76 protein-coding genes (2 of these 76 cut by a window edge) are annotated in these 48,856 nt (G+C 62.4%); 46 read left to right on the plus strand and 30 right to left on the minus strand.

Annotated elements, in window-relative coordinates; translation table 11 throughout:
• From ABDB81_RS09510 to ABDB81_RS09605, 20 genes are all read right to left on the minus strand, one after another.
• A protein-coding gene (locus ABDB81_RS09510) for a PhoH family protein (protein ID WP_346810724.1) crosses the window boundary here: on the minus strand, nucleotides 1-600 show its 5' portion. The gene continues 96 nt to the left of window position 1, outside the view; the window shows 600 of its 696 coding nt (coding positions 1-600); its start codon is at nucleotides 598-600; the stop codon falls past the left edge of the window.
• 55 nt (nucleotides 601-655) lie between these two features.
• Nucleotides 656-898, minus strand: coding sequence for a hypothetical protein (locus ABDB81_RS09515; protein ID WP_346810726.1), 243 nt, complete (start codon nucleotides 896-898; stop codon nucleotides 656-658).
• Nucleotide 899: 1 nt separating this feature from the next.
• A complete protein-coding gene (locus ABDB81_RS09520) occupies nucleotides 900-2,171 on the minus strand; it encodes a radical SAM protein (protein WP_346810728.1) in 1,272 nt (423 codons plus the stop codon).
• The gene (locus tag ABDB81_RS09525; protein ID WP_346810730.1) at nucleotides 2,168-3,007 is read right to left on the minus strand and encodes a hypothetical protein; all 840 of its coding nucleotides are present in this window, start codon (nucleotides 3,005-3,007) and stop codon (nucleotides 2,168-2,170) included. The genes ABDB81_RS09520 and ABDB81_RS09525 overlap by 4 nt, the downstream gene beginning before the upstream one ends.
• Nucleotides 3,004-3,822 carry a hypothetical protein gene (locus ABDB81_RS09530; RefSeq protein WP_346810732.1) on the minus strand — a complete coding sequence of 273 codons (819 nt, stop codon included), beginning with the start codon at nucleotides 3,820-3,822 and terminating at the stop codon, nucleotides 3,004-3,006. The genes ABDB81_RS09525 and ABDB81_RS09530 overlap by 4 nt, the downstream gene beginning before the upstream one ends.
• Nucleotides 3,822-4,739, minus strand: coding sequence for a hypothetical protein (locus ABDB81_RS09535; RefSeq protein ID WP_346810734.1), 918 nt, complete (start codon nucleotides 4,737-4,739; stop codon nucleotides 3,822-3,824). The genes ABDB81_RS09530 and ABDB81_RS09535 overlap by 1 nt, the downstream gene beginning before the upstream one ends.
• Before the next feature lie 9 nt (nucleotides 4,740-4,748).
• Complete coding sequence (locus tag ABDB81_RS09540; protein WP_346810736.1) at nucleotides 4,749-5,345, minus strand: hypothetical protein; 597 nt, start codon at nucleotides 5,343-5,345, stop codon at nucleotides 4,749-4,751.
• Between the two features lie 2 nt (nucleotides 5,346-5,347).
• Nucleotides 5,348-6,037 carry a hypothetical protein gene (locus tag ABDB81_RS09545; RefSeq protein ID WP_346810738.1) on the minus strand — a complete coding sequence of 230 codons (690 nt, stop codon included), beginning with the start codon at nucleotides 6,035-6,037 and terminating at the stop codon, nucleotides 5,348-5,350.
• A gap of 1 nt (nucleotide 6,038) precedes the next feature.
• A complete protein-coding gene (locus ABDB81_RS09550; RefSeq protein ID WP_346810740.1) occupies nucleotides 6,039-7,223 on the minus strand; it encodes a hypothetical protein in 1,185 nt (394 codons plus the stop codon).
• A gap of 8 nt (nucleotides 7,224-7,231) precedes the next feature.
• A complete protein-coding gene (locus ABDB81_RS09555; RefSeq protein ID WP_346810742.1) occupies nucleotides 7,232-7,681 on the minus strand; it encodes a hypothetical protein in 450 nt (149 codons plus the stop codon).
• Nucleotides 7,682-7,794: 113 nt separating this feature from the next.
• The gene (locus tag ABDB81_RS09560; RefSeq protein WP_346810744.1) at nucleotides 7,795-11,409 is read right to left on the minus strand and encodes a phage tail protein; all 3,615 of its coding nucleotides are present in this window, start codon (nucleotides 11,407-11,409) and stop codon (nucleotides 7,795-7,797) included.
• Nucleotides 11,406-12,047, minus strand: a complete 642-nt coding sequence (locus ABDB81_RS09565) for a hypothetical protein (protein ID WP_346810745.1) — start codon at nucleotides 12,045-12,047, stop codon at nucleotides 11,406-11,408. Before ABDB81_RS09565 ends, ABDB81_RS09560 begins: the two co-directional genes overlap by 4 nt.
• Nucleotides 11,986-12,363, minus strand: coding sequence for a hypothetical protein (locus tag ABDB81_RS09570; protein WP_346810747.1), 378 nt, complete (start codon nucleotides 12,361-12,363; stop codon nucleotides 11,986-11,988). The genes ABDB81_RS09565 and ABDB81_RS09570 overlap by 62 nt, the downstream gene beginning before the upstream one ends.
• Nucleotides 12,329-12,835, minus strand: coding sequence for an NlpC/P60 family protein (locus ABDB81_RS09575; RefSeq protein ID WP_346810749.1), 507 nt, complete (start codon nucleotides 12,833-12,835; stop codon nucleotides 12,329-12,331). The genes ABDB81_RS09570 and ABDB81_RS09575 overlap by 35 nt, the downstream gene beginning before the upstream one ends.
• The gene (locus ABDB81_RS09580; protein WP_346810751.1) at nucleotides 12,822-13,310 is read right to left on the minus strand and encodes a hypothetical protein; all 489 of its coding nucleotides are present in this window, start codon (nucleotides 13,308-13,310) and stop codon (nucleotides 12,822-12,824) included. The genes ABDB81_RS09575 and ABDB81_RS09580 overlap by 14 nt, the downstream gene beginning before the upstream one ends.
• A complete protein-coding gene (locus ABDB81_RS09585; RefSeq protein ID WP_346810753.1) occupies nucleotides 13,307-13,702 on the minus strand; it encodes a hypothetical protein in 396 nt (131 codons plus the stop codon). The genes ABDB81_RS09580 and ABDB81_RS09585 overlap by 4 nt, the downstream gene beginning before the upstream one ends.
• The gene (locus ABDB81_RS09590) at nucleotides 13,702-18,972 is read right to left on the minus strand and encodes a phage tail tape measure protein (RefSeq protein WP_346810755.1); all 5,271 of its coding nucleotides are present in this window, start codon (nucleotides 18,970-18,972) and stop codon (nucleotides 13,702-13,704) included. The genes ABDB81_RS09585 and ABDB81_RS09590 overlap by 1 nt, the downstream gene beginning before the upstream one ends.
• A complete protein-coding gene (locus ABDB81_RS09595; RefSeq protein ID WP_346810758.1) occupies nucleotides 18,973-19,155 on the minus strand; it encodes a hypothetical protein in 183 nt (60 codons plus the stop codon).
• 89 nt (nucleotides 19,156-19,244) lie between these two features.
• Complete coding sequence (locus ABDB81_RS09600; protein WP_346810760.1) at nucleotides 19,245-19,631, minus strand: hypothetical protein; 387 nt, start codon at nucleotides 19,629-19,631, stop codon at nucleotides 19,245-19,247.
• An 83-nt stretch (nucleotides 19,632-19,714) separates the two neighbouring features.
• Nucleotides 19,715-20,494, minus strand: coding sequence for a hypothetical protein (locus ABDB81_RS09605; protein WP_346810762.1), 780 nt, complete (start codon nucleotides 20,492-20,494; stop codon nucleotides 19,715-19,717).
• A gap of 93 nt (nucleotides 20,495-20,587) precedes the next feature.
• On the opposite strand from ABDB81_RS09605, the gene ABDB81_RS09610 reads away from it, so the two are divergent.
• Nucleotides 20,588-20,779 carry an Arc family DNA-binding protein gene (locus ABDB81_RS09610; protein ID WP_346810764.1) on the plus strand — a complete coding sequence of 64 codons (192 nt, stop codon included), beginning with the start codon at nucleotides 20,588-20,590 and terminating at the stop codon, nucleotides 20,777-20,779.
• Here ABDB81_RS09610 and ABDB81_RS09615 read toward each other — a convergent pair.
• From ABDB81_RS09615 to ABDB81_RS09660, 10 genes are all read right to left on the minus strand, one after another.
• A complete protein-coding gene (locus ABDB81_RS09615) occupies nucleotides 20,763-21,212 on the minus strand; it encodes a hypothetical protein (RefSeq protein WP_346810766.1) in 450 nt (149 codons plus the stop codon). The two genes, ABDB81_RS09610 and ABDB81_RS09615, sit on opposite strands and share 17 nt — an antisense overlap.
• Nucleotides 21,209-21,982, minus strand: a complete 774-nt coding sequence (locus tag ABDB81_RS09620) for a hypothetical protein (RefSeq protein WP_346810768.1) — start codon at nucleotides 21,980-21,982, stop codon at nucleotides 21,209-21,211. Before ABDB81_RS09620 ends, ABDB81_RS09615 begins: the two co-directional genes overlap by 4 nt.
• Nucleotides 21,982-22,455: a hypothetical protein gene (locus ABDB81_RS09625; RefSeq protein ID WP_346810769.1), complete on the minus strand. Its 474-nt coding sequence runs from the start codon at nucleotides 22,453-22,455 to the stop codon at nucleotides 21,982-21,984. Before ABDB81_RS09625 ends, ABDB81_RS09620 begins: the two co-directional genes overlap by 1 nt.
• A gap of 29 nt (nucleotides 22,456-22,484) precedes the next feature.
• Nucleotides 22,485-23,207 (minus strand): hypothetical protein, encoded by a 723-nt coding sequence (locus ABDB81_RS09630; protein WP_346810771.1) that lies wholly within the window; start codon nucleotides 23,205-23,207, stop codon nucleotides 22,485-22,487.
• A complete protein-coding gene (locus ABDB81_RS09635) occupies nucleotides 23,207-23,620 on the minus strand; it encodes a hypothetical protein (protein WP_346810772.1) in 414 nt (137 codons plus the stop codon). Before ABDB81_RS09635 ends, ABDB81_RS09630 begins: the two co-directional genes overlap by 1 nt.
• A 77-nt stretch (nucleotides 23,621-23,697) precedes the next feature.
• Nucleotides 23,698-24,894: a hypothetical protein gene (locus ABDB81_RS09640; protein ID WP_346810774.1), complete on the minus strand. Its 1,197-nt coding sequence runs from the start codon at nucleotides 24,892-24,894 to the stop codon at nucleotides 23,698-23,700.
• 12 nt (nucleotides 24,895-24,906) lie between these two features.
• The gene (locus ABDB81_RS09645) at nucleotides 24,907-25,302 is read right to left on the minus strand and encodes a hypothetical protein (protein ID WP_346810776.1); all 396 of its coding nucleotides are present in this window, start codon (nucleotides 25,300-25,302) and stop codon (nucleotides 24,907-24,909) included.
• 34 nt (nucleotides 25,303-25,336) lie between these two features.
• On the minus strand, nucleotides 25,337-26,413 hold the full coding sequence (locus tag ABDB81_RS09650; RefSeq protein WP_346810778.1) for a hypothetical protein: 1,077 nt from the start codon (nucleotides 26,411-26,413) through the stop codon (nucleotides 25,337-25,339).
• A 130-nt stretch (nucleotides 26,414-26,543) separates the two neighbouring features.
• On the minus strand, nucleotides 26,544-28,034 hold the full coding sequence (locus ABDB81_RS09655; RefSeq protein ID WP_346810779.1) for a hypothetical protein: 1,491 nt from the start codon (nucleotides 28,032-28,034) through the stop codon (nucleotides 26,544-26,546).
• A complete protein-coding gene (locus ABDB81_RS09660; protein WP_346810781.1) occupies nucleotides 28,021-29,766 on the minus strand; it encodes a phage terminase large subunit family protein in 1,746 nt (581 codons plus the stop codon). The genes ABDB81_RS09655 and ABDB81_RS09660 overlap by 14 nt, the downstream gene beginning before the upstream one ends.
• Before the next feature lie 159 nt (nucleotides 29,767-29,925).
• Here ABDB81_RS09660 and ABDB81_RS09665 point away from each other — a divergent pair, with 159 nt between their 5' ends.
• The 45 genes from ABDB81_RS09665 to ABDB81_RS09885 all read left to right on the plus strand — a co-directional run.
• Nucleotides 29,926-30,414, plus strand: coding sequence for a hypothetical protein (locus ABDB81_RS09665; protein ID WP_346810783.1), 489 nt, complete (start codon nucleotides 29,926-29,928; stop codon nucleotides 30,412-30,414).
• Complete coding sequence (locus ABDB81_RS09670; protein ID WP_346810784.1) at nucleotides 30,411-32,864, plus strand: bifunctional DNA primase/polymerase; 2,454 nt, start codon at nucleotides 30,411-30,413, stop codon at nucleotides 32,862-32,864. The genes ABDB81_RS09665 and ABDB81_RS09670 overlap by 4 nt, the downstream gene beginning before the upstream one ends.
• 156 nt (nucleotides 32,865-33,020) lie before the next feature.
• Nucleotides 33,021-33,431, plus strand: coding sequence for a hypothetical protein (locus ABDB81_RS09675; RefSeq protein ID WP_346810786.1), 411 nt, complete (start codon nucleotides 33,021-33,023; stop codon nucleotides 33,429-33,431).
• A complete protein-coding gene (locus tag ABDB81_RS09680; RefSeq protein WP_346810788.1) occupies nucleotides 33,431-33,601 on the plus strand; it encodes a hypothetical protein in 171 nt (56 codons plus the stop codon). Before ABDB81_RS09675 ends, ABDB81_RS09680 begins: the two co-directional genes overlap by 1 nt.
• An 8-nt stretch (nucleotides 33,602-33,609) precedes the next feature.
• Complete coding sequence (locus ABDB81_RS09685) at nucleotides 33,610-33,909, plus strand: hypothetical protein (RefSeq protein ID WP_346810789.1); 300 nt, start codon at nucleotides 33,610-33,612, stop codon at nucleotides 33,907-33,909.
• 550 nt (nucleotides 33,910-34,459) lie between these two features.
• Nucleotides 34,460-35,242 carry a hypothetical protein gene (locus ABDB81_RS09690; RefSeq protein ID WP_346810791.1) on the plus strand — a complete coding sequence of 261 codons (783 nt, stop codon included), beginning with the start codon at nucleotides 34,460-34,462 and terminating at the stop codon, nucleotides 35,240-35,242.
• A gap of 322 nt (nucleotides 35,243-35,564) precedes the next feature.
• On the plus strand, nucleotides 35,565-35,837 hold the full coding sequence (locus tag ABDB81_RS09695) for a hypothetical protein (protein ID WP_346810793.1): 273 nt from the start codon (nucleotides 35,565-35,567) through the stop codon (nucleotides 35,835-35,837).
• Between the two features lie 968 nt (nucleotides 35,838-36,805).
• Nucleotides 36,806-37,030, plus strand: coding sequence for a hypothetical protein (locus ABDB81_RS09700; RefSeq protein WP_346810795.1), 225 nt, complete (start codon nucleotides 36,806-36,808; stop codon nucleotides 37,028-37,030).
• A gap of 14 nt (nucleotides 37,031-37,044) precedes the next feature.
• Complete coding sequence (locus ABDB81_RS09705) at nucleotides 37,045-37,263, plus strand: hypothetical protein (RefSeq protein WP_346810797.1); 219 nt, start codon at nucleotides 37,045-37,047, stop codon at nucleotides 37,261-37,263.
• Nucleotides 37,257-37,670: a hypothetical protein gene (locus ABDB81_RS09710; protein ID WP_346810799.1), complete on the plus strand. Its 414-nt coding sequence runs from the start codon at nucleotides 37,257-37,259 to the stop codon at nucleotides 37,668-37,670. Before ABDB81_RS09705 ends, ABDB81_RS09710 begins: the two co-directional genes overlap by 7 nt.
• Nucleotides 37,667-37,816, plus strand: a complete 150-nt coding sequence (locus ABDB81_RS09715; protein WP_346810801.1) for a hypothetical protein — start codon at nucleotides 37,667-37,669, stop codon at nucleotides 37,814-37,816. Before ABDB81_RS09710 ends, ABDB81_RS09715 begins: the two co-directional genes overlap by 4 nt.
• Nucleotides 37,803-38,231, plus strand: a complete 429-nt coding sequence (locus tag ABDB81_RS09720) for a hypothetical protein (RefSeq protein ID WP_346810802.1) — start codon at nucleotides 37,803-37,805, stop codon at nucleotides 38,229-38,231. The genes ABDB81_RS09715 and ABDB81_RS09720 overlap by 14 nt, the downstream gene beginning before the upstream one ends.
• Nucleotides 38,218-38,445, plus strand: a complete 228-nt coding sequence (locus ABDB81_RS09725) for a hypothetical protein (protein WP_346810804.1) — start codon at nucleotides 38,218-38,220, stop codon at nucleotides 38,443-38,445. The genes ABDB81_RS09720 and ABDB81_RS09725 overlap by 14 nt, the downstream gene beginning before the upstream one ends.
• Nucleotides 38,442-38,759: a winged helix-turn-helix domain-containing protein gene (locus ABDB81_RS09730; RefSeq protein ID WP_346810806.1), complete on the plus strand. Its 318-nt coding sequence runs from the start codon at nucleotides 38,442-38,444 to the stop codon at nucleotides 38,757-38,759. The genes ABDB81_RS09725 and ABDB81_RS09730 overlap by 4 nt, the downstream gene beginning before the upstream one ends.
• Complete coding sequence (locus ABDB81_RS09735; protein ID WP_346810807.1) at nucleotides 38,756-38,995, plus strand: hypothetical protein; 240 nt, start codon at nucleotides 38,756-38,758, stop codon at nucleotides 38,993-38,995. Before ABDB81_RS09730 ends, ABDB81_RS09735 begins: the two co-directional genes overlap by 4 nt.
• Nucleotides 38,996-38,998: 3 nt before the next feature.
• Nucleotides 38,999-39,376 carry a hypothetical protein gene (locus ABDB81_RS09740; protein ID WP_346810809.1) on the plus strand — a complete coding sequence of 126 codons (378 nt, stop codon included), beginning with the start codon at nucleotides 38,999-39,001 and terminating at the stop codon, nucleotides 39,374-39,376.
• Nucleotides 39,373-39,759 carry a hypothetical protein gene (locus ABDB81_RS09745; RefSeq protein WP_346810811.1) on the plus strand — a complete coding sequence of 129 codons (387 nt, stop codon included), beginning with the start codon at nucleotides 39,373-39,375 and terminating at the stop codon, nucleotides 39,757-39,759. Before ABDB81_RS09740 ends, ABDB81_RS09745 begins: the two co-directional genes overlap by 4 nt.
• Entirely contained in the window at nucleotides 39,756-40,142 is a 387-nt protein-coding gene (locus ABDB81_RS09750) for a hypothetical protein (RefSeq protein WP_346810813.1), read from the plus strand. The genes ABDB81_RS09745 and ABDB81_RS09750 overlap by 4 nt, the downstream gene beginning before the upstream one ends.
• 156 nt (nucleotides 40,143-40,298) lie before the next feature.
• Entirely contained in the window at nucleotides 40,299-40,709 is a 411-nt protein-coding gene (locus tag ABDB81_RS09755) for a hypothetical protein (protein WP_346810815.1), read from the plus strand.
• Nucleotides 40,706-41,119 carry a hypothetical protein gene (locus tag ABDB81_RS09760; RefSeq protein ID WP_346810816.1) on the plus strand — a complete coding sequence of 138 codons (414 nt, stop codon included), beginning with the start codon at nucleotides 40,706-40,708 and terminating at the stop codon, nucleotides 41,117-41,119. Before ABDB81_RS09755 ends, ABDB81_RS09760 begins: the two co-directional genes overlap by 4 nt.
• Entirely contained in the window at nucleotides 41,116-41,355 is a 240-nt protein-coding gene (locus tag ABDB81_RS09765; RefSeq protein ID WP_346810818.1) for a hypothetical protein, read from the plus strand. Before ABDB81_RS09760 ends, ABDB81_RS09765 begins: the two co-directional genes overlap by 4 nt.
• Before the next feature lie 3 nt (nucleotides 41,356-41,358).
• Entirely contained in the window at nucleotides 41,359-41,682 is a 324-nt protein-coding gene (locus ABDB81_RS09770; protein WP_346810820.1) for a hypothetical protein, read from the plus strand.
• A 5-nt stretch (nucleotides 41,683-41,687) separates the two neighbouring features.
• Complete coding sequence (locus ABDB81_RS09775) at nucleotides 41,688-42,014, plus strand: hypothetical protein (RefSeq protein ID WP_346810821.1); 327 nt, start codon at nucleotides 41,688-41,690, stop codon at nucleotides 42,012-42,014.
• Between the two features lie 79 nt (nucleotides 42,015-42,093).
• Nucleotides 42,094-42,606: a hypothetical protein gene (locus ABDB81_RS09780; protein WP_346810823.1), complete on the plus strand. Its 513-nt coding sequence runs from the start codon at nucleotides 42,094-42,096 to the stop codon at nucleotides 42,604-42,606.
• Nucleotides 42,599-43,153: a hypothetical protein gene (locus tag ABDB81_RS09785; RefSeq protein ID WP_346810825.1), complete on the plus strand. Its 555-nt coding sequence runs from the start codon at nucleotides 42,599-42,601 to the stop codon at nucleotides 43,151-43,153. The genes ABDB81_RS09780 and ABDB81_RS09785 overlap by 8 nt, the downstream gene beginning before the upstream one ends.
• Nucleotides 43,146-43,358 (plus strand): hypothetical protein, encoded by a 213-nt coding sequence (locus ABDB81_RS09790; RefSeq protein WP_346810827.1) that lies wholly within the window; start codon nucleotides 43,146-43,148, stop codon nucleotides 43,356-43,358. Before ABDB81_RS09785 ends, ABDB81_RS09790 begins: the two co-directional genes overlap by 8 nt.
• 1 nt (nucleotide 43,359) lies before the next feature.
• Nucleotides 43,360-43,806 carry a hypothetical protein gene (locus ABDB81_RS09795; RefSeq protein ID WP_346810829.1) on the plus strand — a complete coding sequence of 149 codons (447 nt, stop codon included), beginning with the start codon at nucleotides 43,360-43,362 and terminating at the stop codon, nucleotides 43,804-43,806.
• 174 nt (nucleotides 43,807-43,980) lie between these two features.
• Nucleotides 43,981-44,172, plus strand: coding sequence for a hypothetical protein (locus tag ABDB81_RS09800; protein WP_346810830.1), 192 nt, complete (start codon nucleotides 43,981-43,983; stop codon nucleotides 44,170-44,172).
• Nucleotides 44,169-44,537: a hypothetical protein gene (locus ABDB81_RS09805; RefSeq protein WP_346810832.1), complete on the plus strand. Its 369-nt coding sequence runs from the start codon at nucleotides 44,169-44,171 to the stop codon at nucleotides 44,535-44,537. The genes ABDB81_RS09800 and ABDB81_RS09805 overlap by 4 nt, the downstream gene beginning before the upstream one ends.
• A gap of 1 nt (nucleotide 44,538) precedes the next feature.
• Nucleotides 44,539-44,829, plus strand: coding sequence for a hypothetical protein (locus ABDB81_RS09810; RefSeq protein ID WP_346810834.1), 291 nt, complete (start codon nucleotides 44,539-44,541; stop codon nucleotides 44,827-44,829).
• An 8-nt stretch (nucleotides 44,830-44,837) separates the two neighbouring features.
• Nucleotides 44,838-45,020, plus strand: a complete 183-nt coding sequence (locus ABDB81_RS09815; RefSeq protein ID WP_346810836.1) for a hypothetical protein — start codon at nucleotides 44,838-44,840, stop codon at nucleotides 45,018-45,020.
• On the plus strand, nucleotides 45,017-45,265 hold the full coding sequence (locus ABDB81_RS09820; protein WP_346810837.1) for a hypothetical protein: 249 nt from the start codon (nucleotides 45,017-45,019) through the stop codon (nucleotides 45,263-45,265). The genes ABDB81_RS09815 and ABDB81_RS09820 overlap by 4 nt, the downstream gene beginning before the upstream one ends.
• Entirely contained in the window at nucleotides 45,262-45,417 is a 156-nt protein-coding gene (locus ABDB81_RS09825; RefSeq protein WP_346810839.1) for a hypothetical protein, read from the plus strand. Before ABDB81_RS09820 ends, ABDB81_RS09825 begins: the two co-directional genes overlap by 4 nt.
• Nucleotides 45,377-45,769, plus strand: coding sequence for a hypothetical protein (locus ABDB81_RS09830; RefSeq protein WP_346810841.1), 393 nt, complete (start codon nucleotides 45,377-45,379; stop codon nucleotides 45,767-45,769). The genes ABDB81_RS09825 and ABDB81_RS09830 overlap by 41 nt, the downstream gene beginning before the upstream one ends.
• Entirely contained in the window at nucleotides 45,766-45,996 is a 231-nt protein-coding gene (locus tag ABDB81_RS09835; protein WP_346810842.1) for a hypothetical protein, read from the plus strand. The genes ABDB81_RS09830 and ABDB81_RS09835 overlap by 4 nt, the downstream gene beginning before the upstream one ends.
• On the plus strand, nucleotides 45,993-46,199 hold the full coding sequence (locus ABDB81_RS09840) for a hypothetical protein (protein WP_346810844.1): 207 nt from the start codon (nucleotides 45,993-45,995) through the stop codon (nucleotides 46,197-46,199). The genes ABDB81_RS09835 and ABDB81_RS09840 overlap by 4 nt, the downstream gene beginning before the upstream one ends.
• Nucleotides 46,196-46,774 carry a hypothetical protein gene (locus ABDB81_RS09845; protein ID WP_346810845.1) on the plus strand — a complete coding sequence of 193 codons (579 nt, stop codon included), beginning with the start codon at nucleotides 46,196-46,198 and terminating at the stop codon, nucleotides 46,772-46,774. The genes ABDB81_RS09840 and ABDB81_RS09845 overlap by 4 nt, the downstream gene beginning before the upstream one ends.
• Nucleotide 46,775: 1 nt before the next feature.
• Entirely contained in the window at nucleotides 46,776-46,946 is a 171-nt protein-coding gene (locus tag ABDB81_RS09850) for a hypothetical protein (protein ID WP_346810847.1), read from the plus strand.
• 1 nt (nucleotide 46,947) lies between these two features.
• Nucleotides 46,948-47,175, plus strand: coding sequence for a hypothetical protein (locus ABDB81_RS09855; RefSeq protein WP_346810849.1), 228 nt, complete (start codon nucleotides 46,948-46,950; stop codon nucleotides 47,173-47,175).
• A gap of 1 nt (nucleotide 47,176) precedes the next feature.
• A complete protein-coding gene (locus tag ABDB81_RS09860; RefSeq protein WP_346810851.1) occupies nucleotides 47,177-47,350 on the plus strand; it encodes a hypothetical protein in 174 nt (57 codons plus the stop codon).
• Nucleotide 47,351: 1 nt separating this feature from the next.
• Nucleotides 47,352-47,567, plus strand: a complete 216-nt coding sequence (locus ABDB81_RS09865) for a hypothetical protein (RefSeq protein ID WP_346810853.1) — start codon at nucleotides 47,352-47,354, stop codon at nucleotides 47,565-47,567.
• Nucleotides 47,568-47,577: 10 nt separating this feature from the next.
• Entirely contained in the window at nucleotides 47,578-48,189 is a 612-nt protein-coding gene (locus tag ABDB81_RS09870) for a hypothetical protein (protein WP_346810854.1), read from the plus strand.
• A gap of 1 nt (nucleotide 48,190) precedes the next feature.
• The gene (locus tag ABDB81_RS09875; protein WP_346810856.1) at nucleotides 48,191-48,517 is read left to right on the plus strand and encodes a hypothetical protein; all 327 of its coding nucleotides are present in this window, start codon (nucleotides 48,191-48,193) and stop codon (nucleotides 48,515-48,517) included.
• Complete coding sequence (locus tag ABDB81_RS09880) at nucleotides 48,514-48,804, plus strand: hypothetical protein (protein ID WP_346810857.1); 291 nt, start codon at nucleotides 48,514-48,516, stop codon at nucleotides 48,802-48,804. The genes ABDB81_RS09875 and ABDB81_RS09880 overlap by 4 nt, the downstream gene beginning before the upstream one ends.
• A protein-coding gene (locus ABDB81_RS09885) for a hypothetical protein (RefSeq protein WP_346810859.1) crosses the window boundary here: on the plus strand, nucleotides 48,801-48,856 show its start. 280 nt of this gene lie beyond the right edge of the window; only the first 56 of its 336 coding nucleotides appear in the window; it begins with the start codon at nucleotides 48,801-48,803; the stop codon falls past the right edge of the window. Before ABDB81_RS09880 ends, ABDB81_RS09885 begins: the two co-directional genes overlap by 4 nt.

A 48,856-nucleotide genomic window follows, 5' to 3' on the forward strand; every position in this document is an offset into this window, starting at 1 on the left:
ACCGCGCAGGCGAGCCACTGCATCCTCCAGGCCGCTCGGTACCTTGATGTCGATCTGGTCCAGGTCCCCGTTGACGATCACCTTCACGTTCTCGCCCAGGCGCGTCAGGAACAACCGCATCTGGCCGACCGTCGTGTTCTGGGCCTCGTCCAGGACCACGAAGCAGTCCTTGAACGAGCGCCCGCGCATCAGCGCGAGCGGCGCCATCTCGATTCGTCGCGTCTTCAACAGGGCCTGCACATGGCCAGAGCCGGCGCGCTCTTCTAGCGCTTCACGGAATGGGGTGAAGTAGGGGGCGAACTTCTCGTTGGCGTCACCAGGCAGGAAGCCCATGTGCTCTTCGGCCTCGACCATCGGGCGCGTGATCACAATGCGCTCCACGTCCTCGTCGGCCAGGGCCTCGAGTGCGAGTGCTGCGGAGAGGAAAGTCTTGCCGGTGCCGGCGGGGCCGAGACCAAAGGTGAGGGGAGTGTTGCGTACAGCGGTGAGGAACTTGCGCTGGCGCGGGTTGCGGGCCTCGAGAGGTTTGCTGCTGCGCTTGACGAAGTAGTCGGCGAGCAGTTCAGCATCGGCGGTTTGCTTCTGGCGGGGCTTTCCCATAAATGAAAATGGCAGAGAGGGTTGAACTCTCTGCCATTATGGGAGCGCGATGTGCTTACGCCGCAGGGGTTTCGGCCTCGGTAGTCGCTACCGGATCGACCACGCCATTGTCCCTCAGCAGCTGACGGAGACGCTCCAGCTCGCGGTGCGTGCCCTGCAGCTCGGCTCCTTGCATCTGGATCACGGCGTCCTTCTCGGCCAGTTGGTTCTGTGCGTCGTTGCGCTGCTTCACCACGGCATTGAACATCGCCTGGTTGTAGGCTTCCTGCGGGGAGAGTTGGGGTTGCGGTTGGCTCATGTTAAATCGATTTCAGGTGGATGACTTTCTTAGGACGGTAGCCCCGGAGGCCAAAGATGTCCCGGCGTTCCTCGGGTAGGTGTGGCGCGTCGATGTACTCGACCCGCTTGCCGGTCGCGGCTTCGATCGCACCCACCAGGAACACGACGTTGTCGGTGTAGCTGCTGTCGCACGCGGCCTGGAACATGTCCCCTTGCAGGAACGTGCAGGTGCCGGAGCACAGTCGAAGCACCGGGCACCGCTGGCAGTTCTGACGAGCCGACCAGTGGGTGATCGTGTTCAACGAGATCGAATCGAAGTCTGCCACGTGGCCAACGTTGTGGCTCATCCCATTCGGTGCAGTAGCGGCTACTGACACGTTCTGGCACGTGAGCACGTTGCCCTGCAGATCTACCGTGATGCTGTCCTCGCGTTCGATGCCGCACTTCTGGCCAAGCTCGGATGCGTGCGCGCCGCCGAGGGCGGCCCGAAACTTCGAGTAGGTGATCGAGAAATTCTGCGCGCCACCCCAACGCAGTTCAGCGACCGCCGCTTGTCGGTACTCGAGGCGCTCGGACGGCGTCATCAGGTTGGCCAGGCCGCCGTCGTCGTAGGGGTCGATCATCGACCCCTCCCCGAGCGGGACGTCCGGGTCTCCGGTCAGGTCGATGAAGTAGGCGGCGATTGCCGCGCGGCTGCTGTTCCCACGAGTCAGCATCGGGTTGAAGGAGATGCGGTTCTGCGGCCGCAGCCGGCGATACAGCTCGAGCACCGGCGCCCAGTTCGGGTCCGGGCCCCGCAGGTGCTGGCCGGGGCCGTCGTGGCTGATGGCGACGAGGAAGCCCAGGCGGTCGAGCCACTCGACCTTCTCGGCGTCGAGCACGGAGCCGTTCGTGATGATGGAGAAGACCAGATCCGGGTACCGCGCGCGCAGCGCCTCGGCGAGAGGCTTCAGCGTCTTCCAGTACACAAAGGGTTCGCCACCCCAAAAGGCAATGCGGCTCCCCGGTTCCGGGTCGTACCAGGTGCCCAGTTCCGCCAGGAACGGCTCGACATGTGCGGCCGTGGTCTGGTCGGCGTGAGGAACGAAGCGCTGGGAACAGTAGCTGCAGCTGTAGTTGCAGGATAGGCCCAGCTGGATCTTGAGATGATGGACGCGACGGCTTTTCCGAAACGGGCCAGCTCGGTGGAGAGGAGGCGAAACGAGTTCGCCATCCTCAGTATTGCCGAGCTGTCCAGTATGAGGATCGTATTGGAGCTGCGTTCCATCGGTGAAGTGGATAGGGATGTTCATCCCCGAAAGAGTAGCCCCTGCCTCACCATGTCGAAAGGGTGAACCTTGCCGAAGTAGCGGCTACTCGCCCAGCTGTCGGTCGTCTCGTCGTAGGTCAGCCACGGTACGAGACCGATGACCAGGTGCGTGCGCGCGCAGAGCGTGTGCCGCGCGACATGCACTCGGTGGGGCACGTGGGTGTTGACGATCGCGTTGCGCCCCGAGACCATTCGGACCAGCGTGCCGTCCTCGTACTCGAGACCGAAGGCGCCGTCGTTGTGAATGGCGATGTTCAGGCGCATCAGCTCGAAGGGGCTGTCGTCGGTGTGGAAGCCCAAGTCGCCGTAGCGTGAGGGCGGCGCGGCGTGGCCGGCCACGGTTCGCACGGTGACGCGCGCGACCGGTACCGAGAAAGAATTCAGCAGCGCCCAGAGCGCGGGGTACTTCTGCAGGTCCGGGTGCAGGCGCCGGAAGCAGAGCGAGTCCAGGTAGTCGCCCTTGCGTCGATTGCGCTGGTCACTCTGCACTGCGGCGTAGTAGTCCTCCGTCTGCCGGTACCGGGGGTGGCCGAACGAGCCGGCCAGCCACTCCTCGCGCGGCGCGGTGGGATCGTAGGCGAGGGCGGCACCGCTCACCGGCGAATCGTCCTGCGAGCGCCAGGTCATGCGGCCGGTGTTCTGGTAGAAGGCCGCGATCTCCTGCTCGAGCGCGCAGACGTCCAGTTCGAGGCCGCGCAGCTGGAGCATCGGCGCGTATTGCTCGCCGCCGACCGCGGCCACGGCCGCGTCCCAGTTGAGGGCTTCCTTGATGGAGCCCATGACCGTCCGGTCGGACGGCACGTCGGCATAGCGGATCATGGCGCCACCACCTTCACGCGCGTGCGCGCGATGTTCGAGTACCACTTGAAGCCGGCTTCCACATCGAACTCGTCTCCCGCATCAAGGCTCAGGGCCCAGATCTTGGCCGTGATCCGGCCAGCAGCGTCGGTGACCAGCTCGCGCTTCGGCAGGTAGCCCATGTCGCTCTTCAGGTGCACCTTCACGCCGGCGCGTGGGGGTGTCAGCTGGAACTGCACCGTGACGGGCGCCAGGGGTGTCACGTCGATTTCCGGCGTCGCGGCGACGAGTTGGGGCATCAGGTTCTGGACGAAGGCCTGGAACGCCTCATGGGTGTTGGTCATCTCGCGCGGCGTGGCACCTTCAACGAACAGGCCGAGTTCCGGGTACGCCGTCAGGCGCAGGCCGCAGTCCTCGAACCGAGCGTCGGGGAAGGGCACGCACAGCTGGCCAACCACGCCTGTGGAAGTGCGCTGCAGATACCGGCCACCGGGCTCCTTGAGGGCGTAGGACGCGGCCATCTTGTTGAATGGCGCGCGCAGCTCGCCCCTATCGGAGACCGGGAAGTAGATGTTCGAGAAGGGTGTCAGTTCCTTCTCGCCCACCAGCTCGCGGAGATTGCGGAAGTCGATCGTCAGGCTGCTGGTCCGGTGCAGCTTGATCTCGGGATTGAATGGGCTCGGTGTGTAATCGGCACCGATGGTGAAGCGCTCCGGGAAGTCGCCGTCGCGCGCCACCTCATAGGCATGCAGCACTACCAGCTGGCGAGCCTTATCCATCTGCACCGCCAGGAAGACCGGGACCTCGAGTCCTACGGAATAGGCAAAGTCTTTCATCAGTTGTTCGCGCAGTTGCAGTTGCAGTTGCAGTTGTTGTTCGAGAGGGCGAGGTTGATGCTGTTGCCCGACACGGATACCTGGATGGCCGACCCGTCGCCGCAGTTGCCCACCGTGTAGGTGTGGTGGAACTGGCCCTTTGTGGCAAAACGGTTCTCAAGCCAGCCATATGCCGACGTCCAAATCCCACCACCCGGCTGGAGGGTGTGCCAATCGGTGGCGAAGCCCTTGGCGCCGTAGGTCTTCACAAGACTGCCTTCGTTCATGTAGATCCCGCCACCGTAGGTCTGGTTGTACCAGCCGACCGGTCCGTTGGATCGATACCAGCCGTTGTTGTAGACCTCGCTGAGCGTGTCTCCCGCGCGCGATAGCTTGCCGCTGATCGCGGAGGTCGAGTTGTTGGCCACGCCATCCACATACATCTTCGTGGCGGCGTGCATGTTCTGCGTTGGGTTGTCGTAAAGCGTCAGCGGGCCGGTCAGCGTGCCTCCGGTCTTGTCGAACTTCAGCGCGACGGCGTTGTCGGTCGACGTCTTGAGTCCGTCGACATAGCTTTTCGTGGCCGGGTGCTTGGCGTTGGTCGGGTCCGCGTGCAGCAGTAGGAACCCGGTCAGCGAGCCGCCGGTGAGGGGGAGCTTCTGGCCCACCGCGGTCGTCAGCGCGTCGATGTCTGCCTTATAGGCCAGGGTCTTGTTCAAGTCGAGCTCGAGCTGCCATACCAGCGTGCCGGTGCCGTCCTTCCGGTACCGGTACAGCTTTTTCTCGTCGGTACGAAAACAGGGCATTCCCTCGACGAGATTCAGCGTCGGGAAGGTCGTCCCCGAGCTTTCCGACATGACGGTCTGGTCGTTGTCCAGAAGTGGCACGCGCGAGTCGGACAGCTTGCGTGCTTGTTCAATGCTCGAAAAATTTTGCATCTCTTGACCTTAGAGGGTGACCCCGTTGAAGGTGATCGGTACAACTTCGCCTAGCGCAATACTCAGCGTGGGGGCTGCTGACGCGCCGAATCGCCACACCCTGTACGTGTCAGCGATCTCAGAGTTGAATATGCCGAAAATGGTTGTAATGGTCGCCTTCGGGACATAGATTCCCTTGAGGGTGATTCCGGTGAAGTCAGTGAATTTCCGGTCGAACTGGAATTCAAACTCGAGGGTGTTACCGGTCGAGACCTGAACTCGTTGCCCGAATCCGGTCAACACAGCAGCCCCCACGGCGCCTGGGGAGATTCCCCCCGAGCCGGTCTGCGTCACGTTGTACGGCACGGCTGACGAGCCGGGGTACCAGTTGGTTGGGAGGTTCCAACCGTAAGTCGTCCAGTGGTGGTAATTTGGGGCATCTACCATCACCCAATCAAAGCGCGCCGCCGTCAGAACGACGCGAGGCTCTTGCGCGAAGATCCTGCGCCAGGTGCCGTTGTCGTTAATGAAGACCTTCTTGGCCTCTTTCCATGCACCGGCATCCTTGACGAGGATACGTTTCGCTGGCGTCCATGCTCCGCCACTATTTACGAGAATGCGTCCCATCGCTACACCTGGTACCAGATATCGCCGTCAGCTCCGCCGCTTGGGTCTGCAGCAGATACCGTGCGCGAACCGAAGCCGTTCTTGCCCGTGCCCACGGCCGCGTCAAGCTGCTGCTTCGGCACAGCGTGTAGCGCGTTGGACGCATTACCCTTCAGCGTGAGGTCCCCGGTCATAGTGCCCCCAGCGAGACTCAATTTCGCCGTGGGATCGAAGTTGCCGGAGTGCCATACCTGATTCGTTTGGACAAACAGGTTCTGTGCAGTGAAGTCGTAGTACCAGGTGCCTCTGGTGGGCGATTTCCAACCCGCCTTGGAGGCGTCGCCGTAGAAATAGCCGTCGTTCTGGCCTACCAGAATCCGCCCCTCACCGTTCAGGCGATTGACGCTCACGGAACCGGTGGTCTGGAGCTTCGCACCGCTCGAGTCATCTGCTGAACTGCCGATCCTCAGGAAGTCCACTGCTCCCCCGTCCACAGACAGATACTTCTGTGCCACCCACGTGACAGGATTGGTGCTCACCAGCGTGTGCATGAGCTGGAGATCGGTGCGGAAGCACGTCATCCCTACCAGCAGGTTGTCGGTGGGGAAGGCCGTGCCGGAGTTGTTCGAGATGGCGGCGTCGTCGTTCGCTTGGAGGAGAGCCAGGCTGTTCTTGAGCGTCGTGCCAGCGGGGATGGGAGCGTAACCTTGCATTTCAGTATCCATGCGCGGACCAGCTCACGGAGCCGGTCACAGCGACGTCGTTCTTGTCGAAGAGCTTCACGGTGAAACCGTATTGGTCCAGGGTGATGAGCTTGGGGAAGGCTAGGGTGGTGCCGCCCTTGAGCAGCATCGACATCTCGGGTGTGATGTGGAACGGCCGCGAAAACTGGACGTATAGACCATTTTCGGCATCCTCGATGAATGCCATGCCGCGGTCAAAGACATCCGGCACGTCAACGCTTACCTTCAGATCGCTGATCGACCCTCGGTCGCTGGATGTGGCATCGAGCAACACGCGGAACATCGCCTCGCTGTACTCATAGTCCCCTTGCACGAACGTCCGAAAGTCGCCATATCCGGGGATCCGGCCGGTGTTGACGATGCGCAGGAAGTCTTGGAAGGTGACGTCCTGGTTGGAGACCAGCATGTCCGATACGACGGCGTTCGGATTGCGCATCAGCGCTTCGACAAGCCGCACTGCTTCGGCCTGCTCCATCTCGTAGGCTTTGCTCAGTGAGTCCGCCGCAGTCAGCCCCTCAGCGATGGCTCGCTTGAAAACCACCGTCCGGCCGAACACCTCCGCAAACGCGAGCAACTCGTTCTTACCGAGGCCGATCTCCCGATTGCTTTTTTCAGAGATCGCGAGGGACTCATTCCTCCCCAGTTGGGGGTGCCGACCCTCAACCACTGTGATGCCGACTTGCTCGCCCGGAGCCAGGCGCCAGTCGACGGCGCGCGAGAATACCTCGAGCAGGTTCAGTGCTTCTGACGCGCTCAGCCCGATAGTCTTTTGCTCTGACTCGCTCAGGGAGAAGGACTCGGTGAAGGGGATAGAGATCCCCCGGCCCGCCTTCTCTAGCATCGAGACTGTCTCAACGACCCGAAGTTGAAAGGCCACGTTGTCGACGTAGCACCCCCGGATTCCGAGTAGTTCCTGTGGGCTGAGGTCGGTGCTCTTGCGAATCGCTTCCAGAAGGGCAAAGTTCTCGCGCGTCAACTTGTCGGTCGCTTTCGCAAGCTGATCGGAAATCACCACCATCTCGGTGCTGTCGAATCCCCACCTTGCTACGTGCGCGTTTTCCCACGTACGAAGCCCCGCCTGCTGGCTGTTCCAGGTGAAGTCGGCGGTTTCCCAGGTGTAGTCCAACTCCGGGGTTTCCGTGATGGTGGTGGCCATCCCCGCCCTTACGTCAAAGTGAAGGTGAACGTGGCGGTCAGCTTGTCGTCGGCACCCTTGTTGATCACCGGGAAGACCACGCGGTCCAGGAGGGTGCCGCCCGAAGCGGCGTTGAGAACGCCCGCCTCTGTGATGGCGCCGGTGGCCACGCCTTCGATGAAGGTCGCGGTCATGGTGAAGACCTTGGTGCCCGCCGCGTGGGCGTAGGTGGCGGGCAGGCGGCTCAGTTCGTTGACCAAGGAGGTTTGGACGGCGGCGGCGGCGGTTGTGCCGGTGCCCAGCGCGATGTGGGAGACGACGTTTGGCCGGCCAGTGGCTTTGCCGATACAGTCGCAGATCAGATCGAAACCGACATCGACGATAATATTATCCTTGACGTGGACTTCGAATTCCCCGTTTGCCTTTTCGAGCACGAAAGTGCCCGAGCCGTGCATCCTGACCTCTTGCTTAATGTCCATTATCGACTCCGAATATGATCCGGAGATGCTAAATAATGGCCAATTAATACTCAAAGAAAATCCGCGCCGGATAGCGCGGATTATGGTGATTATAGGTTACCGGTTAATAACGGTTAATAAATCCTGACCTTTCCGAAAGTCGCTAGGGGGGTGAAATTCTTCGTGCCCTGGCCGGTGGTGTTGAGATCCATGCTAGCAATGAACAGGCTCCGGCTTGCCGCGCGCTGGACAATCCCGATACAGGTCGGCGTATCTTCCTGCAGGTCGTACGGCACCTCGATCACCTGGCCCGTGGTGTCTTCGAGGACAAATGCCTTCGAGCGGGTGTAATAAACCACCCGCAGCTCCTCTGGGCCATACTTGCCGATCAGCCGCAGGTAGGTGGTGTCGCAGATCAGCTTCGGACGGATCCAGAAGCTGAAGTGGAACTGAGCGGGAAGGGTGGTGAGCCAGCTGGCCTGCGTAAAGTCCCCCACCATGGCGCCTTGGCCGTACCGGCCATCGGGGGCATACGTGACGTGGCTCGAGAACTCGAGTGAGCTGTTGCTCGTCAGCGGATTCAGGTTCCCCCCCAGGCGCCACCCCTCCACGTCGCCCCGGGACGGCACGAGGCCTACCCTCTGCGCCATCTGGATCTCGGCCGAAAGCGAGTCGAGGTCACCCTCGTAGGCCCAGGGGACTTGAGCCTGCAGCGAGTCCCAGCTGAAGCTCGCGTCCTCCCAGGTATAGGGGAGGTCCCGGCGCGCTTCCATATTGAAGATCACGGTGTTCCGCGCGCGGTAGGTGTCGGGCAACGAGACCTGGAAAAGGTACTCGGAACGCCGCGCCCCATCCTCCATCGTCAGATCCGACGTGCCGAACACCTTCATGTTGTGCCGGATGCCGGGGAAGCCCTCAGCCTTCTGGTCCGAATAGAAGACCACGTTCGTGTCTGTCGGCTCGGCGATCTCGTTGTTCGTGAAAACGGCCACGTCCGAATAGATGCCCGGGGCGGCGATCGCCTTGATCCAGAACATGCGGGTACCGAAGCTGCCCGATGGGATCGAGTAGCTGGTGGCCGTGACCTGGGCGATGAACTGGGCAATACCCCAGGTGCTGCCCTCGCGGATTTCGTACCCGGCAATATTCTTTTCCGCGTTCGGCTTCCAATGGAACTCCAGGCGACTACCCGACGGCACGGCGAAGAAGCCCTCCACCGGTTCCGGGGCCACGAGCTCAAGCACGAAGGTCGTCACGTTCCGCGAGTAATTCCCGGACGTGTCGATCGCACGAATGTGGTAGGGGTAGACCCCTTTCTCGCTCTGGTCGTGGACGAAGGCCGTGGCGCTAAGGTCCGTCGTCAGGACTGTGCCGAGGTCCCATGACGGGCCTTGCCGAAGCTCATATCCGAACGCATCCAGGTCGGTAATCGGATCCCACTGCAGCAACAGGTCCGTTGGCCGACGGGTGATCCGGAAGTTGGTCACGTCCGAGGGCGGCTCCGTCTTGCCGACCACGGTGTGGCCGAAGATGACGGTCGGCAGCGATCGGAAGCCCAGCGCGTTGACGGCTTCGATCATGACGTCATACTGCACACCGGTTTGCACCGGCGTCAGATAGGCTGACTCTCCATAGGCGTCCGGCGCGGAGATCCAATTGTCGTCCGCTGACGCGCGGTACGACACCTCGTAGTGGTCGATCATGACACCGGTGGGCGCCTGCCACTCGGCGTAGATGCGTGCGTTGATCACGCCGTCCTGACCAATCTGCAGGTGCTTCGTGCCGCTCTCAAGCACGAGGTTCAGGGGGCTCGGGGGGACTTTCGGGTTCTTGAACGAATACTGGACCGATCCCACCGGCTGGCAGTTGTCGGCGGCGGCGTACTTGTTGACGTTGATCTCTAGCGCGGACACCGTGTACGCGTTAGGGCTACCCTCTACCTCCTGGATGCTCAGCACTCGGAACGGCTTGGCGTACCCGAAGCTACCATTCTCTTCGATCGTGAACGTGGTCCGGTCGGGCACCGTGGCGCCGAACAGGTTGCCCTCCATGATCTGCAGCTCATAAACGTTGCCCGACACGACCGGCCGGACCACAAGCGTGCGCAGGCCTTCTACCGTCTGAATCTTCATCGTGAAGTTCTTGATGGTCGGCATGTAAAGCGGGTCACGCAAAAAGATTCGGTCGCCCTGGGTGGACTTGATCCGGCCGCCGGTGGACCAGCCCGCATCGGGGTCGGCCACATAGATGATGTCGTACGGGTCGACCAGGACGCCCCAGCGCGGTACCTTAAAGTTGACCGTAGCCACCTCGGTGCATGCGGTGACCAGGCGGTAGCAGGCACGGCGCAGCGCCTCGTGTTCGTCGGTGCAACCTACGGCGCGGAACTCGAGGGGGATCCGGCCATTCTTGTCGATCTGCGACTGGTCGATGATGTTGCCGCGGATGTCGTCTTGCCAGTCCAGGTCCGGGTTGACGAAGGTCACCGTGACGTCGTTGTGGCGCGTCGAGATGTCGGTGAAGGTGTATTGGAACTCCCCGTTCTCCACCATCTCGGGTGTGAAAAGCATCGTCGGCTCGGTCCACCGGTCGACACGGAGGTGGACGGCCCCTGAGGCGTCATCGAACACCACCGCGTTGAAGGCGCCGGCGATGTAGGTGAGCATCTCCAGAGCGTTGCGCTTCTCCGTGATCGCCTCGTTGTAGGTGTACCGGGGTTGCGTGCCGCCCCTCCCGTCAGGGACCAGTTCGTCGCACCATTTCGCTGCGGCGTAGAAGTCGTACTTGTTCGCCGTGATGGTGGGGTAGTACTTGGCAAAGCCCCAACGCGGGTTCGTGATGAGGTTGTAGAGGATCCAGGCCGGGTTGTTGGTCCAGTCCTCCTTGAACGTGCCGTTCCATGGCCCGGAACCCTCATCGTGGAAGTGGAGGTCCGGGTTGTAGGTGGTCGGGACCTTCATCAGCATCCCATCGTACACGCCAGTGAATGCGGGCACGGAACTGAACTGGCTGGTGGCCTTGGCCACGATGTGTAGCAGGGCGACGTTCTGGTACGTCCGGCTCTGCGTCGTGATCATCTGGAAGCTTTCCCAGGTGACGTCGCAGAAGCTGAAGGTGTTGTCCTCAGGGTTCAGCTTGGTGATCTGGACCACCCAGTCATCGTTGATCCGAGGGACGTCGATCGTAAAGTCCTTCGGGTAGCCCGACGATGTCTTGCCGCGGACTTGGGTTTCCTGCGAGCCCTGATAGTACTGCCACGCACCGGCTTGCGCCGCGGGTCGGTATGCAATCTGGAAGCGCGCGGTCTCCTCGAAGACGCCGTCGTCGTTCTGGAGATAGAGCGTGTTGAAGACCAGGCGGACCTCGAGGCGGTCAACCTTGCCCCGTAGCGTGGAGTCGGTCGTGCGCGACACCGCTGCGCCTTGACGCAAACGCACGCCCACGGGTGAGTTGGAGGCCTCACCGCCGAAGCGGTAGGCCACCGGGGCGTCATTATCCTTGCCGGAGTAGACGGCCAGATTGAACGAGTCGAACATGACCGAGCCGTCCTCAGTCATGAGCGGCGTGTCGCCGACGTTGAAGCTCTTCATGCCGTCGACCAGGCCTCGAATCGGCCCCTCGCTCAGGGCCAGGACGGCTTCGACGGTATCGGTCGAGAACAGGTTGTCTGCGGTGCGGGTAGGGGTCTTGCCTTTCTTGGCGCCACCCCCCGCGCCGGCGAACTTCTTCACTTCGGACAGATCGGTCATGAGGACACCATGCAGCGGTTGGCTTGGCCTTCGCCGTTGTAGTTACAGAAGCCCGGGAGGACGTAGGCCGAGTCGTCCCACTCCTGGGCGGTCACATTGAACGACAGGTAGTGGCCGGCATGCTTGATGCGGCCGAGCAGCAGCGGGATGCGCGTGCCGATCTTCACGGTGTTCTGGTCCGACGGCAGATACTGGTTAGACTGACCGGAACTCGAAGCCACGTCGGTCTTCGGCTGGGGCGCCAGCAGCTGCAGCACCCCGCCAAGGACCATCAGCGCGCCGCTCATAATCACCAGACCGGCTTGTGTCATGGAGAGCGAGCTACCCCCAGAGATCGGGCTGGCGATGATACCCACGACGATAAGCACCACCCCGATGATGATCTGGAAGATGCTCGTGCCACCGCCGGCCCCGCCGAAGTACGGTTCGATGTGAAGGTCGACAACGTCGGTCCTGTTGTAGAGGGCATCGCGGCTCTCGATACCCCGGATGCGGACGACCTTCTTCACCCCATTCACCGGTTGGAACCCCGGCAGGTTGGACAGGAAGGACATGACTTCAGCCGGGGTGTCGGCTTCAATCTGAAGCCCCTCCGGCGCTAAGGACTTCAGGTCCCCGTGGAGGTGGATCGTTTTCATCGTGCAAAATCACCCGGTTATCTTTGACGAAATAGCACCACACGTCGTGCTCGCTGACGATGTAATGGAACCATTGGGGCCACTGGCAGAACAGGTGATAATCCTCGACCGACAAATTCGAGCCGGTCGTCGGATGGGTATGCCAGCTGGCGCAAGCGGAATCCCGGTATTTTATAACGACGTCCGGATTAATCTCGAAGGCTAAATGCGGCTGTGGGTGGATATTCTCCACCTCGACGATATCCCCATTATTCAAAATGAACCCACAGCGTTCGACTTGGTTATTCCAGCGGGTTTTCAGTTGATCGATTTTCAAAGCGGCTCCGGAGATGCGGGGGTAGTAGCAGGCGGGCGTCGGTTTTTTGCAGCTTCTGGTTGTTGAGGGCGAACACGTCGGGATGGCGCAGGATGTTCAGGACGCGGGCCTTCCACCTCTCGTCTAGCGGGTCCGCCACCGAGGGGCGCTGGTACAGGTGGTGGAGCAGGTAGCCGTTGCCCACGTACACCCCGATGTGGTTGGCGCCGTGCCGGGAGGCTATGTTCATCAGGAACAGGTCTCCGATCTGAATCTCGCGCCAGCTGCAGTCCACGGTGCGGAAGCCCTCTCGCATGAAGTTGTCGGTCAGCAGCATCAGGCCGCCTCGATCGAATCCGATCGGGCGAGCGTAGTTGGTGAGCGCCATGCCGTATTGTTCGCGGTAGTAGCGGCGCACCAGGCCGTAGCAGTCGTCTTGGCCGTCGACGTACGGCCGACCCTCTAGGTGCGCGTACGTGTCATAGAGAGACATGCGAGAACTCCGGCGGATAGAAGGCGCGTCCCGGCAGGACAAAGGCTTGGCCGTCGAGCGGGCTCCGTAACTCAAACACGACGAGGCTCTTGGAGAGCGACAGGGGTTTCGAGATCCGCCAGACGCGCTTCTGGTACGCGGCGATGCCGGCCTCGAGATCCGACTGAAGGATGCGGTACCGGGTAACCAGCGCGCTGTCGGCGGCCCCTTGCGCAATCCATGCGGAGAAGGCGCCATCCGGGTTCACGACAGAGAGCTTCGGCCGGCTGGCCTCGCCTTGAGTGTTGACACCAGCCTCGGCGAGGTTGAACGGCACGCTTTCCCAGGTGGCGCCCAAGTACTCGAGCTCCTGGTTCTTGCTGAAGCGAAGGGTCGTCTGGCCGGTAGCCAGGTCGATCTGCAGCAGCTCGACCATGCCCTCCGGGTTGAGCGAAAAGGCGTCTTCCCGCTGCTTGATTGTCAGTTCGTCCTTCACGGCTGCTCCACCAGTTCGACGGAAAAGGATTCGACCCAGCCCCCGCCGCCCTTGCGGCCCTGCGGCACCTGCAGGGGCTTGTTGAACTTGACGGCCAGTTCCCCATGCACGGGGTGTGGGTAGATGAACGTCTTGTGGAGCCGATGGCGCTGGTAGAACAACTCGAGCGCGTAGACGTTCTTCTCCGGATCGATCAGCTCGGAGACCTTGCCGTTGCCGTCCAGAAAGTAGGCCATCGATTCGAAGTTCAGCGTGAAGGTGCGCTGATCCGGCGCCGGGGAGGGCGCGGCGAAAACGTAGGAGTTCCCCAGTTGCATCCGATTACCCGACTCGGGGTAGGCGGTAGACTGCGTGTGGTTGGGGAACTGGAAGGTTTCTTTTGGTGTTGCCATTAGAGTTGTCCCAGGGAAACTTGCTTGATCAGCTTCTTGACCGAGCCCCCACGCGCGATGTCGTCCGAGATCACCGCGACTACATCGTTCGGGCCCATGCTTGGCTGTTGGTCCGGAGATACAACCCAGACGTTGAACACCCGAGGGTTGTCCTGGGTGTCCCGGGCCTGCGGCGCCGCGGTCGTCCTCGAGACTTGGGTGTTGCCCATCGAGTTCAGGCCCAGCAGGAAGTCCTCGCCGACGGCCGAGACAGCCGAGCGATTCATCATGATTTCGCCGGGTTGAGCCAGCACGTGCACCGAGTCCCGGCCGATGTTGCCGCCGGTGATCTTGCCGCCGGACGCCATACGGCGGTAGCCCCCGGTGACCACGTGCGGCCCGTAGCCGATCCGGCCACCGGTGGCCGCCAAGGCGGTGCCACCCCAGTCCACCGGGGTAGTGTTCACTGCCGTCGAGCCCGCGCCCATATCCGTCCCCGCTGCGCCGGAGGCGGCCCCTGCTGCGGTGAAGACCGAACCCACCAGGCCGACGATGCTCTTGATCGTTTGCATGGCCAGCTGCTGGGCGAGAATGTCCATCATCGCCTTGATGATGGTCGTGGCAAACGTCTTGAAGGCGTTGCCGGCCGTCGCCGAACCGTCGGCCAGCGAGGTGAAGAAGTCCGCAAATGCGCTCTTCGTCGTGCCGAGCAGGCTGGAGTAGCCTTCGATCCCCATCTTGATCGGATCGTTGCTCTTCATGAACTGGTCGGTGGCCGCCTTGATCCCGGTCTGCAGGTCCATGGGCTGCTCACGGTTCTGGATTGCCGAGATGCGCTCGCGGAGGGTTTCCTCCTTCGCCAGGTTGTCCGTGATCTGACGGCCGATCTCACCGCGGGTGGACTCCGCCGTGGTCTGTTGCGAAATCAGTTGGTTCAGCTCGCGCGTGATGCGGACCTTCTCGGCGTCGTCGTCCTTCGACATCGAGCTGTCCAGTTCCTTCTTGCGAGCAGTCAGGGCCTCGATCTGCTCCTGGCGGACGTTCATGCCGGCGGTGAGCGCCACCACGTCAGCCTGGGCGGCCTGAATCGACGCCTCCAGCGCGCGGCGCTTCGGCTCGAGAGCGTCCTCCTCGGCTTGGGCCTGGCGCACGGCGAGGTCCTCACGCTGCACGCTGCTGTACTGGCCGGAGAAGCGGGGGTCAGACATCATCGCGCTCTGCTGCTGCAGGCTGACCGACTGGAGGTCTGCACGCTTCAGATAGGCGGCCAGATCCGTCGAGCGGTCCTTGTTGCGCTGCTTGAAGCCGCTGATTTCGGTTTGGTACCGCTCGTTCTGCTCCTGCAGGGTCTTGGCCAGGTCGAGCTCGGTCAGCTGGGATTCCCGGCGGCGGATAGCCGCGATGGTGCGCTCCTGTTCGGCCTTGATGTTGGCGTCACGGGTAGAGGCGGCCTTGGCCATCTCGACGCGGACCTCGTCGCTGTAGTCCTGGCCCGGGGCGGGCTTTGCGTGTCCGATCTTTGCAGCCTCGATCGCCCGGTTGCCTTGCTCACGCACCAGGGAGGCGATCTCGTCACCAATTTGCTTGATGATGATCGGGTTGCCCTCGTTCTCCATGCGCTTGCGGGCTTCGGAGATGCGCGCCTCGAGCTCTTTGCTGGATGCCGACTCGACGTCCTTCTGCAGCGGCTCGGCGGCCTTCGCCACCTTCTCGGCCGCAGCCTTGTACTCGGACGTGATCCGGGAGATTTCCGACAGCTGGGTCGAATACAGCTTCTGGCGGACCAGATCGCCGGCGTCCGTGGCTTCCTTCAGGCGAGCCTTCAGGTCGGCTTCCACCGAGAAGGCCTGGCTGGAGGCGTTGTTAAGCGCCGGCGAGTTGTTGAAGCGGTCAAGGTTACCGAGCGCGCCGAGGCCGCGCGAGATCTTCGAGATGTAATCCCGGGTCTCTGTGTACGGGATCTTCGCGGCGAATTCCGAGTCCGTGACCTGGCCCTGGCGGGGATCACCGATCGTCTTCAGCCAGGAGTTCACTGAGCCGGGGCCGGCGTTGTAGGCAGCGGCGCCCAGCGTCGTGTTGCCGCCGTACTGGCGCACCTGCTCATCGAAGTAGGCTCGTCCGATCTTCTCGTTGTAGGCGGCGTCGGTGCGCCACAGCTTCTCGTCCCAGTCCACGCCGGCCAGGCGGGCGGCTTCCGGGCCGGTGGCCTTCATAACCTGGGCCACGCCGACTGCGCCCTTTTTCGAGACGGCGCCCTGGTCGCCGCCGCTCTCGATGCCGAGCATCTGGGACCAGACGGCGTCGGCGCCAGTGCGGCCGCGCGGCAGCTGATACGAGAACTTGACCGAGTCGAATTCCTTACGAATGGCCTCGATGCGGGTGCGGATATCTTGCGCTTCCGGGTTCTGCTGGACGAATTGCTCGTACTCGCGGTCCTTGCCGTTGCGCTTAAGTTCGCGGTCGATCGACGAGATCTCCTCGAGGCCGGCGGCCACGTTGCCGAGCTTTTCCGACAGGTTGCCCAGCATCGAGTTGATGCGGCCAACACGCTCGAGCGTATCGTCGTCCTGGCCGATGCCGGCGCGCGTGGTCAGCTCCTGGGCGCGCGTCAGGGCGTTCTGACCACCCCGCAGGGTCTTCAGGGCGGCGGCCTGGGCTTCCGGCGTGGAGCCAGTGTTGCCGCCGGGGAGAGCCAGCTGCAGGGCGGAGCCAAAGGCTTGGGCATCGGCATCGGTGAGACCCAGCGCGCGCAGGTAGCTCTGCATCGGTGCAATGCGGGCACGGTCAATCCCGCGGCCAGGCAGGTAGGCGCCGGCGCGGCTCGAGCCATCGGGCAACTCGGCCATACCGCTCCAGCCTTGCCAGAAGCTCGATCCAGCGTTGGCCGTTCCCAGGGTGGCTTCCTTCTGGCGCTCCCCGATCATCAGGGCGGCCTGCGCCGATTTGTTGCGCAGCTGTGCGTCGAGGGTGCCGAAATTGGCAACGTACTCCTGGCGCAGTTGGGCCTGCAACTCCTTCAGCTTGGCGATCAGGTCATCGGTCGACTTGATGGCTGAGGTGTCCAGCGTGCGGCCATACTGCTCGAACTGGCGCGCCACTTTCTCAGCTTCGGCGGCGAGATCCTCGTCCTTGATGTTTGTCTGGCGCCGGCGCAGGTTCTCCAGGCTTGCCGACACGGCGTCGATCGTGGACTGCTGACCGGTCATGGAGTCCTTGACCTGGTTCACGCCAGTCGCGGCCTGCTCATAGCTGCGCTTCAGGTCGTCGTTGGCCTTGATCGTGGCATATGCCCCGAAGCCGACAGCGGCCAGCACACCCACGAGCATTCCAAGCGGGCCCGCGCCGAGGCCGGCCACGGCGGCGGCCAGGCCCCGGATGCCGACGGCGGCCGCGGCGGCACCGCCACCCATGGAGGTGAGGGCGGCGCCGGCGGCCGTAGCCACGGGAGCGGCGGTCGTCAGCACTCCGACTAGGCCGGCGCCCAGCTTGAACAGTTGCCCGAAGGCCAAGCCGAGGCCGGCCGCGCCGATGGCAGTGGCCAGGATCTGGGTGGCCGGGCCCAGGTCACGCAGCGTAATCATTACGTTGGTGGCCAGGTTCAAGAATTCCTTGAAGCCATCCAGCAGCGGTTTGAAGGCCGTCGAAGCCAGCAGGCCAGCCTGCGAACGGAAGCGGTCGATGGTTGCACCGAGACTGTCCATCTGCGTCGCATTGGCGCGCGCGGCGGCCCCGGTATTGTTCAGGTCCTGCTCGAAGTCCTTCAGGCTGTCCAGGTTGGCGTTCAGGGCGTTAAATGCCGAGGCCGCGCGCACCTCGAACGAGCCCAGCGCGTCTGAGGCGGTGAAGCCGGCGTCGTGGAGGTTCCGAAGGGTGTTGTAGAGGCCCTGGCTCTTCAGGTCGACGTCGGCTTCCGTCAGGCCCAGGCGGGCCAGGGTGTCCTGGAACTCCTTGGTGGGCTTCTCGATATCCGAGATGAGCTGGCGGACGCCGGTACCCAGCGTCGAGCCGGACTTGATGCCGGTGTTCGACATCACCGATACGGCCGAGAGCAGTTCACCGAACTGCACGCCGGCCTGCGCGGCGGTGTTGCCCGCGTACTGGATGGCCAGCTGGAACTTGTCGATGTCGAGCTTCGACAGGTTCAGGGCCTGGGTCACCATATCGGCGATCTGGCCGGTCTCGCTGGCGGTCATCTTGTAGGACCCCATGACCGACGTCACGAGATCCACGGCTTTGCCGAGGTCGCTCCCGGTGGCGGTGGCCAGCAGGGTGATGGACTTCAGCGACTTCTGGATCTCCCCAACCGACAGGCCGGCCTGGCCGAGCGTGACGGTTGCTTGCGCGATCTCCACGGCGCTGAAGCGCGTCGAGTTGGAGACGTCCATGATCACGCTCTGCAGCTCGCGCATCTGGGGCGTGGTCGACTGCGTAATGGCCTGCAGGGTCTTCAGTGCGTTCTCGAACTCGATCGAGTACTGGGTCGCAAACCGGAAGCTGCTCTGGACTTGGTTCAGGACCAGGTAGTTCGACAGTAGAGCCGCCTGGACGGCGAAGATGCTCGCGCCGCCGTCCGACGTGATGCGCTGCACGCCCAGCTTCTGCGCGCGCGAGATGATCTGGGCATCCTTCTGCTCTTGGGTCAGGCCGGCCGGCGCGCTGGCGGCGGCCATGGACTTCACCGTGCGGGCTCGGTCCTCCTTGAGGGCCGAATCCCAGGCCTTCTCGAGGTCTCGGACGGCGTTGATCTGCGTCTTGACGGCATCGACTTGCCGATTCAGCGAGTCGAGCTTCTTGGTGTCGCCGCGCGCGATCGCATCCATGACTGCGAGCTCTCGGCCCTTCAGGCGGAACTGCAGCTCCTGCAGGTTGCTGGTCTTGGCGATAGTGTCGTAGCGGCGCTTGGCCTGCGACTCCTCAAGGAGTGCGGTGTTCTCGGCCAGGCGGTTGTACTCGCGTAGGGCCTTGACCTGGTTCTCGGTCATGCGCAGGGACTGCGCCTGATCGGTGAACCGCCGGGTGTTCAGGTCGCCGGCGGCGGCCGCGGCGTTGATCTGGGAGCCGACGCTGCCGCCGCGCATGGCGGCGAGCATGCCCCCCATTTCCTTCTGGACGGCGCGCAGATCACGGATGAACGGCGCATCCGTGGACGACAAGCCCTTCGTGACCATGTCCACCAGCTGGCGCATGCTGGTTTGGACGCCCTGCAGCTGACGGCCGAGCTGTTCCCAGCTGGCCGTGGTGGTTGGGCTGACCGAGAGGTCAATCTGCGAGGAGAGCTTGTCGTTTGCCATTTACTTTCCAAATACGCTTGCCAGTTGAGCATGAGCTTCGGAAATATTGGCGGGCACGCGCGGCGCCTCGTCCTGGGCCTTCTTTCCGTCCCCACCAAAGGCTTGGCTGAGGATAATGCTCATCGATTGAAAATGCTGGACAAAACCCGCCTGATTTTCACCCAGCTTTAATCGAGTACGCATTTTAATGTCCTTCTGGGTATATCTCCAGAAAACTCTGGATAATCCCGAAGGCGCTACGTCAAAGGCCCAGCAGAGGGATTCTTCGAAACTCAGGCCCCGGTACCAGTTGAGGAAGGCGTCGAGTTTTCGGGGGGCACCGGCACCATCCCCTTGTATTTGTCCTGAACGCTCTTCAGCCGTTGAAGAGCGTTCATGAAAAAACTCATCACCCGGTCTTCGACCCAGGCCAGCACGCGCTCGATGTCTTCGACGGGAACGTCGAGCGTATTGAGATTCACCTCCTTTTCGATCATTCCGTCCTCGGTGCGCTCCGAGAGCACCGATTTCAGAATCGCGGCGCGCATGAAGGCGTCCAGCGTGATAAACGCCACGCCCTCCGGCGACTGCACGATACCGCACAGTTCGTTGAGCAGGCCGAAGGACATGAACAGCTCTTTGCGTGCACCGTTTTGGGTAATGGAGATCTTGTCCGACATAATGGTTTCCGAGAAATTAAAAAGCCCCCTGATACTAAATCAGGGGGCTTTTGTTCTTCAAGAACTAAATCGGTTATTACCGATTACTCGGTCAGCAGAATCGCGCTGCCCTTGTCCGCGAACTCGGCGTAGAACGGCTCCGAGGCGGTCAGGTCCTGAACGTCGAACTGCAGGGGCAGATTGCCGAACGAGTCGGTCTTGAACGCCACCGCGAAGCCGTTGGTCACGCGCAGCTTCGGGATCAGCAGCGACACGACGGAGCCATCAGCCAACTTGCCCACGACCTTGGCGGCCAGGTACGGCTGGTCCTTCTTCGAGCCCACGCCGATCGCGTTGACCTTGGTCACCTTGGCGCCGGCCGGGATGGCATGCTTGAAGCTCTGCGCCAGGGTGACGCTTTTGGCCGTCGCGTCGATCGCCGAGATGCGGCCCATCGTCACGCGGTCATCGCTGCCTTCCTGCACATGGAGCCAGTCGTTCACGACCAGGCCGGTCACTGCTGCCAGCTCGAGCGTGTCGGTGCCAACCGGGTTCGCCGCGACCGCGGTCTGCAGGGTCGTGGCCGTATCGGCCGGCGTGATGGTCGAACCGTCGAGGGCCGCGGCGTACGCCAGGTTCTTGGCCGTGTATTCGTATGCTTCCATGTTCGCGCGAACCTTATTCGCGGTCATCACGGAATATACCACCGTGTTTTTCACGCCTTGCGTGAGGTCCGTGAAACCGGGCTCCGAGGTCAGGGTGAAATTCTTCACCAGGCCGATCGAGTGCTCGTCCGGATTCAGGCTGAAAAGATCCGCCTGGGGACCCACCATTACCGTGGCGGTGCCCAGCATGAACTGATTGGTTTTTGCCTCGCCGGCCATTACCGTTCTCCGTTAATCAAAAATTTCTGGTTCACGGATAATAACCATGCTATTTTGCCCGTTCAAATGTTTAATTTGGTACGGAAATCAACCATGGCAAAGCAGGAAAATATGACCGCCTTTACCGTCCGCCTCCCGGTGGAAATGGAGGCACAAATCCAGGCGCGCGCGGATATCTCCCGCCGGTCGAGAAATGCTGAAATCCTTATTCTGCTTGAGCAGGCGCTGGACGCGTCGACCCGGGCCGACGCGGATTTGGTCCAGCAACTCAAAGACCGAACGTGACGTTGCAGGAAAGCCGTACCCCGATGAATTTCATCGGGCGTACGGAGTCAGACAGAATGGGAAAAACCTGTGTCCCATTTTCCACCATCAAATCCCCCAGCCTGTCCCCCGTTTCGGCGCTCACCGCCCAGAACGATTTTCCCGGTAGCAGATAATTCAGCAGTTTCCCGACCACCGCATTAAGGCGGAACAGGTTGGGGTCTTCGGCCGTCATTACCCCGATCATTACCGTCACCTTGGCCAGGTGCTCATCCACGGTCAGGGCATACTGCGCTGGCCCAATTAGGTCGCCGGCCGGCATCTGCTCGTCGTCCGTGTCATAGGCGTCAAAGTTCACCACCTTGGCGTCGCCGGCGCCAATCATGGGTGCTACATCCCCGCAGAATTTGAGGATGCTGCTGAAGAGGTCGGCATAGATGTCCTGGCTGGTCATTCAATCACTCCTGCGGCCTTGAGCCCACGCTGATAGGCCTCGGCCAGTTTGTTGTCGGTGTACCACTTCAGGTACGGTCCAATGAGGGGCCGGTAGTGGCCGGCGTCGTTCAGCAGCTTGGTCTGCAGCTTGTTCTGACTCGGCAGCAGCCGCTCGAGCGCGCCACGGTCGTACAGGTTCAGGTTCTCGATGTTGGCGAACCAGACCACTTCGATGGAGATGCCTAGGTAGCCCTTCTTCAGGTTCCGGGGCATCGTCCGACCCCCGCTTCCAGGGATCTCGAAGTGGGGGAGGTAGGGTTGGCCCCGACGATTCATGCGGGTCATGTCGTCGATACGCACCTCGACGTCCCCGAAGTACTTCTGGGGGTCCTGCAGCCTTGCCAGGGTGTTGCGAAGTGAGTTCTTGACGTCACGCTTTGGCAGCGGCTTGTACCGGGCCTCCGGGTTCTTGCGGCGCCGGCGCGCGCGGCGCCGTGTTTCCGCGAAGATGAAGAACCGGTCGTCTCCGCCTTTTTGGATCTTCACGTAGTTGGCTGAGAGGCTCCGCCACATCTGCTTGGAGTACGGCGGCGTGTCCCGGTAGAGTCCGGTCTGTGCGGCCAGGCTGCGGAAGAACTCATTCATCGCCGCGCGCACCTCGCGCTGCATGGTTTCGCGGATAGCGTCCACCAGCTCGTCGACTTCGCGGCCAAGGCCTCGAACGATCAGCTCCTCGCTGGTGGAGAAGATGTTGTCGAACGCCTGGCGGACGCTGTCCTGGTTGGCCATTACGCGGCCTCTGCGATCTGCAGGCCCAGCTCGGACCGGATGCGCTGGATCTTGCGGCCGCCAACCGTATCCCCGACACGGATCGCCGCACCCGTGATGATTCGCACCTGTTGGGCCTTGGAGTGGCCGTCGGCCACCTCGCCGGTCACGATCTGGTGGCACCAAATCGTGCCGAGCGAGACCTTTGCCTGCGCCCGCTCGAGCTTTGTCACCGGGTCGATAGTGGTCTCGACCCGTTCGTGCGTGACCTCCTGCGGCAGCGGCACCATGCGGAGGTGCCGCGCATCCTTGGTCTGGGCGTAGAAGCCCGTCAGGTAGCGGACCCCCTCATACAGCACGACGTCCCCCGGCTCCACGACCGAGCGCGCCGGCGTGGTCAGCATGCGCAGCGGCACGTCGAAATTGAGGCTCTGCAGGTCCGTGGGCGTGGACACTTCCCCGGAGAGCTTCACTCCGGGGCGGCTCACGCTCATGAGCCAGGACTGGTGTCGAGGGGCGTGCGTCATGCGTTGGTCACCGGGTCGGTCGGGGTGCTCACAGAGAACACCGGCTGCAGCGTGCCGGCGGCAGTAGCGGCCGTGGGGCTGGCCAGGACCAGTTGGTCTTGCAGTTGGGCCTCGAGCTCGGCGCGCAGCTCATCCCACTTGCCGTTGAAGCGCTGGAACGTGCTGTTCTCCGTGCGGTCGACCTGCGGCAGGCGCAGGCGCAGCGACGGCAGCGCCTGGATGGCGGCATGCAGGGTGATGACGCGGTTCGCGGCCAGGCTGGCCACCGTGGTCGCCGTCAGGGCGGCCACAGCATCGGGGTAGTTCCCCTTTATCGCCATGTAGGACGCCACGAGGTCGATGTCCTCGTCGGGCAGTTCGTTCGGGGCGACGCCCAGTGCGTTACGCACGCTGTCCGGCGAGGCCTCCATCGGCACAAACGGATGGAGGCGGTACGTGACGCGAGCGACGTAGGCCTTGCCCTCGACGCGGTAGTTCACGCGCACATAGCGGGCCTCCTGCTCGGCCTCTGGCGTGCCGAGTTCATTCTGCGCGGCGGGCACGGCGACCTCAGCCGATGTGCCCGTCACGGTCAGGGGGAGGGTGGTAAGGTCAGGGAGCGCTTGGCCGTCGTTGCCGGACACCGTGTAGGTCACGGTGTCGGTATCAGGCACGGCGGGGACGCCCTGGACCAGGAAGTCGACGTTGATGGTGACGTCCTCACCGGCCTGGTGCCACATTACGCGGCTCCGTCCTGCGTGCCGGTGTCAGTGGGCGGGGTGGTGTCGGCCGCCGGCGGCGTGTCCGACTTCGGTGCAGTCGCCTTGGCCGCGGCACGCTTCTGCGCCGGCGTCAGTTCCGTGATGGTGCTAACAGCGCTGGCTTGGCTATCGCCGTACACGGTACCTTGGTACTTCTCGGCGAACGCGGCAATGGCCAGCACGGGGTCTTCCGAGTCCTTCAGGTAGTGGGCGAATTCGGCGTCGGTCGCCTCCTTGTCGAGGCCGACAGCCAGCACGCGGACTTGACCCAGCTCTTGTCGGACAGTCAGGAAGTGCGTTTGCTCGACCACTGCGGGGCGGTTGTAGGGAACCGACTGATTCGGCTCGACCAGTTCGAAAGAGCCGGTGGTTTCAACGATGGACTTGCTCATGGATGGGATCTCTGTGAAGGTAAAAAGGCCCCCGGCCGCGGTGCGGGAGGGGGCCTTCGTGAGTGCCTGGCGGCTGCTTACTGCGTGCAGTCCAGCAGGGTACGGGTGTCACCGAAGGCCAGCTTGTAGCCGGTCACTTCCGTGCGCACGTAGGTGATCGCCTGGTTCAGGATCGAGCGCTCGTTTTCCGAGATCGACGAACCGGCTTCCACCAGCTCCTCCAGCGTGTCGGCCTTGGAGTAGCACATCAGCTTGCCTGCCGGCACGCCGGAGCTCAGCACGAAGGTGACGCTCAGACCCTGGATACCGGGCAGAGCAACCTTCACGGCCGGGGCACCCATGGCGCCCGGGGCGAGTGCGGCCAGGGCAGCGCCCGCGGCCGGCTGAATCGGCTGGAACATGAACAGCAGTTCGATGAACATGTCATAGCCACCGGCAATGATGTCCACCGGCTTGCCGGCCTTCGCGCGCGCCATCAGGAACTTCGCCAGAGCGAAGTAGTTGTCCTTCAGCGACTTGCCACCGGTGAACACCGCGCCATAGGCGATGTTGCCCAGAGCAGTCGCAGCGGCAGCGCCGTTCACGCCGTCACCATTGATCAGGACGCTGGTCGCGGCTTTGACCTTGGAGATCTCCAGTTCACGGGCCACGCGGGCTGCGAACGGGGTCATGATGTCCAGCGATGCACGGCGGTTGAATTCGTACGAAGTACGATACGCCGAGCCGTGCTTGAACATGTTGACCGACGTTTGCGACGTGCGGATCGTGCGAACCGGGATGCGCGCCAGTTCCGGCACCGTGAAGGTGTCCAGTTGGCCGCTGGGGTCGTCCACGATGGTCGAGACCATCTCGGTGCCCGAGATCGTACGCGACTGGGCCAGCAGCGGAGCCACCGATTCCAGCTGGTCCTGCGTGCCCTTCCAGCGCAGCATGTCGTCGATCACTTCCGGGAACATCGCCCGGGTGCCCGGGTACGTCTGGAAGGTTTCCGATGCGGCTTGCAGCAGCACGCCTTCCTTCAGGTCTTGCTTGACCGGCAGGTTCAGCGAGGCCAGGGCCACTTCGTAGCCGCTCATGCCCTCGAAATCGGAGGCACGTTCGCTCTTGCGCGGATCGATGGCCAGCGTGAGGTAGTCACGCATGCCGAGACCGGCTTCCTTGGCCGCTTGCACCAGGCGACGGCCGGCGGCTTGCGATTGCAGGGTGTCCGAGGCCTTCAGGCCGTCGAGCACCTTTTCCGGCGCTTCGCGCGGAATATTGATCAGATCGGGCATCTCTCTTTTCCCTTACACCTTGATGCAGACGGCTTGACCGTTTGCGACTTCGACAGCGCGCAGGCGACCCGTGCCAGCTGCGCCCTTCTTGACCTTGCCGCCGGCAGCGCCGACAACCGCGTCACCCACGGCCAGCGTGTCCGCTGCCAGGATGTCGAAGCGCCAGCCGCCGAACAGCTCGACCGTACCGACCAGCAGGCCTTCGATCGTGCGGTTTTCCACCACCACGAGCTGGCCGATGACCTCGTCTCCATCACCCGCGATCTTCACCTTGTTGGCACCGCTCGCGTCGAGGGCAACGGGCTTGCCCGCGTCGTTCGTCGTGATGCCTGCGGCGAGATTGAACGGGTAGTGGAAGTGCTCGTGGTTAATGCCACGGAGCGATACACCCACACCAATTGCGCTCATTCGCTACTCCTCGTTGAAAAATCTGTGCCTGCGCTTAGGCGCGCTGGCGGAAGGCCGACAGGTTCGTCGTCGCGGCCTTGTTGGCGTCGATCACGGCCGGCTTGCTGTTGCCACCGGGGTTCGCCGCCAGCGCAACGTCGAGCTTCGTTTGCAGCTCGGTCACCTTCTCGGTTTTGGCGTCCAGCTCGGCCTTGGTGGCGGCGTGGGCGGTCTCGACTTCACCGACCTTGGCGTTGGCCGCGTCCAACTGGGTCTGCAGTTCGGCAGGCTTGGCCTTCAGCTGCTCGATCTCGGTGTTCGCGGCGGCCAGCTTGGCCGTCAGTTCGGTCTTTTCGGTGCCATGCACGATGGCAGCGGCCTTGAGATTCGTGATCTCGTCGATTGCTTTGGTCAGGTCCACTTCCGGGTTCCCTTGTTTGGTGGTTGCAAAAAGCAGGATTGCTTCCGGGGAGGTCCCCGATGCCGCGAGCTTCTCGTAGGCCTCCGCGCTCAACACCTGGCGCGTGCGGCCGACGATCTTCGCGTTGTTCGATGCGCCCTTGGACACGAGGCTGGTTTCATTCCAGCTGTCCATGCCCTCGAGCTTCAGGTACATGCCATCGACCCCGACGGTGTGCCCGTTCTCGCAGGTCTGCGACCACAGGTGGTCGAACGTGGCATCGGCGCCGCGGAAGTCCCAGCCGCACTGCGAGCAGAACAGGTGGGTGTTCAGCAGACCGACACTCACTTCATCGATCGAACCGGAGTCCAGCTTGGCAATCAGCTTGGTTTCCGACTTGTCGACGTAGAACAGCGCGCGCAGGTCGAAGGTGCCATCGAAGGCCTGGTGAACTTCGGCGTAAAAGAGACGGCCAACCGGGAGTTCCTCGCCCTGCGCGTGCAGGGTGTGCAGGGGGACGAAGCCGGCGTTGTTGAGGTACGCCGCCATCTGGTGGAGCGTTGCCTCGGAGATGCGGCCCTGATGGAAGAGGGTGCCGCGCTTGCTCAACGGTCGCGTCGAAACGGCAATGGCTTCGTAGACCTGAATTTTGGACGTGTCGATGCTGTCGCCGCCATTATTGGCGGTGATCTGCTCGATAATCCGTTCAGTAATCGGTACGTTCTTTGCCATAACCAGTCCGGTTAATAAAAAGCGACTTGGTGTAAATCCAAGTCGCTATTATTCAGTACTGGTTTTGGAAGTCAAAGAAAATATTTAGCCACCGCCGTTCATTATCCGCTCCTCGGTTAATAATGGTTGATTATGCGACCCGCTTACTATTCGCGGCTTTGCTGCCTTTCGGCTGCGCCTGTTTCTCGGTGGCGCTCTTTTTCTTTGCCTGCCCTCCGGTGGCCGTCGGATCTGAGTTCGCCGCATCGCCGCCGGCGGCGGCCACCGGCTGCATGAAGCCGGTACCGGAGAGCTCTGGCGCGCTGTCGGGACGCAGACGGCCATAGATCTCGAGGTGGTATTCATCGTCCGTGATCAGCCCGAGGGACAGGTCTTCCTTCAGGCGCGACGCGCGCACGGACATCTGGGCCTCCATCTCGAGCAGAGAGCGCATCTCGATAGGGCGGAACTTGCACTCGACATACGACTGGGAGCCCTGCAGGCGGATGGCCAGGGTCAGCAACTGGCTCCAGATGTCGGCCACGGGCTGGTTGATCGCCTCGGCGTTCATGGAGAAGAGGCGGGCCTCCACCGAGGCCGTGTTCACGCCCGACTCGCCGCGGCCCAGGATGGTGGCCATCGTGCGAAGGCCGGCCTGGTTCTGGGCGTTCAGGGTGTTGATCACCGCAGTGATGTCGATACCCATGGCCGGCGACTTCTCGTTGAGCACACCTGCCTCGACGGCGTCGGTGTGCACGAAGGCCTGGTCGGGCCGGATACCGGCGATCGTGTTGCGGATGCTCGTCAGCTGGCTCTGTACGTAGTCGCGCTGCTTTTGGGCATCGGCCTTGACGTCCATCGGAGCGTTCTTGAGCAGCACCTCCTCGAGAATCGTGACCTCCATGCGCGGGTAGCCCGTCATCTGCATGATCCGGTACAGGTCATTGATGACCTGCTGGCGCGCCGCAATCGTGTTGATCGTCGAGACGAACGGGCTGTAGGTGTAGATCGACGTCGGATCCTTACGGAAGAAGCTCACGAAGAACGTCGGAATGTCGAGCTTGATGTCCTTGCCGTCCAGGCCCTTCTGGATGGGCGTGTACAGACCGGGGGACTTCTCGAACCACTGAATCGATTGCAGGTCGGCCAGGCGCACTTCGGTCGGGGCGACCGTCTCGTCGGTGATCAACTCGGCCGCGACGCCCCCACGCAAGAGGACCATGTAGCGCATGGACTCCGAGATCTCCTTGATCGAGTACCGGAGCTGGAAGCCCTTGCTGTAGTCCTGGCGCGTGGTCAGGAACATGAGCACCTGGTTCAGGATCTGCTGGCCGGAGCGGTCCACTTGATCGTTCACGTCCTTGACGATGAAAACCGGCTCGGTGTTGGCCAGGGTCAGGTAGGCGCTCACGGCGGCCGACACGTCGGGGTCATGCACGAACAGCCGCTTCATCAGCGCGCGGCTGTCATCCGACGCCCGCGAGGTAAAGATGTCGGTCCGGTGCTCGTCGTACGTCGGAAGCGTGAGGACGGTCTGGTTGGAGTTCGGGTTGTAGGTGGCCGTCTGGGACGTCCCCTTCCCATTCCCGGTCTTGCCCGGGAGGATCACTTTCAGAAGACTTGCGATTTTACCGGCGGCCATAGATCAGGTTGCTCTTTTGCTTGCCCTCCACATAAATGGCTGAACCGTTTTGGTTCAAATCGATTCCCATAACCAGCACGGAGGATCGATTGTCGGAGGCAATAATGGTTGACGAAGTGTGGATTTTAACTGCCGCTAGCATAAATCCCAAGGAATGAAAATAGTGGTCGTTGCCCGACAGTTTCCGCCAAACCGCCTCCTGCTCGGGAGATTCATCCCGGACCATGTCCTTCAAATGCTCTTTGATAATCGACCGCTGGGTGCCGTAGCCCGAGAATCGGATTTTCCCGCGCCGCACCACGCGCGCCACTTCGTCGATCAGGATCGTTCGGTTGGCCTGGCCGTACATGACGTTCTCGTTGACGTCCTCGACCAGGTTGACCTCCTTCTGGCCCCGGTACTCGAGCGGGATGACCCGGCCGGCCGACAGGTGGAACATGTCGTTGGCCGTGGGGGTGTACGGGAAGCGGTCGGCCGTGCCGCCGATGACCATGTACTCCTCGAGGATCCGCTTGATCTCCTCGAGCAGTCGGCCGGAGGGCACCGTGATGAATTCGACGACCTCGATGGTGTCGACGCTGTAGCCCTCGCCGACGGTGATGTGGCAGGTGGTGCCCAAGTCGACGCCGATCCAGGCCGGCACGGTCTTCGAGCTCTTGCGGATGAGCATGCGCTCGGTGAAGCAGGCATCGATGTCAGCGTCCGAGAGCCGCACGTCTCCGGCGTTGAAGGGCAGGCCGAGCACGGTGTTGTACCAACCCCGGATGAAATCGCGCTGCTTGTACTTGAACAGCTGGGCGATGATGTACTCGACCGACAGCCGGTCGGTGGAGAAGGGGTTGACCCGGTAGCCACGCGCGTGCGTCCGGTTCGGGAACTTGGCCACCCAGGCGCGGTGCTCCGTGTTGCCGAGGTCCAGGGGCATGCGGCACTTCTCGCAGACCACTTGGGCGTCTAGCAGGTTGATGGTGCCGGCGTCTATCAGGCTCTCGTCGATCTCGACGAGCTCCAGGTTGTCGGGCATGCCTGGGATGTCGACAAACTTCTTCTCGAACACGGGCAACTGCCAGTGGTTGCAGTGTGGGCACTTGCACAGGTACTCGTGCTGGTCAGAGGCCTGGAAGCCGCGGTCGACCCCGTAGCCCTCGAACGTCGGGGTGCTGAAGCGCTGGTTGATCTTCCAGTCGGAGTTCTGCAGGCGCGAGTTGAACAGCGCGAGCATCGTCTGGTCGGTCAAGTCCACCTCGTCGTTGAAGACGATATCGGCCGAGATGGAGGTGGCGTCACCTTCGGTGGCGCCGGTCACGAACAGGAAGGACTTGCCGATCTGCATCAGGCCCTTCGAGCGCACGGGCTTCGTGCCGCCGCCGGCCATGTTGAAGACGCGCTCCTCTTCCACCAGGGGCTTGATCCGGGTAGTCGACATCCGCTCGAACATCTTGTCGTTCGGCAGTGTGAAGATTGCCGTCTTACCCGGGTGCCGCGCGAGGATGGTCAGCACCTTGCGGATCTGCACCTCGGACAGGCCGACCTGCGACGGCTTGATGCAGTCCAGGTTGGGGTGCATGTCATCGGCGATCGCCTTCTGGAAGGGGTACCGCGCGAAGCTGAATTTCTTGCCCTGCAGGCTCGTGTTTGCGCACATCCAGTCACCGTGGGACATGGAGATGCGGTCGGCAGCATAACGGCTGCTCAGCGTGTTGTAGAAGTCGACGACGTAGGGGTTGCTCATGGCGGCTCTCAATGGACCGCCTATCCATTTACACCATGCCTCGCGTGCTGTGTTTGAGGGGTAGTTGATACTCGCTGCAGGTAGCCGCTACAGCGAAGAAAGGTGTGTTTACGCAGAGGCTGAATCGATATTCTGTGTCCCTCTTCACGAGGCACAGCGATGAGCACCTTCTACCCTGATTTCCCCGACAACGTCGAGTTCTCCCTGATCGTCGTGATCAAGGCACTCGAAGAGAACCCGAACTACCTGAACGATCCGGACTGCCCCTACAACGGCAAGCTCCGGGAGATGCTGCAGCACCTGGCGCCGAAGGCCGAGGTGGCCGCGCCGAACTTCGACGAGGACTTCGAGCCGCGCACCAATGACCAACTCGAACGGGAGGTTACCAAGCTCCTGGACGACATCAAGGTCTTCGGCACGCAGCTCAATGCAGGCGACGTCACCGAGCGCATGTCCTATTTTCGGACCCACACCAATCTGCTCGAGAAGCTCGTGTCGATGAAGGAACGCATGGGCAACGTCAAGTCGGTGGCCACGTTCCAAGCCATCGTCCTGAACTGCATCGAAGAAAGCCTGACCGCTGACCAGCGCACCCAGGTGATGGACAACCTGCACCAACAGATCCAGACCGGAGTCATCCCGCAATGAGCAAGAACATCTTTGCCGACAACGCGCCGCGGCACTATGCCGCCGGCCTGCCGGTCATCCCGCTATATGCGCGCGCCAAGCGTCCGATCCCGAACGACTGGTCGCGCTACTACGATCATCCGGTCGAGGACGCGCAGCAGAAGCAGTGGCTCGAGCAGATCCCGGACGCGAACATGGGCCTGGTGCTCGGTCCCCAGTCGGGCGTCGTGGCCATGGATATCGACACGGAGGACGAAGGTCTAATGCAGGCCATCATCAGCCTGCTGCCCGTGTCGCCGTGGCGCCGTATCGGCAAGAAGGGCATGGTGCTGGCGTTCAAGTACTCCGGCCTGAAGACCTTCCGGATCAAGAACACGTCCGGCGAGACCATCTGCGAAATGCTCTCCGCGCGCACCCAGGTCGTGCTGCCGCCGTCGATCCACCCGGACACGGGCCTGCCATACACCGCGAACTGCGAGTTGGTCGACGTGCTGCACCAGCTGCCGACACTGGACGACCAGATCGAGACCATCCTGCGCTCTGCCATCGAGGCGCGCGGCGTCCAGCTGTCGCACTCGGGCTGGTCGCGGGTGACCGACCACGTGTCGGCCGGCTCGCGCGACACGTCGATGACCGAGAAGGCCGGCCTGTTTGCCTACGCGGTGATGCGCGGTGAGCGCACGCTGAAGGAAGCGATCGGCATGCTGCAGAGCTACCACGCCGAGTTCGTGGAGAAGGTCGCCGGTGATGAGGTGGACGTGGCCAAGCACGTCGAGAACTTGGTCAAGTTCCTGCACCGCGATGTGATGGACAAGGGTAAGGTCTTGCCGGAGGGTTGGGACGCGGACCTGACCGACGAGGAGCGCAAGAACCTGAACCTGGAGTTCAGCAGCGACCACGAGGAGTGGTCGTTTGTCGCGCTGCGCGACTTCCTGAAAGGCGAGTTCGAGCGGTACCCGGAGGGCTCCAGCGGCCGAGAGGCCGCAGTGGACAAGATCCTGCACAAGCTGGCGCACTCGACCAATATCAACAAGCTCGAGGAAGACCGCCTGCTCGAGTTCATGCAGATCGCGTCCGGCATGGGCGTCAAGGTCTCGAGCCTTCGCGCGCGCCTCAAGGAGCTACGCCAGGGTGAGCTGAAGGGCCTGGACCACACCGAGATCGCGCGCGCGGTGATCGCAGACATCGAGGTGCTGTACCCGATCCGCTACCACAACAACTTCCTGTGGCGCTGGGCCGGATCGCACTGGGACAAGCTGGACGAGAACTTCGTCATGGCCAAGATCTCGTCGGGCTACGGGCATCTCCAGGCTTGCAAGAAGCACAGCGACATGAAGGGCATCCTGAACGTGATCAAGATCCTGCTGCCGCAGGGGATCCGCGCGCTGGATGTGGCCGGCATCAACTTTGCCAACGGCTTCCTGTCGGATGACCTGAAGCTGCTGCCTCACGACATGGCCTACGGCATGACCTACACGCTGCCGTTCCGGTATCTGCCGGACATCGCCGGCAAGTGCGACATGTTCCTGGACTTCCTGAACAAGAGCTGGGGCCACAACGAGGACTTCACCCAGAAGGTGGAAGCGCTGCAGGAAGCCCTGTGCGTGACCTTGTTCGGTCTGGGCCCGCGCTTCCAGCGAGCTGTTCTGCTGCAGGGCGCGCCGAAGTCGGGGAAGAGCCAGCTGCTGAAGATTGCCTCGTCGCTGGTACCGGACGATGCACGCGCCAGCGTGCCGCCGAACGACTGGAACGACAAGTTCCTGCCGACGCAGATGCACGAGAAGCTGATCAACGTCGCCGGCGAGCTGTCGGAGAAGAAGCTGGTCGATGGCCAGAAGTTCAAGGACATCATCGACGGCACGGAGATGAACGGGCAGCTGAAGGGCGGCCAGATCTTCCGCTTCAGGCCGATGTGTACGCACTGGTTCGCCTCGAACCACTACCCGCGCACGGAAGACACGTCCGAGGGGTTCAACCGCCGCTGGCTGGTGCTGCAGTTCGACAAGCCGGTGCGGCCGGAGGACCGAAAGCTGGACTTCGGTGACCTGATCGTGGCCGAGGAACGCGAGGCGATCGTGGCCTGGGCGGTGCTGTCGATGGAGCGCCTGAAGGCGCGCCGCGACTACACGCTGCCGAGCTCGCACCGCCAGATCATCCGCGAGGTGGCGAGCCTCAACAACAGCGTACGTTTTTTTCTCCAGGAGAGCGGGAAGGTCCGGACGGGAGCCGCTCTCCAGGCGAGTGGCGGGAAACCCTCGACCCCCACCTCCGAAACCGTCCTCTACAACGCGTACTGGAGTTTCTGCATCGGGGCGGGGGGTGCAAAGCCTGTTGGATCGACTCTGTTTCGCAGCAAGATGCGGGAATTGGGGCCCGAGCTGGGGTTCAACCTTTTGATTCGGAACCTGGCGAATGGGGGGCAAGAGGCCGTGTACGAGAACCTCATTCTTGCGGAAAGGGTGGTGGGGTGATCTTCAACTACGAGCCGTTCCGCGAACAGTACGAATGGCTCAAGACTTACATCATTGGGAGGAATCGATGAAGGAAATTTTGGGGCTGCTCGTGCTGGGTTGGGTGGCGATTTTTCTGTTTCTGGCCCCGATTGTGGGGCTGTTTTCGAGGGTTGGATGATGATTGAGAAGATGGAGTTCAAGGTGTCGCCGCTGCGGCATGTCGAGACGGCGGCGGTGAAGGGCTACACGCTGCTGGCGCGCAAGGCAGGCCGCGGTGCCTACAACATCGGCGTGGCCGATGACGGCGTGATGTATCAGGTTCCGCACCTACGTGACGCGCACCAACGGCGGCGAGAGCTGTCGGGCTCGCCGCTGATTGCGGTGAACCAGGTGTGGGTGGATTGCGATCCACGCAGCGCGCGGCACATCCGGATCATCGGGCTCGAGATGAATCACGTGGTGTACAGCACGTGCCAGGCTGACGGTTCCGGCTTCGGCCGCCACCTCCGCGCGAAGTACGACGCCTTCCAGCTGGACGGCCAGGAGGTGGCGCGGGGCTTTTCACTCACGAACAGGAGCCGGTGATGGCGATCATGGCATGCATGCTGACCGCGGTGCTGTTCCTGATCTTCGGGATCTGGCTGGGCTCGGACGCGGCCGAGTGCCGCATCTACAACCAGCTGAAGGGGAAGGGCGCCGCCTACATCAAAGGGGCGCTGTTCTTGGGCGGGCTACACGAGGGGAGGGTGGAGTGATGTATCCGATGGATCCACGAGAGGTGAAGGTGTTCGTGAAGTTGGGCGAGGAGTGTGCAGAGATTCAGCAGGAGCTGGCCAAGACCCTGCTGCATGGTCCGTACAGCTACAACCCGCTCGAGCCGATGAGGGGGACGAACCGTCAGCGCCTGGAGAAGGAGCTCGGTGACCTGATGTACTGGCTGGATGAGGCTGTGAAGGCGGGCCTGGTCGATGAGCACATGATCAGGCACTGGGAGTTCGACAAGCGGCAGCGGATCGCGTCTGGCGCGAGGGAGAAAGCGCCGCCACAAGGTGGCGGCGTTTAAAGGGATGAAACCAAGGTTGAGGAACCTTGGGTTCGGGCGGGATTCTGTCGCCTCACCTTAGGGGCGGCAACCCCGCTACAGGGGGAATTGACTGGCCCTGGCCGCTGATCTCCGGTATTTCACGTGAAAAGCCCCGATTTTTCGGGGCTTTTTTGCATTTTGGACGTAAAAAAGCCCGGGTTTTCACCCGGGCTCAAGCTTCTTTGGAGGAAAAACATGCACCAGCTCAACCAGGTCACCACGTCCTGGAGCCTCAAATCTAGGCGGATAATCCGAGATAATCCACGGTTTTTGGTGGTTAAAAATGGTTAATCTGGATTTTTTAAAAATTTCGCGCGAATAGACTTGACATTATCGTCGCCGCAGGGTATTGCGCCGTTAAAATGAGGGTATATAATGGGAACCGTAGTAGATGTATGCAGTAACGCAGTGCCTCAGGGCCTGCCGCGCGCGGTTCAACGTTGAACCGCACGGCGCGAAAGCCGGTTCAAGTTGAACCGGATTCGCAAAACCAGCCGGGGTTACCCGGACACATGAAAGGAAATGCACCATGCAATCGAATCTGTCCCCCCTCGCATTCGCAGCATCGGCTTGTGTCGGCGCAAATCGCGCCAAGGTCTTTGCATACTCCGCAGTAATCGCCTTTGTGCTGCGCGATGGCAAGGCAAACGAAAAGGGTTTCACCCAGACCCTGCGCCGCAATCTGGCGCGTGAAATCGCCATCGCCCGTGTCGGCAGCGTGGATGCGTGGGAAAGCCTGCCCGAAGAAACCCGCGACGCAATGAAGGACCGCGCCGATGCCACCGCGAAGCGGTACGCCGAAAAGTCGATCCGCGTAGCGGCGATCGCGGCTGAAAAGGGCCTTGAACTGGCCGGCGTGCTGGAAGCACAGGCGATGGGCAAGGGCGCTAAGGCGAAGTCTGCGGAGCAAGTCGCCAGCGAACATGTTTTCGCTTGGCTCAACGCGAACGGCGTGGATGACCAAGAGTCGTTGACGGCATTTGCTGGCATGGCCACCGCGGGCGGCCCCAAGGGCGGCACGCCCAAAGCCACGCCGCAAGGCGAGGGCGGGGGCGACGGGGAGAGCGCAGGCCCTGAGGCGGCCGACCTGCCGCAATCGGCGCCGGCCAATGAGGTCGTTGGCCACTTCCTCGCTGCTACCCGTGCCTGCAAGGACGATATGGAAGCGTTCGCCCGTGAGTTCACCGCGTTCCTTGGGCTGCTGCATGAGACGGCGCGCGCGGATCTGGCGCAGCGCCTCGCCCCGGTACTGGCTGAGGCCGCCGGGTATGAGGTGCGCGAGGAAACCGTACCGGTAGCACAGGCCGCCTAACCCCTCCCGGCCGGTTCAAGTTGAACCGGCCGCCCCTCCCGGAGCGTGAAAAATGGCCATCTCCCTGACCCCGCTGGTGTGCGCGTTCGTCGTGAATTGCGCGCTCGCCTGGCTCGCGTCGCGTCGCCGCTAAATGCGGCCCGCGCGTGGCACGTGGGCGCCGGCGCGTAATGCGTGGCGCCTGGGTGCCGGCGCGGGCGCGACGTGCCGCACCCCCTCGCTCTATTTTTTCCAATCCCCTTCGACCCCTTTACATACGCGGGAAGAGGATTTGAAAAAGTGGCGTTGAATTCACCCCATTCAAAATTTTGGAATCCGCACCATGCGAGCCTTTGATCCCACCGTTTCGGATTACACCAAGGCCCTGAGCCAAGGTCAGAGCCCGCGCGCCATCGCCAACGCCCGCGCCCGGGTGGATGTCGCCTATGGTCGGATGCAGCGATTCGAACAGATTCTGGCGACCACGCGACACGCCACCGCGCTGAGCGACGTGTTGCAGTGGATGCAGCCGGTTCAAGTTGAACCCGCCCCGAAACCTGTGGATGCCAAGCTGCTGGCACTGCGCGAACACTTCGAAGGGAGGCGCCATCGATGAGATGACGGGCCGGCGGGCCTGAAACGCGGATCCGGCTGCTGTGGCCGGCGCGGGAGGCGGCGCGATAGTCCGCATGGAGTACTACTTGCCCGATCCCCGGTCCCAACTCCTGGACTGATGGGGGAGATGACGGCGCCAAAGTGCAGAGGTAGGACCCGGCCGGTGCGTGTGTGGGGACAGGCGCACCTGGCTGGTTGAAAGTGGATGGTGCTGGTTGGCGATGGGTGGGGCGGAAGGAAGGACGGGGGCGGTGCAGCGTGGTTCAAATTGAACCAGATGCTCTGGGACCGGCCTAGGCCCCGCGCCAGAGTGGTGGGCGCTACCCGAAAACTTACCGCAAGGTATGTTTTTTCGGGGCGCGACCCGGACCACAGATCTGCGAACCCGCAACGGGTTCGTTTCGGCGTTATACGCTACCAATATGTCCCTGATTTGATTGGCCTTTTCTGGCCTCTCACCCCCAGTTTCACCCCTCTTGACCATGAAGGGTCGATTTTCGACCGTAGAATGGCATCAACTTATTTATGGCCCCCTCCCAGCCAAAAGGCTTGGGATGATATCACAGCCTATTAAATTCTTTTCTTTTTTTATTTTGATCTTCTCTAGAAAGAAAAGAGAGGAGAGAGAGAGGAAAGGGAAAATGGAGAGGGGGAACAAATAACATTTCAATTCCAAATTCGGCGAGGACTCCTCTTTATACTATAAAGATAAGTTTATATATAAAAGGAATAGAGAAGTTATTTGTGCCCCGAGGAAAACCCTAATGAAAAACAAACAGCTCACCGCATCCCAAGCTGGTTATCTGACGGGCCCCCGCCCCCGCCAATCGATACCCACCGCCCACGCGCCATAACCTGACCCATATTCCCGCTGCCAGCTGCTTGCTGCCAGCTGCCTGAACCGAACACCCCGTAGTTCAAATTGAACCGGCTCCCCGCTGGGGGATTCCTGTTGCCTGGAGAAACGTAATGCGCATCGAAATCTTTGTCGGCAGAGCTCACGCACCGATCTGCGTGCTCACCTCCATGGCCCAGTTGGCCGTCCATCGCCAGACCCTTATCGCCCCGTACCGGATCGTCATCGACGGCCAGCTGCACGAAGCCGCCGCCGCTCCGGTCACCCGCAAGCCGAAGCCCTGCACGCCGTGGACCGGCAGCTGGGCCTACCCCCACCTCCATGAAACCGCTCATTGATCCCGATGACCTCCATGACATCGCTCATCTCCTCCCGCGCCGTCGCCCAACGCACGACTGACGCCCACGCCCATACCTGCCACGAGATCTCCGTGAAGGTCTGGGGCAACCACACCCTGCCGGCCGATTTGCAGGCAGGTGCCACCGCGCTGCTCGCCGGCTACATCGCCCAGCACCTCGCAAACGTCGGCGTCGAAGCCGAGGCCCACTACGTCGGAGCATTGCCATGCTGACCCCTCACATCGGACGTCTCCAGCGCCTGAGAGCGCTCATCGCCACCAAGCCCGAAGAAGTCATCGACCTTGACACATGGGCCTGCGGGACCGTGTTCTGTGCCGTTGGCTGGGCCACACAGGACCCCGAGTTTCAGAAGGAGGGGCTGACGCTGGGATACCACGCACCGATGTTCGAAGGTAAGCACGACTGGGCCGCGGTCACGGCGTTCTTCGGTATCACCGAAGGCCAGGCTGAGTATCTGTTCCTGAACAAGCGCGACGTCCCGTATCGCTACTACCGCGACGACGGTGAGAAGGGTGAACTCATTCCAGCCGACGACGCCGAGGTGCTCGAAGCCAGCGACAAGGTCCTGGTCCTGCATCGGCTCGACACGTTCATCAGCAACGCCAAGGTGAGCGCATGAGCGCGTCCCTCGTCCTCGTCCAGCGCCAGAAGGTGTCCCGCATGGGCATCTGGGCCGGCGCCCGTTACCTCAAGAACCAAGGCTTCACCCTCGAAGAAGCCCTCCACATCCTCTTCAACCGGAGCCCGCGTCATGGCCACGCCTGATATCGCCCGCCTCAAGACCCTGCGCGCATTCCTCGCTACGCGTCCTGAAGCTGAAACCAATCTCGCCCGCTGGCATTGCGGCACCCAGTTCTGCACGCTTGGCTGGGCCACGCAACTCCCCGAGTTCCAGCAGGCGGGGTTGAGCCTCGTTGAGGAAACCGATGGCTACGAGCACTACTACCCCCCGCACTTCGGACACAGCGACCTGGGCTTCTCCGCGGGTGCGACGTTCTTCGGCCTCACCCGGGATCAGGCCGACTACCTGTTCGCCCCGGTGCGCATCAAGGCCGAGCCCGGGTTCGAGATCGGCGTCATGCAGCCCTCTGACCCGATGGGTCTCAGCGACAAGGCCGTGGCCCTGCATCGGCTCGACACCCTCATTTCCGAACTGGAGGCCACTCATGGCCAAGCGTAAGACCAACATCGAGGCGGTCGTCGACCTCATGAGCTTCAGCCAGTACGGCGTGCTCGCGCAGCTGTTCGTGATCGACGCACTGGTCAAGGTCGCGGACAGGGCGGCCAAGGCAGATCCCGCGACCCTCGACAGCCCGATGCTCAGCGGCAAGGCCTGGGTCGGCGTGGCCAAAGAGATCCAGTTCAAGTTGAACCAACACCTGAACCAGCAATGACCCGCCGCCGCCACGCCCCCAACCCCTACGTCATCTGCGTGCCCGACCGTGCGGTCACGACGCCGGACGAGATCGTTCTGCTGTCGCACACCGAGCTGGCGCTGATCCGACTGCTGTTCGACAACCTCGGCCTCACCGTCACCCGCAGCCAGCTCGAGCTGCAGGCGTGGGGAGAATTTCTCGAGGCTTGCTCACGAGGTTTGGATGCACACATCTGCAGGCTGCGCAAGAAACTGGCGCTCGACGGCAAGCATGGGCTGCGACTTCGAGCTGTCTACAAGCAAGGCTATCGACTGGAGCGTGTAACGCCATGAGCGCACTCACCGAATACCACGCAACCTCCCGCATCGGCGCGGCACCCGTGATCACCGTGAAGGACACCTACCCGGGGCCAGACCCCAAGTGGCAGGTGATCTTCACCACGTTCACCGGGCTCGACTACTGCCGCGAGACCAAGGGCGGGAAGCTGCCGCTCGAATACATCAAAGCCTGGGCCACGTTGCAGTGCTACGAGCACAACCTGGCCGGCGCACGAATTGAAAGGTGGTGAATCATGGAAGCTCAAGTTCTGTTCAATACCGTGGCCAAGCATCTGATGGTTCAAGGCCGCCGCGCCATGGCCAATCAGGGCCAAACCTGCGCATATCGCTCCGCTGATGGGTGCAAGTGCGCAGTTGGCGTGCTCATCCCTGACGAGCTCTATGACGTGCACATGGAAGGCCTCAGCATTGCCCGCATGCTCGACCAGCTCGACGAGCTCGAGCTCCCAGCTCCGCTGGCCCAGTTCATCAAGAACGACCTTGAGCCTCACCTCCACCTACTGATGGCTCTGCAGGCCGCGCACGATGGGCTCACCCCAGAGGATTGGGCAGGGGAGTTGCGCCGTATCGCTCGCAAGTTCAAGCTGAACCTGCCGGAGGTTCTGCAATGAGCCAATTCACAGCTCAGAGCTTGTTCGACACGATCGCGGCTCACCTCCTTTCGCAGGGCAAGAAGGCTCTGACCTCCGACGGCACCGTCTGCCGCTACCGCGGCACCGCCGGAACCAGTTGCGCGGTGGGTTGTGTCATCCCCAACAAGCTCTACACCGAGGACCTCGAAGGGGAGAGCGTCGGATCCATGCTCACGCACGCTGCGTCTGGCACCTTCTCCGCGCCGCTCAATGCGTTCCTGCTGAACGATCTGGGGCCACATCGGGATCTGCTGCGAGAACTCCAGTACCTCCACGACGAAATCTCTGTCGATTTGTGGAAGGAGGAACTGCCGCACGTGGCCGTTCAGTTCAACTTGAACCTGCCGGAGGTGCTGCAATGAATCTCGAACGCATCCGCCACATCCAGACGGTGATGGCCGCAGTTGCTCCGGAGACCGTGGGACTGAACGAGTACCTCATCCACGATGAATCGTGCGGAACCATCGCCTGTGTAGCAGGGTGGTGCTGCCTCGACCCGAAGTTCAACGAGGAAGGTCTGACCTTGCGGGACAACAATTTCCCAGGTTACCAAGGCTTCGGCTCGGGCTTCCATGCCCTCATGGGCTTCTTCGACATCGGCTTTCACGAAGCCGAGAACCTGTTCGGCGCAAGGTGGGGCTCCGAGTACGACAGCGAGATCGAGCACCTGAAGCCCACTGACCACGAGCGGGCCCTGCACCGGATCAAGCGGTTCCTCGAAGACTATGACTCGCAACCTGCATGAGCTGGCAGTCCAGCGTCTGAACGACGCTGGCACCTGGCGCCGGCGCGCCATGACCGCCAAGACACCGCAGTGGCGCAGCCGGTACCGAACCATGTCTCGACGAGCCGCACGACTTGCTCGGTTCTTCAGACGCCAACAATCACGGAGCCTGCTCCCATGAACAATCAAGAAGCTTTCACCCTGGCGCTGACCAAGCTGCGTCAGCAAGAATTCGCGTCGGTGTCTCCCGACGGCACCTGCCTCTACCGGTCGCAGTACGGTTGCTGCGCCGTCGGCCACATGCTGCCGGCCGAGCTCGAGGTCGGCCCTTACAACGGCCAGTGCGCCGACAGTCTCCTCCGCCATCTGCCGGGAACAGGCATCGAGAAGGTGAACCGCAGCCTGCTGGCCCGTATGCAGCGCGCACACGACATGCTGTTTCCGATGCCGCCGAGCATCCAGGAGACGGAGGCGATGACTGCGTCCCGCGAGGGTGAGTTCGGCAGTGGCCGCGGGCGGGGCGAATGGGAAGGCGCCATGAAGCAGATCGCCGAAGAGTTCGATTTGAACTACGAGGTGCCGGCATGACGAACCAAGAACTGTTCGACATCGCGCTGACGAACCTGCGGCGCCAGCGCGTGTGCTCGATCGTGGGCGACGAGTGCCGGTACCGAGGCGAGAACGGCGCGCGCTGCGCGGTTGGTTGGGCCATCCCGGACGAGAAGTACAGGCGCGTCTTTGAGGGCCTGGACGTCGGCCAGCTGATCGACCAAAACAGGTTGCCTGAAGAGCTGCGTGGCGTGAACTACCAGCTCGCGCAGGAGATCCAGCGCGCGCACGACTTCTACATGCCACTAGGCGACGACCAGCCGGAGCCAATGAATGCCACCCGACGCCAGATCTTCAAGATGAAGGACGGCCGAGGCATGGAGATGTGGGAAGCGGAGATGAAGGAGATCGCCGCTCGGTTCAACTTGAACTACGCGGAGCCGGCATGACCACCTGGACCCCCGAGGATGAGCAGGAGCTGACGAACTTGCAGGAGCTCGTCAGCAACCTGGCCACCCGTAAGCAGGTGGCCCGCCAAGTCCTGATCGACGGGCTGGCCGCGGTGATCGACGAGATAGATCTCGATCTCCGCTACGGCACACCGACCGAGATCGCACAGCACATGACCGATCACGCCGACAAGCTGATCGCCGCACTGCAGCCATTCGCCACCAAGGAGGCCTGACCCATGTGGACGCTCACGCTGCCGGTCATCACGACCGGCCATATCTCCACCGCGACACGAGATCTGCTTTCGGCGTCATCCCGGAAGGCTTTCACGTACCTGGTGTCCCGGCAGACCGGGGAAAAGCCCGTTTGCTGGGTGGCCGAGTACAGCGAAGGATTCTTCGTCCGCTTCTGGGACGAGCACGAACCGGAGCTTGGGAGTGACCTGCCGCAAGACCTGCGTGACATCCGCAGCTGGCTGATCAGCGCCGGCTACCTCGACCTTTGGGTCCGTATCGACGCCGATGGCGACGTGGTGTCGGGCCTGGACATCTTCGAATGGTGACCAACATGACCATCCAATTCCAACCCCGTGAAGTCGCAACCCGCGGCTATCCCTGGACCTTCGTCTACTTCCACGGCGACGCGCAATCCGAAGTCAGCCGTGTGCACCCCCAGGTCCACCAAACCGACCTGGTGGTGGCCAACATCCCGCGACCGAACCTTGCCGCCGGCGAAACCCGCATCGAGCGCGGCACGCTGTTTGGCAAGAACGTCACCGCCCACCTGTGGGCCGACCACCACGGCGAGATGCACGGCCTCGTCTGCTCCGACACCGATCGTGGCAGCTGCGAGTACGCCGAGCGAAAGATGCAGAAGCTGGAGATCTACGCATGAGCCCGAACGAAATTATCCTCGCGGCCGCCGTGGTGTTCCTGGCCGGCGCCTGCATCGGGTACGTGCTTGGAGGAAATCAATGAGCGACGACATGAAGAGGGCCTTCGAGGCCTCCGGACTGACTCCGACAACTGCGCATAGAACAGCCTTCAATTTGGGCTTCCGTGCCGGATCGGAAGGCATGCATCAGCGCGCGCTACGCGCTGAGAAGCAAGTCGACCGCCTGGTCAATGGGATGCCGGCAGCGCAGTGGCGCACCGCACGCGAGGCCGACCCCTTCGGCACGACGTACGACTGTGCGCGCGCCGCGCTGTGCCTCGGGCGCATGACGGATGACGAACTGGCCAATGCGGTGTTCCTGCACAACCATCGGGATTTCGACTTGGGCGCTGCAATGAGCGGCGAGCCTTCTTCGATCGTGCTGCTCACAGCAGCCAAGGAGCGGATCCGCTGGTTGTCTCGTGCACTCGAGCGAACCCGTGAGTCGCTGCTTGCCGTTCAGGAATGGGACACGCACGGCCGCCTGCCCGACTCAATCCGCGCCGTCGTCGACCGTGGCTTGCGGCCGCCCAAGGAGACCAGCAATGGCTGACCGAACCGACCAAGAAATCGTCGACCAGACCGAGCGTGCCGCAGCCATGCTGGCCGCCTCCGACAGCTACTTCCTCCAGTCCGGAACCTACCGGGACAGCAAGGACCCACGGGTCCAACGCTACTGGGTGAAAGCCTGCGAGATGCAGGAGCTGTTGACCAACACGGACGTCTACAACGCGCTAGCCAACCTCGAAGAGGACTCCGGAGAGTGGGTCGAGTGCCAGCGCATTGCAGGCCTCCCCGGGGTTCACGAGCTGCTGCAGGAGTTCTCGAACGATCCGACCGGCGACGCCGGCACGATGATCGTCCGCGAAATCCGACGCAGCGTGCTGGCTTCCGTGCCTGCTCCCCTGGTGGGGGAGAGCCGCGATGCAAGGGACGCAAAGCGTTGGCGCACTCTGGAGAAGGCCTTGCGCTCACGTCTCCCGGGCCCCGCGCACGGCCGGCGCATCAAGGTGGTCGAGGTCTGTCCGGCGTTCGGCGACAAGGATGTGGGAGATCTCACTGCGTTGATCGACACCGCGATGGAGCACGCCCATGGCTGACCTCTCCACCACCATCGACGGGTACCGCGTCGATCTCGAGATTCTCACCACCACCGGCTGCTGGATCAACTACAAGGCCTTCTCCGCCAGCCTGGAGGTCCTTATGGGCATGGGCGTGCTGACCAGCGGCACCGGCCAAGAACACAACGTGCCGACGGCAACGATCGACAAGATCGAGGCGTGGGCCCTTACGAACGGGTACTGATATGCGACCGGGAGAAATGCTGTCCGAGATGCTGCTGCTGGTCACGCAAAAGTTCTACGGCAAGTACGACAAGTCCGACAAGCCCTATGTGCTGCACCTGCTGAAGGTCATGCACTACGTGAAGTCCGAAGACGAGGAGATCCAGTGCATCGCCCTGGGCCACGACCTGCTCGAAGACACCAACGTCACGACCGGCGAGCTGATTGCTATGGGCTTCAGCGAACGCGTCGTCAACGGCATCTGGCACCTCACCAAAGCGCGTGACGATGACTACGACTCGTACCTCAACAAGGTGATGTCGAACCGTGACGCCATGCGAGTGAAGCTGGCCGACCTGCGGCACAACAGTGATATCCGCCGGCTCAAGGGCCTGACGGAGAAGGACTTCGCCCGCATGCAGAAATACCACCGCATGTTCCTGACGCTGTCGGCGGCCTACAAGGAGTGACCGTGCAACTGACCCACATCGAAAAGACCTCGCAGTGGCCGGCCCACCCGATGGTCTGCCCATTCTGCACCGGCTGGAGACCGTTCTCGCAGCTCCTCCAAGCGGAGGACGATGTCATCTGCCGCCCGTGCGCAACCGAGCTCGAGCTCGAAGCCCCACAGGAGCACTGATGCCATGCCATTCCCGAATCCACACCCAGAATGTGGCGAGATCAAGGACCGCAAGGTCACGACGGTCGGCACGTTCCAGCTGGTCCAACTTCGCTATGAGGCGTGCGTCATCGAGCAGCTGCTCGTGCTCGAGCACGGATCGTGGCACACCATCCGCTTCCGACAAGGGGAGCACTTCGTCTGGAGCTTGACATGAGCACCGAATTCCAACGTCTGCTGCGTCTGCGGTACCAGACCGAAGCCGGCATCCGCAACGCACAGCGAGAGCTGGAGGGCATCAACGCCGCGCTTGTCGCACTGTCCGGCATCAAGGTGGGGGACGTGATCCCGAAATACGACCGTGAGCCGGACGGAGCCCAGATGCGCGTGAACAGCATTCAGGCCGACGTGTTCTTCGTCGACGACCTGGACAAGGCCTTCCTGCGCGTCGGCGGCACCAGCACGCCGATCACCAAGTCCGGCCAGCCGCATAAGAGCATCCGCTGGGACCACTGGTCGCGGATCGTGAAGGGCATCCACATGCCGATCGCCGAGTACAAGGCGCAGGTGAAGGGGAACTGACATGGGCATGCCTCCACTTTCCAACGTCGGCTCGCGCTTCGGCGCGCCGATGGGCCGCCGCAACCTGCACGGAGATCCAGACGAGGCCTACAAGTTCTGGCTGCGCAAGCTGGATTGGGTCGACGGCGACTATGACCCGGGCGGCGCCTACTGGGGCCGGTCCGGCGGCGACTACATCTACCGCGCGGTTTCCACCGACGGTGAGGTCGAGCAGTTCGTGCGCGCGAAGAGCCGCGCGGATGCTAAGACCCTGCTGCTCGAGGATTACCCGGCCAGCCGCTTCTTCAACTGAGGTGTGACATGCATCCCAGACTGCCGATCTACACCCACGACGAGATGGCGGCAGCTCAGCGCGAAGCGCACGAGCTGCGCCTGAAGCTCGCTGCGGTTCAAGTTGAACTGAACGACCTGCACGGCCAGCGCATGCACCTGGCCACGCAGTATGCAGTGCTGACCCGACAGATCAATGCGAGGCACCCATGAAAGTCGTTTTCCGCAAGTGGCCGAAGCAGGGCGGCGTGATCGCGCTGTTCTGTGGCTCGGCCAAGGACTGCAACCCTGGCAACGTCATGAGCTACATGCACGTCGGCCAGCACGGCGAGGCCTCGCGGAGCCTTGGCCAGAACCTGCCCCTGGCCACGCTGGCCGAGTACCAGCCGCTGCTGCGTGAGCTGCAAGCGATCTACGCCCCTGAACCCATCGAACCCGTCCGGAGGCTCGTGGCGTGAACCTGAATTTCAAATGCCAGCTGCCTCCGCAGCTGGACCCCGACACCATCGTCGACGCGCTGTCAGGTGTGCTGACAGCGTTCGACGTACTCCATACCGTGGAGACCACTCATGAAGTCGAAGCTGAAGCTGATCACGATCACCCGGGCTGAAGGTCCGAGCTCGATGTGCGGCAAGCCCCAGACCGCTGCCACGTTCCACGGCGCCGACTGGATCCTGCACCGCTGGTCGAGCACGGCACCGGAGAAGGGTGGCTACGACAAGTGCGACTTCCGCATCGAGTGGGAAAACGGCATGGTCTACGAAGGCCGCTACGACTTGAAGCACTGGCGCGTCGAGCACCCGAGCCTGAGCTGCCACGTGCTCGGCTTCATCGAGTTCAGCATCGGCAAGGCCTGTCCCCACCACATGCGGCAGGAGCGGTACGAGGCCTACGTCCAACAGAACCTCGAGACGAAGGAGCAGTGCCAGGCCTTCCTCGATCAGTGCGAGTTTGAAGCATGAAAGCCATCACCGAGCCCAAGCGCGAGCGGCGCGCCACCAACTGCACCGGACCCGACGAGTGGTTCACGGTGCAGCGATTCGAGGTCGAGGCCAGCGACGCCGGCAGCAAGAAGCCGAACTACCTCGGGCACCGCCACCGTGAGTACGCCTTTGATCGCCGTGACGTCGGCAAGAAGATCGAGGTGATCACCCAACCTGGTTACGAATGCTGGGGGTTCCTCGCATGAAAGTCACCACCCTGGTAGGCGCCGCCGCAGCGTACGCCTGCATCACCACCGACGACGGCGTCTACGACGTGCGTCTGGACCCCGGCCGCAGCGTGCCAAAGTCACTGCGCGGGACCGCCGCAGAGCTCCGCGAGAAGGCCGCGCGCCTCCTCCGTCAAGCCGAGACGTACAAGAAGGCCGCCACCCATCTGGAGAACGCATGAGCCTCCCAATTTTCAACGAGGTCGACCAGTCGACCCTGAAGCCGGGGCTGTATCTGGCCCTGTTCCATGGGCGCGACGACAAGGACGACTGCCCCGAGGACTGGGGCTTCAACGGCCCCATGATCGGCCCGATCGAATTCGCCCACACCACCTACGGCACCGAGATCAAGATCAAGTTCGAGCGTCACGAGGACTGGCTGAAGTACTTCCCGGAGGAGCCGAAGGTGGACGGCTTCCGATATGCGGCCGGCTTCCTCTACGCCGAGAACGCGGGGCCAGACCTGGACTGGGTGATCGCACACCCGGAGGAGGCCGAGAAGCATCCGGCCGTTGGGGAGGTGTTCTACAAGACCGAGGCCGTGATCGACATTTCCGGCGGGGAGCTGGCCCAGTTCGACGGCAAGTTCTATGGCGACTGGACGGTGTTCAAAGTCCCTGGTCCCGAGCTTGTCCAAACCGGCTGGTATTGCCAGCAACACGGGGAACAGAAGTTCATCGGTCTGAATGACAGCATCGACGAGCCAGACGACCCGGCCTACCGCTGGGTGCCCGCATACGTCCATAAGAGGGCCTGACATGAAGCGCCGCTACGAGATCCACGTCGAGGGCAAGGACGAACTCGCCTTCGACACCGCGCTGGCCGAGGCCATGCGCCGCATCAAGGCTGGCAACGTCGAGGGTATGGACGAGAACGAGGACAGCAGCTTCCGGTTTTCGTCGGCCACCAACGAACACACGCAGGACTGACATGACGAAACCAACGATCGTGATTTTCATGGAGGGTGGGCTCATCCAGCACATCGAAACGGACGACCACGTCGACATCATCGTGGTTGACTACGACATCGATGGGGTCGAGCCGGAACGTATCAAGAAGACACCGTACGGGAACGACGCCACCGTCGAGGCATACGCCGATTCCGATCTGTCGAGCTACGACCGGTCAGCCTGGGTCAAACTGGCGCAGGGGCTCTGACATGCCGAACTACAAAGTCACCGTCATGGAGACCGTCAACCACCTCGTCGACGTCGAGGCGGAGAACGAGGAGATCGCGCGGGAGGCTGCTATCGAGGCAGTTATCGAAGGGCACCCCGCGGCGAAGTTCATGGCGGTTGAAGACCGCCACGTCACCGTTTGCCTGGAGGTCTGACATGCCGACCCCCATGGAGAAAGTGAAGGAGGCCGGCCGCCGCAACGCGATGCACGCCGCCTTCACCGAGGACGAGCTCGACGCTTTGGCCGGCGCGGTGCAAGTTGCACTGGAAGAGAAGCGCAAGGCCTACCGCGCTACAGCGGGGCAGGGCTTGACCGAAAAAGACTATGGCATTCCGCAGCTCGAGCAGCTGCGGAAGCGCCTCTCGTACTGAGGAGCCTGACATGGGCTGGACATACACACACAAGCCGAAAGGCCAGAGCGTGGCCGACTTTTTCTACCAGCACGGCGTCACCCGCTGGGGGCCCGACGTGCCGGCTACCTACAAGGTGCTCGACAGCGCACTGGTGAACCTGAAGACCTGGTACGCCGCGATCGAGCGCATCGACAAAGAGACCGGAGAGCGCCGCGTCTGGGCGGCGGTGATCCTCGTGGACTTCGTGCCGCCGAAGCGCCGCGAGTCGATGATGGGCAACGACTTCGGCTGGAAGGACATGGACGAGTCGATGGGGCCATACCAGTCGGACTGCCCGGAGCGCATCCTTGATCTGCTGACCGAGACCGATAGCGAGTACGCGAAGGATTGGCGCGCCCGCTGTCGCGCCAACATCGCAGCTCGCAAGGCGATTCCGAAGATGACTCACGGGGTGGTGATGAAGTTTGCCGAGCCGGTGAGTTTCGGCTCGCACGGCAAGGACGACTACTTCAAGGTCCTGCGAACCCGGGGCAGCGCGATCATCTGCTCGGCGTACACGCTGGGGATCACCGTTCGCCTGAACCGCAATTTCATCAAGGACCGCGCGCAAGGCTGCGGCGTTACGTTTGGAGGAGCCTGACATGGGCTACAAAACCGATTTCAACATCCGCGTCACGGACGTCCCCGACGGCTTCGACGCGTCGGCGATTCTGGATAGCATCCTCGAAACAGCGGGGTATTCGGGCGCGGACGTTGGGGAGTTCGATGTGCGCATCTCCGGCAAGTGGTACGACTGGGAGCGTGACCTGCGGAAGGTCAGCGCGGAGTTCCCTCAAGTTCGCCTGCATGTCGAAGCTGAAGGTGAGGAGGGCGGCGACCTCTGGGAGGCCCATTTCGTCGGGGGAAAGATGCAGAAATGTCCCGCCGAAATCATCTACGCGCCGTTCGACCCGGAGAAGCTGTCATGACCGTTTTCGACAACCACGGCCTGTGCTGCCCGCACTGCGGCCGCGACTCAAACCTCCGCGTCGAGGCGACGGTCGTGGCCAAGCTCCTTCCGGATGGGGCCGATACCGCCGGTGACCTCGAGTGGGATGACGGCAGTCACGTGCTCTGCGACACCTGCGGCAAGGAAGGCACCCTCGGCTCCTTCGCCAGCCGTGAGGCGAAGCTCGCTCGCTTGCTCCGCGCGTGGGTACACGGCGACCTCGTCGACATGGACGAAGTCGCTGAGCTTATCGGAGGCACGGCATGAGTGAACGCACCTTCCGTGTCCCGACCCAGGAGGGCGTGCGCGAGGTTCCGCT

It is taken from the genome of Cupriavidus sp. DL-D2 (genome assembly GCF_039710735.1).
In the GTDB taxonomy this organism is placed as follows: domain Bacteria; phylum Pseudomonadota; class Gammaproteobacteria; order Burkholderiales; family Burkholderiaceae; genus Cupriavidus.

Excerpts from the sequence above, each read along its gene's own strand:
- ABDB81_RS09835 (WP_346810842.1), top strand. The coding sequence starts at position 45,766 with ATGAAAGCCATCACCGAGCCCAAGCGCGAGCGGCGCGCCACCAACTGC.
- ABDB81_RS09585 (WP_346810753.1), bottom strand. The coding sequence starts at position 13,702 with ATGGCAACACCAAAAGAAACCTTCCAGTTCCCCAACCACACGCAGTCT.
- ABDB81_RS09710 (WP_346810799.1), top strand. The coding sequence starts at position 37,257 with ATGCTGACCCCTCACATCGGACGTCTCCAGCGCCTGAGAGCGCTCATC.
- ABDB81_RS09605 (WP_346810762.1), bottom strand. The coding sequence starts at position 20,494 with ATGGCCGGCGAGGCAAAAACCAATCAGTTCATGCTGGGCACCGCCACG.
- ABDB81_RS09715 (WP_346810801.1), top strand. The coding sequence starts at position 37,667 with ATGAGCGCGTCCCTCGTCCTCGTCCAGCGCCAGAAGGTGTCCCGCATG.
- ABDB81_RS09555 (WP_346810742.1), bottom strand. The coding sequence starts at position 7,681 with ATGGACATTAAGCAAGAGGTCAGGATGCACGGCTCGGGCACTTTCGTG.
- ABDB81_RS09770 (WP_346810820.1), top strand. The coding sequence starts at position 41,359 with ATGTGGACGCTCACGCTGCCGGTCATCACGACCGGCCATATCTCCACC.
- ABDB81_RS09655 (WP_346810779.1), bottom strand. The coding sequence starts at position 28,034 with ATGGCCGCCGGTAAAATCGCAAGTCTTCTGAAAGTGATCCTCCCGGGC.
- ABDB81_RS09865 (WP_346810853.1), top strand. The coding sequence starts at position 47,352 with ATGCCGACCCCCATGGAGAAAGTGAAGGAGGCCGGCCGCCGCAACGCG.
- ABDB81_RS09815 (WP_346810836.1), top strand. The coding sequence starts at position 44,838 with ATGCATCCCAGACTGCCGATCTACACCCACGACGAGATGGCGGCAGCT.
- ABDB81_RS09630 (WP_346810771.1), bottom strand. The coding sequence starts at position 23,207 with ATGTGGCACCAGGCCGGTGAGGACGTCACCATCAACGTCGACTTCCTG.
- ABDB81_RS09750 (WP_346810813.1), top strand. The coding sequence starts at position 39,756 with ATGAATCTCGAACGCATCCGCCACATCCAGACGGTGATGGCCGCAGTT.
- ABDB81_RS09680 (WP_346810788.1), top strand. The coding sequence starts at position 33,431 with ATGGCGATCATGGCATGCATGCTGACCGCGGTGCTGTTCCTGATCTTC.
- ABDB81_RS09515 (WP_346810726.1), bottom strand. The coding sequence starts at position 898 with ATGAGCCAACCGCAACCCCAACTCTCCCCGCAGGAAGCCTACAACCAG.
- ABDB81_RS09545 (WP_346810738.1), bottom strand. The coding sequence starts at position 6,037 with ATGCAAGGTTACGCTCCCATCCCCGCTGGCACGACGCTCAAGAACAGC.
- ABDB81_RS09525 (WP_346810730.1), bottom strand. The coding sequence starts at position 3,007 with ATGATCCGCTATGCCGACGTGCCGTCCGACCGGACGGTCATGGGCTCC.
- ABDB81_RS09675 (WP_346810786.1), top strand. The coding sequence starts at position 33,021 with ATGATGATTGAGAAGATGGAGTTCAAGGTGTCGCCGCTGCGGCATGTC.
- ABDB81_RS09860 (WP_346810851.1), top strand. The coding sequence starts at position 47,177 with ATGCCGAACTACAAAGTCACCGTCATGGAGACCGTCAACCACCTCGTC.
- ABDB81_RS09705 (WP_346810797.1), top strand. The coding sequence starts at position 37,045 with ATGACATCGCTCATCTCCTCCCGCGCCGTCGCCCAACGCACGACTGAC.
- ABDB81_RS09830 (WP_346810841.1), top strand. The coding sequence starts at position 45,377 with ATGAAGTCGAAGCTGAAGCTGATCACGATCACCCGGGCTGAAGGTCCG.
- ABDB81_RS09735 (WP_346810807.1), top strand. The coding sequence starts at position 38,756 with ATGAGCGCACTCACCGAATACCACGCAACCTCCCGCATCGGCGCGGCA.
- ABDB81_RS09730 (WP_346810806.1), top strand. The coding sequence starts at position 38,442 with ATGACCCGCCGCCGCCACGCCCCCAACCCCTACGTCATCTGCGTGCCC.
- ABDB81_RS09625 (WP_346810769.1), bottom strand. The coding sequence starts at position 22,455 with ATGAGCGTGAGCCGCCCCGGAGTGAAGCTCTCCGGGGAAGTGTCCACG.
- ABDB81_RS09875 (WP_346810856.1), top strand. The coding sequence starts at position 48,191 with ATGGGCTACAAAACCGATTTCAACATCCGCGTCACGGACGTCCCCGAC.
- ABDB81_RS09670 (WP_346810784.1), top strand. The coding sequence starts at position 30,411 with ATGAGCAAGAACATCTTTGCCGACAACGCGCCGCGGCACTATGCCGCC.
- ABDB81_RS09535 (WP_346810734.1), bottom strand. The coding sequence starts at position 4,739 with ATGCAAAATTTTTCGAGCATTGAACAAGCACGCAAGCTGTCCGACTCG.
- ABDB81_RS09765 (WP_346810818.1), top strand. The coding sequence starts at position 41,116 with ATGACCACCTGGACCCCCGAGGATGAGCAGGAGCTGACGAACTTGCAG.
- ABDB81_RS09775 (WP_346810821.1), top strand. The coding sequence starts at position 41,688 with ATGACCATCCAATTCCAACCCCGTGAAGTCGCAACCCGCGGCTATCCC.
- ABDB81_RS09640 (WP_346810774.1), bottom strand. The coding sequence starts at position 24,894 with ATGCCCGATCTGATCAATATTCCGCGCGAAGCGCCGGAAAAGGTGCTC.
- ABDB81_RS09695 (WP_346810793.1), top strand. The coding sequence starts at position 35,565 with ATGCGAGCCTTTGATCCCACCGTTTCGGATTACACCAAGGCCCTGAGC.
- ABDB81_RS09590 (WP_346810755.1), bottom strand. The coding sequence starts at position 18,972 with ATGGCAAACGACAAGCTCTCCTCGCAGATTGACCTCTCGGTCAGCCCA.
- ABDB81_RS09660 (WP_346810781.1), bottom strand. The coding sequence starts at position 29,766 with ATGAGCAACCCCTACGTCGTCGACTTCTACAACACGCTGAGCAGCCGT.
- ABDB81_RS09540 (WP_346810736.1), bottom strand. The coding sequence starts at position 5,345 with ATGGGACGCATTCTCGTAAATAGTGGCGGAGCATGGACGCCAGCGAAA.
- ABDB81_RS09845 (WP_346810845.1), top strand. The coding sequence starts at position 46,196 with ATGAGCCTCCCAATTTTCAACGAGGTCGACCAGTCGACCCTGAAGCCG.
- ABDB81_RS09745 (WP_346810811.1), top strand. The coding sequence starts at position 39,373 with ATGAGCCAATTCACAGCTCAGAGCTTGTTCGACACGATCGCGGCTCAC.
- ABDB81_RS09720 (WP_346810802.1), top strand. The coding sequence starts at position 37,803 with ATGGCCACGCCTGATATCGCCCGCCTCAAGACCCTGCGCGCATTCCTC.
- ABDB81_RS09615 (WP_346810766.1), bottom strand. The coding sequence starts at position 21,212 with ATGACCAGCCAGGACATCTATGCCGACCTCTTCAGCAGCATCCTCAAA.
- ABDB81_RS09790 (WP_346810827.1), top strand. The coding sequence starts at position 43,146 with ATGGCTGACCTCTCCACCACCATCGACGGGTACCGCGTCGATCTCGAG.
- ABDB81_RS09600 (WP_346810760.1), bottom strand. The coding sequence starts at position 19,631 with ATGTCGGACAAGATCTCCATTACCCAAAACGGTGCACGCAAAGAGCTG.
- ABDB81_RS09840 (WP_346810844.1), top strand. The coding sequence starts at position 45,993 with ATGAAAGTCACCACCCTGGTAGGCGCCGCCGCAGCGTACGCCTGCATC.
- ABDB81_RS09610 (WP_346810764.1), top strand. The coding sequence starts at position 20,588 with ATGGCAAAGCAGGAAAATATGACCGCCTTTACCGTCCGCCTCCCGGTG.
- ABDB81_RS09635 (WP_346810772.1), bottom strand. The coding sequence starts at position 23,620 with ATGAGCAAGTCCATCGTTGAAACCACCGGCTCTTTCGAACTGGTCGAG.
- ABDB81_RS09780 (WP_346810823.1), top strand. The coding sequence starts at position 42,094 with ATGAGCGACGACATGAAGAGGGCCTTCGAGGCCTCCGGACTGACTCCG.
- ABDB81_RS09850 (WP_346810847.1), top strand. The coding sequence starts at position 46,776 with ATGAAGCGCCGCTACGAGATCCACGTCGAGGGCAAGGACGAACTCGCC.
- ABDB81_RS09550 (WP_346810740.1), bottom strand. The coding sequence starts at position 7,223 with ATGGCCACCACCATCACGGAAACCCCGGAGTTGGACTACACCTGGGAA.
- ABDB81_RS09755 (WP_346810815.1), top strand. The coding sequence starts at position 40,299 with ATGAACAATCAAGAAGCTTTCACCCTGGCGCTGACCAAGCTGCGTCAG.
- ABDB81_RS09520 (WP_346810728.1), bottom strand. The coding sequence starts at position 2,171 with ATGAACATCCCTATCCACTTCACCGATGGAACGCAGCTCCAATACGAT.
- ABDB81_RS09805 (WP_346810832.1), top strand. The coding sequence starts at position 44,169 with ATGAGCACCGAATTCCAACGTCTGCTGCGTCTGCGGTACCAGACCGAA.
- ABDB81_RS09565 (WP_346810745.1), bottom strand. The coding sequence starts at position 12,047 with ATGAAAACGATCCACCTCCACGGGGACCTGAAGTCCTTAGCGCCGGAG.
- ABDB81_RS09785 (WP_346810825.1), top strand. The coding sequence starts at position 42,599 with ATGGCTGACCGAACCGACCAAGAAATCGTCGACCAGACCGAGCGTGCC.
- ABDB81_RS09810 (WP_346810834.1), top strand. The coding sequence starts at position 44,539 with ATGGGCATGCCTCCACTTTCCAACGTCGGCTCGCGCTTCGGCGCGCCG.
- ABDB81_RS09880 (WP_346810857.1), top strand. The coding sequence starts at position 48,514 with ATGACCGTTTTCGACAACCACGGCCTGTGCTGCCCGCACTGCGGCCGC.
- ABDB81_RS09820 (WP_346810837.1), top strand. The coding sequence starts at position 45,017 with ATGAAAGTCGTTTTCCGCAAGTGGCCGAAGCAGGGCGGCGTGATCGCG.
- ABDB81_RS09690 (WP_346810791.1), top strand. The coding sequence starts at position 34,460 with ATGCAATCGAATCTGTCCCCCCTCGCATTCGCAGCATCGGCTTGTGTC.
- ABDB81_RS09870 (WP_346810854.1), top strand. The coding sequence starts at position 47,578 with ATGGGCTGGACATACACACACAAGCCGAAAGGCCAGAGCGTGGCCGAC.
- ABDB81_RS09760 (WP_346810816.1), top strand. The coding sequence starts at position 40,706 with ATGACGAACCAAGAACTGTTCGACATCGCGCTGACGAACCTGCGGCGC.
- ABDB81_RS09725 (WP_346810804.1), top strand. The coding sequence starts at position 38,218 with ATGGCCAAGCGTAAGACCAACATCGAGGCGGTCGTCGACCTCATGAGC.
- ABDB81_RS09685 (WP_346810789.1), top strand. The coding sequence starts at position 33,610 with ATGGATCCACGAGAGGTGAAGGTGTTCGTGAAGTTGGGCGAGGAGTGT.
- ABDB81_RS09620 (WP_346810768.1), bottom strand. The coding sequence starts at position 21,982 with ATGGCCAACCAGGACAGCGTCCGCCAGGCGTTCGACAACATCTTCTCC.
- ABDB81_RS09795 (WP_346810829.1), top strand. The coding sequence starts at position 43,360 with ATGCGACCGGGAGAAATGCTGTCCGAGATGCTGCTGCTGGTCACGCAA.
- ABDB81_RS09575 (WP_346810749.1), bottom strand. The coding sequence starts at position 12,835 with ATGTCTCTCTATGACACGTACGCGCACCTAGAGGGTCGGCCGTACGTC.
- ABDB81_RS09650 (WP_346810778.1), bottom strand. The coding sequence starts at position 26,413 with ATGGCAAAGAACGTACCGATTACTGAACGGATTATCGAGCAGATCACC.
- ABDB81_RS09645 (WP_346810776.1), bottom strand. The coding sequence starts at position 25,302 with ATGAGCGCAATTGGTGTGGGTGTATCGCTCCGTGGCATTAACCACGAG.
- ABDB81_RS09595 (WP_346810758.1), bottom strand. The coding sequence starts at position 19,155 with ATGCGTACTCGATTAAAGCTGGGTGAAAATCAGGCGGGTTTTGTCCAG.
- ABDB81_RS09700 (WP_346810795.1), top strand. The coding sequence starts at position 36,806 with ATGCGCATCGAAATCTTTGTCGGCAGAGCTCACGCACCGATCTGCGTG.
- ABDB81_RS09740 (WP_346810809.1), top strand. The coding sequence starts at position 38,999 with ATGGAAGCTCAAGTTCTGTTCAATACCGTGGCCAAGCATCTGATGGTT.
- ABDB81_RS09855 (WP_346810849.1), top strand. The coding sequence starts at position 46,948 with ATGACGAAACCAACGATCGTGATTTTCATGGAGGGTGGGCTCATCCAG.
- ABDB81_RS09530 (WP_346810732.1), bottom strand. The coding sequence starts at position 3,822 with ATGAAAGACTTTGCCTATTCCGTAGGACTCGAGGTCCCGGTCTTCCTG.
- ABDB81_RS09665 (WP_346810783.1), top strand. The coding sequence starts at position 29,926 with ATGAGCACCTTCTACCCTGATTTCCCCGACAACGTCGAGTTCTCCCTG.
- ABDB81_RS09800 (WP_346810830.1), top strand. The coding sequence starts at position 43,981 with ATGCCATTCCCGAATCCACACCCAGAATGTGGCGAGATCAAGGACCGC.
- ABDB81_RS09560 (WP_346810744.1), bottom strand. The coding sequence starts at position 11,409 with ATGACCGATCTGTCCGAAGTGAAGAAGTTCGCCGGCGCGGGGGGTGGC.